We start from the raw sequence: 56,138 nt of genomic DNA, 5'->3' as shown, positions 1-56,138 counted from the left end.
ACCCGGCTCATAACCACCCCCGACATCGCTGTGCGCACCTGGATAAACAAACTCCTGACAATGCGGTGGCAGTACTCCGTCGACGCCAAGTTCGTCAATCGGGAAATTCTTGCGCAACTCGTGCATGGCAACCATGTGCACACAATTTTCTACCGATGTGGGAATCCGCAAATCTTTCGCTGTTGCCCATCCATCATGACCGCCGGTGCTGTTGACGATAGTGCCAGCCAATCCACCCAACACACCTGCGGAAGCAACGGTATCTATCAGGCCAACGAAACGAAAACGGATAATGACGCCGGCCAGCTTCCCGCCGACCAGCAACTTATCCAGCCACTGACAGAAAACCCGCGCTTCTGCAGCCCCACGTGAAAAGCCGAATACGTCAATAAAACATTCTTTAATATCTGGCTTGCCGTGTGTCGATAGCTTCTTCTCGAGAAAATTTGCCTGTCGCTTCAAGAATTCCTCGCGCGGGCTAAGGCCACCATGGCTCATCAGCAGACCTTCTGTTATCCCAAGCTTTTTGAGCTCTTGCAGATCACTTGGATCGGACACATGAAAACTGTTGCGGCACAAGGCTTTGACTTGCTCTTTCCTAAAAAAAGGTTGATCGTCGTAAGCACGTGCATGTATCGTATTAAACACAGCAAGTAATCCATATAAAACGCGCGCTTCACAACCGGAACCGAAACCGTTTCCCATATTGCTATAGCTGAGTTCGCCAATTTCCGGGAATGGAGTCCCTACGCCATTAATGTAAACGCGACGGGCGCCGAGAGGCGGGTCTTCCAAATATGCATCGTGCAATCTGGCGATATTGCTATGCTTCAAACTTGGCTTGTCTTCATACATATTGTTTCTGGTGCCGTCAAAGAATAGCCCAAGGTCGATATCTTCTTCACAGTTGGACGTGCAAAGATAATGTTTCGGCAAAACCTGTGCAATTGCGGCTGTTGGGGCTTGTCGAATTGAGGCAACGGCAAATGTAATTTCGTCTGTCACCGTCATTCTCCATATTTACGACTGCGTTCTTTGCTTTTTCGTCTCATTTCAGCCAATTCTTCAGACGTAAACAATGAATCAATATGACTGCCGATAGTCGCGCTATCAACGGCATGTTGATCATCACGCTGGATCGGATGAATCTTGCTCAATGAACCAGGAGCGCTGGAAACCACGCGCACTTTTCCTCCTGCAAAGAAATGCACCCAAACATGTTCCGCCTCGTCGTATTTTTCAACCGGGACAATTGCTTTGTAGCGCTCAAAGATAATGCTTTGGAAGTTACCCAAAGCTGTTTCTTCCTTGTTTTGCTTGCTCCAATCACCAACCGCCCAACGTACCTCAACGGTGAAATTTGGGCGCCACTTTTTCGGAAGTGCCACGCAACAAACGATGCCACCACCACCACCGCCTCGCCCTACATTACTGCCGCTTGTATGGTCTACATAAAAATCAGAGATGTTGAAATTCGGCCCCATATGCTGCACACCACTCAGTTCCACTGAAGTGAAATTGTTTTCGTCGACGCCAGTCCGAACACTGGCACAACCCACGAAGGTAAAGACGAAAAAAGACATAGCCAGCTTTTGTAGCCAACTCATCCGTTTTTTTGTTTGATTTTTTTCCATGTACTGTTCCTTGTCGACATCCTTCTACAGCCAGATAAAAGCCAAATTGCGCCCCAATTTTTCCTGAGGTTGCACTAGCAACCCTTAATTTCGCTAAGCTTGCCCCGAATATCTCTCTATGGCCTGCTTTAAATCTACATTAATCGCGGCTGCATTCTGCTGCGCCAAGATGTCCGCCAAACCAGAATGGCCCAGCAATCGCCCTTGCGTGTCAAAAATAGCATCCGCCAGCAACAGCAGAACACCGTTGTCGCTGTGCCCGGCAGCACGCCACTGAGCAATTGCCTCACTTGCCCATCGATGCTGCTCAGCCATATCACCGGGTAACGTTTGCCCTTTGCGCCTTCTTAACAAATTGCCGATTAACTGATCTGGCGCCTCTAATTCTGTCAGCAGAGCATCTTGTTGCGCCGTGAGCGTCAGCGGCGTCGGCGCCAGCTCCTGCCCAGGTTCGGCCAGGGCCAGAGCGGTTAACACACCGTGCCTCTGGTGAACGCACCAGCGGGTCATGGGACCGACAACCGCCGCCCATTGGGCCGGCGTCAAGACGACCGCCAGGGACGGCAAGACGGCGCAGTCGGCAAAACGCAGCGTCGGTTCGTCGCCGCTGGCTAGTCTCACAAAGATGAAATGCCGTAAATGCTGGGCCAGCGCATCGTGCGACAACCTGGTTTCAATCAGGGATGCATGCAGTTGGGGTTGCATCGCATTAAACAGCGTCATCATTAAATCCAACTGACCAGCCTGCTCCGCCGCCGCCATATCAATCAACAACGGACTGACCGTGGCGGCCGTTTCTTTATAAATGGGAAGCAGCCAGTCCGGACGTGCGTCCGCTTGCATGGGAAGATAGGCTTCAGTCCCGCCTAACATGGCGCTGTCGATCAATAGAAAAGGGGAAATCTCCGGTTCTGTTGCTGTCATGCCGGATTCGCCCTGGCCAGTTTTTGTTGTGCTGCTTTCAGCAAGCAAGGAATGCAGATATCGTGATTCGGCAACTGACCGGGAAAGTGCAGCGGCCTGGCTTGCGGCCCGAAGGTCTGGTGATCGGCCGCGTGAACTTCGTGGCCGCCTGGCGTATATTCCTTGATGCCGTCGCCGCTGAGGACAATCTCGCTGCCGCCGCCATTGAGACGTATGCCCAGCTTGGCCTTGAGATTGATCCAGTCGTGCGTGCTGATGATATCCAGCACCTTTTGCGCCAGCAGCTCAAGATTGTCGCTTTGCGCTTGAATGCTCACCTTGCCGCTGGCGGCGATCAGCTTGACGCCGAGCTTGTGAACGTAGACCGACCACAGGTCCTGGACTGCTGCAAAAAATGATTTGCCGGTGGCGACCGAGACATGCCCGCCGGCCGTCAGCGCGGTATGGTCGGCGCTGGCGAGATGGGTGGAAGCGGCGCTGCTGCTTTCGATGCCGCTGGGGCTGGCCAGTACCAGATGTGGCTCTGCCAATTCAGGAAAATCGCCGCCGCTGCCCTTGATTGCCTCGTTCTGCGCCTTGATGGCCTTGGCGACGTCTTGCTGGTCTGCCTGTTCGTGCTGCGCCTCATGGGTTTGCGCCAGGTCAGCCAGCTGCTCGTGCAAATCCCGCGATTGCGTCAGGCGCGAGACAGTTTCACCCATGTCGGTGGTATGTGCTGCACCCTTGGGGCGCGCTTCGGTGGTGAGCAGCATGCCATGCGAACGCAGTACGCCCTGCGCATCCGACCTCAGCTCAAAGCCGCTGCCGCGCCGGTCCTGCCGCCCGGCATTGTTGTTGATGCGGGTGATGGAACCTAAGGACAGCATGCTGTCGAAGGCGTCGCTTTTCAGCTGCGCCTGTATGGCATTGTTACTATCATCAAATATCAGGTGGTTGCTGCGCCCGCCAACGGCATTGCCGCCCTTCGGTGCCAACTCCCTGCTGCGGATGCCGGACAGTGCGCTTTGCGACGGCAAAGCCCATGGCGGCATATTGTCTTGGCTGATCACTGATCCGGTAATGATGGGACGATCACAGTTTCCATCCAGCCATTGCACGATCACCAGCTGGCCGCTGCGTGGAATCGCTATGATGCCTTGCTGCGCGCCGGCCCAGCCGCTGGAGACACGTATCCAGGCGGAGCTGTCTTGATTGTTCTTGCCGTGGCGGTCCCAGTGGAACTGGACCTTCACGCGTCCGAAATGATCAACAAAAATATTTTGCCCGGCAGGACCGACGACTGTCGCGGTTTGCAGGCCGTAGATGCGGGTCGCCTCGCTGTTGTAGCCCTGCTCCGGATGCCATGGGATTTTCTTGCGGATGCATACGGCTGTGTTGGTATAGGCGGAGGCGGCATCGGCGTCTTGCAGATAATTATTGGTGGCGCAGTGTTCGACGCTGATCACCAGGAATTCATGGTCTTGCTCGTCGTGCGGCTTGTCGCGCTGGGGCGACCAGTCCTCATCGAAATGGCCGGTGAGGCGCTGCCACCGTCCCGGTTGCAGATAGGGACAATTGCCGCGCGCATCAAAGCGCTTCGCGGCCGCCTCGATCCCCTCGGCCAGCACCTTGCATACACGGTCACCATCCTGCAGGCTGCTAAAGCCATAGGCGCCGGCATATTGGTAAGACTCGATGGACGGCACGGCGCCTTGCTGGTTGATGGTGGGGACGCTGACATGCTGCGGCCGGGGATTCTTGATATCGTAGCTGGAGCGCGCGACCGTAGACGCCGCAAATTGGCGGAACGGCGACCACTCCCAAATTGCCGCTTCCTCGGCAGCGCCACCGTGGCGCTGGAACGGCACTTCGGGCCGGCCGTCGATTGCGGCGGCATAAGTGGAGTCATCCGACAGCTTCAATACATGGCCGGTGGGCCCATGTTCGTAGTGATAATGCCAGCCCAGCATTTCCCATCGGCGATGCAGGAAATTGGCTTGTGATTCGTTGAACTGGAAGCGTTCGGTGACGATGGGGTCGTCATGATGCAGGGTGCAATCCCATGCTGCCAAGCCGCCATGCTCGGCGAACACCGCCGCCGTCAAATCCTGCAAGGACAGCTGGTGAAACACGCGGCAATCCATACGCTCTTTAAGGAAGGCCAGCCAAGGCACCAGATGCGCCTCGTAAAACGCCAGGTTGCCGTCGCTGCGCTTGAAGCGGAATTGGTCGACGTAACCGGTGAAAAAGCGTGCGCAGCCGTCGCTGCGGATCAATTCCACGCACAACAGCTTGCCGAGCATGGCCTTGAGTTCTATGTGAGGATCATCGCTCAACAGTTCTAGCGTATAGGAAAAATCACGGCTCAAGGCCTCGCTGGCATCCAGCCTGTTGACCAGTAATTCCGCGTCAGGCGCATCATCGTTAATGAACGACAGGCGCAAGACGCGATTGTGCTGGCGATCTTGGATCAGGCTTTGCAGCGTTCTGGCAGTACTTTTCATCCGTCCCTCCCATCGCCTGAAGGCAATACGATGCTTTTTAGATAACTTTTCACTTATGTTAAGCAAATGTTGGTGAAAAAGCAAGTGTGGATGTGGAGTTGCGACGCTCACGGCCTCGAGACGCAAAGGGAATGCGGCCCTGGCCAAAACAGCTGTCCGTGAGCGAGTGGTTACGGTAGTGTCGACAAAACGCGAAGCGTCATATGGAATTCGTCGAGGCCCGTTTTAAGAAGAGTCTTAATATCCGCCTTGAACAATCCACGAGATAGGCATGATAGACATAGATGTCGTTCCGATGCACCGGTAGAGCGTTCTGACCTTAATTCAGCTGGAGTCGATAGTCGCCGCAAATCCCTGTTTATTGCCGGTAACCGTCGTTCAGGGTTTTCAGGAAAGCCATCACATCCTTGATCTCGCTGTCCGTCAACGCCGGCCGGTCGCCCGGCTTGCGGTCGAACGGCGCTTCCACATTGACGTTGCCGTGGTAGGCCGGCGGCAGGTCGTCGTATTTCATGACGCTGCCGTCTTTGGCCTTGGGATACCATTTCTGCGGCTGAGTATCGCGCTGCACGTAGAATTTCATCACCTGTTCCAGGCTGGTAAAGCTGCCGTTGTGGAAGAACACATTGCGCGTCGCCACATTGCGCAAGGACGGCGTCTTGAACATGCCGCAATACTCGGTCTTGTCCTTGAGGTCGGTGCGGTCCGGGCCGCACAAACCCATGTCGTAATATTTCGGATCGGCGTTGGCCCGGATATTCTTGTTGCGCGGCACGCCGATGGCGATCAGGCCGTAGTCGGTAAATTGCGGAAAGGCGCCGCTGGCCGTGATTGCGCTGATGTGGCAGGAGGCGCAGTTGCCTTTCGATGCATCGTTGAACAGGCGCAGGCCGTTCAGCTCCTGCTTGCTGAGCTGGACCTGCTGGCGCAGGAAGGCGTCGTATTTGCTGTTGTAGGGATAGAATTCGGTCGGGCTTTCCTGGAATACTTCCAGCGCCATCAGCGCCCATTTGAAGGCTTGCTCCTGGTTGTCGAAAATATCCTCGCCGAAGGTGGCGCGGAACTGCGCCGCGTAGCTGGATTTTTTCAGTTTTTCCACCACTTCGGCTGCATTCGCATTGCCCATTTCGTGCGCCGACAGCAGCGGGATCCGCGCCTGGTCGTGGGTCGACGGCGCGCGGCCGTCCCAGTTGTGGCCGCCGGTGGGGCCGGCGTCGATGCTGTCGTCGCCGTCGTCGTCGAAGAAATGTTCGGTGAAGGCCGGCACGTTCTGTATGTAGCGCAGCGAAGGCACGGCGCGCGTGCCCAGCGTTTTCATTTCCTTGCCGCCCAGCTGCACCGCCAGGTTGTTGGGCGGGCCGAATGCATGGTCGGGGCTGTGGCAGGTAGCGCAAGACATCTTGCCCGAAGCCGACAGCGAAGGATCGGAAAACATGGTGCGGCCGAGCGCGGTCATGTCGGCTACCGAGGGCTGCTTTTTCAGCGTCGGCGCATAGGTCGCGCCGACGTAGGCCGGGGCAGCGGGCTTGGCTGCTTCGGCGTCCGCATGCTGCTGGCCGCAGCCGTTCAGGAGAAGCACGGCGACGCCGCTCAGGAATGCAATGACCGCTGGTTTCATAGGAATGTCTGACGAGCCTTGGGGACGAGCGGAGCGCCGCGTCGAATGGGAGGCAAGCCTAGCAGCGTTGTGTGACAGAACGATGACACATCCACATCCTGAAAATAAATGGCGGCCGCTACCGCATTTCACACAGCTGAAATATTCGGGGCATACGATTGCGCTTTTTATCGCCCGGGGAGGGTTTATGAAGCGGACCATGCAATGGCTGCCGGTAACGGTGGCAACGGTGACACTATCGGCGGGCCTGAGCGCCTGCGGCGGCGGCAGCTCGATCGGCGAGGCCACCGGTGCAGTGACCAGCGGCCAGGTAACCGGCAGCTATTACGAAAACGCCAAGGTCTGCTTCGAAGACAAGGTAAAGAAAGCGACGTGCGACGCCGCATCGCCGGTAGCCAGGACTGCTCCCGACGGTTCATTTTCCCTCAAGGGCCAGGGCGCGGTGGTGGCCACCGTCGATACCGACGCCATCCGCCACGAAGCGCTGGGCGACAAAGGCAGCGCCATCACGCAGAAGCTGGTGTTCCGCGCGCCGCTCGGCCGCAGCGCTTTCATCAGCGCCATCTCGACCGAACTGACAGCCGCCATGGATGCCAACGGCGGCGATTTCGCCGACGCCAGCAAGAAGCTGGCCGCCAAGATCGGCACTGCCGAAGCCAACCTGCTGGCCGACATCAACAAGCTGGGCGGCAATGACCTGGCCAAGCTGAAAGCGGAAGCAGCGGCCGTCAACGCTGCCATCGCGGCGGCCATCGCCCAAGGCGGCACGGTTGACCTGGGCCAGGCCCTGGCCGGCGCGCTGGCGATGAACAACATCCAGAACGTGGTGGTGATCTTTGCCGAGAACCGCGGCTTCGACAACCTGTACGGCCTGTTCCCCGGCGCCAACGGCATTCCCGGCGTCAATCCGACCTCGACTTCCAGCTATGTACCGCAAAAGGATTTCGACGGCAGCACCCTGCCGGTCCTGCCGCCGACCTGGGGCGGCATGACCCTGGCCGGCCAGAGCACCGTCATCACCCAGGCGCAATCGGCCAACCTGCCGAACAAGCCGTTCCAGATCGATGACGCCAACAGCCCGATCTACATGTCGTCGTCCGTGATCACGCGCGACCTGGTGCATCGTTTCTTCAATAACCAGATGCAGATCAACGGCGGCAAGAACGACAAGTTCGCCGCGTACTCCGATGCCGGCGGCCTCAGCATGGGCTATTACGACGGCAGCAAGATGAAGCTGTGGAATATCGCCAAGCAATACACGCTGGCCGACAACTTCTTCATGGGTGCTTTCGGCGGCTCCTTCCTGACCCACCAATACCTGATCTGCGCCTGCGCCCCGACTTACCCGAACGCCGACGCCGCCACTTCGCCCGCCAAGGGCAACATCTCCGCCGTCACGCTCGACGCCAGCGGCAACCTGGTCGGCCTGACTCCGGGCACCGGCAATCCGACTTCAGTATTGAACGGCGCGCCGGTCTACCTGAAGGACAGCACCATCACGCCGAAAGACGCTTCCGGCATGTTCTACGCGGTCAACACCATGCAGCCGCCGTACCAGCCTAGCGGCAACAACGCCGCCGCCGTGGCAGCGTACGCCGACCCAAGCAAGGCTACTACCCTGCCGGTCCAGACCCAGACCAACATCGGCGACGAGCTGACCAGCAAGGGCGTCGACTGGGCCTGGTATGCAGGCGCCTGGAACGCAGCGTTGGCAGATGCGCCGAACGCCACCCGCAGCGTGATCTACGGCGGCAAGGTCCAGTTCCAGCCGCACCACCAGCCGTTCAACTACTATAGCCGCTTCGATCCGGCCACGGCCGCCGGCGCTGCCGAACGCGCCAGCCACCTGAAGGATTTTGATGCTTCGTTCCTGCAGGATGCTGCTGCCGGCAAACTGCCTGCGGTTGCGTTCTACAAGCCGCAAGGCAACTTGAACCAGCATCCCGGTTATGCCAACGTGGCTGACGGCGATGCCCACGTCGCCGACGTCATCACCAAGCTGCAGGCCAGCCCGCAGTGGAAGCACATGCTGATCGTGGTGACTTACGATGAAAACGGCGGCTTCTGGGATCACGTGGCGCCGCCCAAGGGCGATCGCTGGGGTCCGGGCACACGCTTGCCGACTCTCCTGGTGTCGCCGTATGCGAAGAAAGGTTTCGTCGACCACACCCAGTACGACACCGCTTCCATCCTGCGCTTCATCACCAATCGTTATGCGTTGCCGGTGTTGCCTGGCCTTACCGCACGCGACAAGGCGCTGGTGGCGAACGGCGCCAAGCCGATGGGCGACCTGACCGGCGCATTGACGCCGGTGCCGCAAGAGTAATCCGCGCAAGCTCGGCGGGGAAAAAGATAAAGCCGGCTGCCTTGGAAAAGGCAGCCGGCTTTTTTATCTCTGCCAGGAACCCATGGGCGCCAGCGCCGGCGACAGTTCCGCTTCGCTCCAGCGCAGCGGCAGCGAGGCTTCGACCCGTATCGCCTGCTCCACGCGGAAGCGCAGCAAACGTTCGGCGCCCTTGAATGCCGCCACTTCGGGGCCATCCCAGACCAGCTCGGCGCTGGCCGCCAGGTAGAGCACGTCGCCGCTGGCGAAATCGATGAACAGCAAACCGGCGCGCGGATGCTCGACCAGATTGCCGATGGTGTTGAAGAAAGAGTTGCCGACGAAATCGGGTACCGTCAGCGTCTTTTCATCGTCGATGCGGACGAAGCCGGGTTTGCCGCCGCGATGCGACACGTCAACCCCGTACTGGCGGTTGCTTGCATCGGCAGGTTTGCCCATGAAGGCCGTGGCGATGAAAAAAGTGTCCGCGCCGGCGACCAGGTCTTGCATCGCGGCGTCCAGCCGGGTTGCCCTGTGCACTACGGGCGCCGCGGCGTCGTCGCCTTCGACCAGGGTGGGACGGCGCGCCTGGATATATTTCGGGCAGTTGCCGAAGCTCTGGTCTACCTTCAGCGTCCATCCTGCCGCGCCGATTTTCTCGACCTTGCCGTTCATGCGGTTGCGGCGGCGGGTATGCGGTTCGATGCCGAGCAAGCCGATGGCTGCGTTGTCGGCCAGCGTCTGCTGCAGCGGATCGGCTGCCAGCACATGCGGATGTATCTCCAGGTGCTCGGCGTCCGGCGAAGTCACGAAACCGGGCGCGCCGGTGACGATCGACGCCCACGGCTGCTGTTCGCGGTCGATGCTGCCGACGATCATGAACGGCAGCTGCTGGAAAAACTCGCGGTGCTGGTCGGGCATGAAGCTGCGCAGCAGCTGGCCGCGGCTCGCCATCATTTCAAGCACGCCGGCGCGCTGCTGCACCGCGCGTTCGCCGCGATGGAAAGGCGTGCTGTCTGGACCGGCTGCGGCGATTTCAGGATGGGACATTCTTGGCTCCTTGGTAGGGCGCTCCGATTGATTGATGGCCGGAACGCGGTCTCAGGCCGCCAGCGCCGGCGGTGTGGCTTGCATGGCGACAAAACCGGGCAAGGCTTCAACCCGTCCCAGCCATGCGCGGATCTGCGGGTAGTCGTCCAGCGCCACGCCGCCCTCCGGCGCATGCGCGATGTAGCTGTACGCCGCCACATCGGCGATGGTCACCTGGGCGCCGGCCAGGAACGGGCGGCTGGCCAGGTGCGGCTCCAGCAGGGTGAACAGTCGTGTGGCGGTGGCGCAGGCCGCGCCAAGGTCGAGCGGCATGCCGAACAAGGTCGCCAGGCGGGCGCTGGCCGGGCCGCGGAAAATTTCGCCCGCGGCCAGCGACAGGAAGCGCTGCACGGTTGCCGCTCCCAAAGGATCGCGCGGCAGCCAGCCGGCGTCGCCGTATTTGCTTGCCAGGTAGACCAGGATCGCGTTCGAGTCGGCCAGCGTGACCTCGCCGTCTTCGATCACCGGCACCTGGCCGAACGGATTTTTGGCCAGGAACTCAGGCTTTTTCTGTTCGCCGGCGCCGAGGTTGATATCGATCATTTCAAACGGCAGGTCCAGCAGGGACAGAAACAGCTGGACGCGATGGGCATGGCCGGACAAGGGGGCGCGGTAAAGACGGATCGGTTGGGCTGGGCGGACGGCTGGCATGGAATATCTCCTGGAAGGCTGGAATAAAAGCACCGCAAGCGATGCCTGGCGAAAACTGCATGATTATGTACCGAACAATCGGTACAATACAAAAGCAAAACCAGGCTGTCAAGTAAAAACGGGAAATCAAAAATGCCTTACTTGGCCGGCTGAGGGCCAAGCAGGATGGCGGGGAAGTTTTCTATCATGCGCAAAAAAGGGCCGTTGCTGTCCAAGGCGCGAGACACGATCAACGATCCCTGAATCGCCACCACGGCATTCTCCGCACGTACGGCGGCTTCCACCTTATCCACGCCAGCTTCCTCGGCCACCCCGGCCAGCAAGGCCATCAGGGCCCGCATGCGACCGCCCAGGTGCTGCTGGAACAGCGAGCCGGCTTCGCCGATGGTGAACACATCCATCAGGCAGGGCGCCATGCCGTTGGCGTAATACTCAGTCAGCTTGCCGGCGAAGCGCTGCAGGCGGATGGCGGATGCCTCGCGGCTGTCCAGGGTCGACAGCACATGCTGGGTAAACCAGGCGCCGACCGCCGCCATGGCTGCGCTCGCCATGTCTTCCTTGCCGTTTGGGAAATAATGATAAAGGCTCGACCGTCCCAGGCCGGTGGCCTCAGACAGGCGCGACAGGCTGCTGCCTTCATAGCCGTAGCGGCGGAAAGCGGCCAGGATGCGATCGACGACCTGGTCGCGGGAGAGGGTGGCTGCTGGCATGATGTTTGGACCCGATGAGTGTACCGAATGTTCGTTGTTATCAATGTAGTGGTGAAATACCAATACAGCAAGGGCATCCATGCAAAATCCGCGCATGCCTGCCTAAATTTTTATTCAATTGGTTGTTTAGCTAACTTCTTTTGCGAAGGAATCGCCATGCCAGCTATGACGGGGGATTTGCAAAAAAAAAAGCAGGAGGCCGCATTGCGCTGATGGTGTTTGCCGTTGCCGCGGCGGCGTTCGGCATCATCTTGTATTTCGGCGCCGACTTAAGCTTGCTGGATAGCCAGGACGCTTGCCTGGCAGCGCATGCGGCAGACCATGGCATGGCATTACCGCGCAGCAGCTAAGCAGCGGCGCAAGCCGGTGCCTGGCGGTTCAGGTATTGGGTTTGATGATACCCATCATGACCGCCCTGCTGATAGCGTGGCGGGTACTATAGACGCCCAGTTTCATCGCCACATTCTTCATGTGGAAATACACGGTGCGCTGCGATATGCCCAGGATCAGTCCGATTTCGCTGCTGGTCTTGCCGTCGGCGCTCCAGCGCAGGCATTCCAGTTCGCGCGCCGATAAAATCGGTTCCTGGTTCGGAGCAACCTTGCGCCACAAGCGCTCAGCCGCTTCCTGCAGGTATACGCCAAGCAGCAAGGCGTCGGCCTGGGCTGCGACAGGCAGCGCGGCCGGGCGCGCCGCGTTGCTGTAGAAATCGAGGCGGCTCACCGCGTGCTTGCTGTGCAGCGCCAGGCTCATGCCTTGCGTGACGCCCCTGGCTTTCAACAATGGATAAACCTGTCCGCCATGCAGCAGGCACAACTGGTCGACTTGCCAGTTCAGCGGCAGGCAAGAGCGCGCGAGATGCTGCCGGACCGGATCGGTCTTGTCGTCGGCCGGCTGGCTGAACTGCTGCAGCAACGGGTTTGGCAGGCTGCCGAACAGCTGCACCTGCGATGTGCCGTTGACGCTGGCGATCTCCATCTGCAACATGAAATCGCAAACGCCGAGCTGCGCCAGCAGGCGCTGCATGCATGTGCGCAGCTGCTCCCAGTCAGGGGCTTGCACCACCTGCAGCAGGTCGGGCGCGGATAATCGAGGAGCGGTTTCGCTTTGCAGCATGTGATTTTCAGGATCCTATGATTTTATGTCGGCGGACTGGTCGCGTAAAAAATCCGCCAATGAATAAAAAGGTTCACGTAAATAATGGCTGGGGAAATCAAACAGCGCCCAGTAGTAGTCCTGGGCACCGAAACAAATTTGTGCCGGCAAGCAATATGATAGCCAATCGTGGCGCAACGCGTCGGTATACATGCCGCCGCTGTCGGAAAAGAACGGCACCAGCCGCAATTCGCGCAAACCGGTCAGCAATTCCAGCGGCGCACCATAGTCCTGCGCCACCTCCAGCTGCGACATCAGGCTGGCCTCGGTTTCCACCACCATCAGGGTCGCCTTGCCGTGCATGTCGAAGAACAGGATGCCGGTCGGGTTGGGAAACAGGTAATACTCGACGAAGCCATGCCGCTTGCACAGCTGCTCGACCAGTGTTTCCAGCGCCGGGTCGGACAGGAAGGTGAAGGAATGGCGCGACAGCAGGTCTTTCAGCGTCAGCGACTGGGCGTGGAAAAATTCCTTTTGCAGGTTGCGGATCTCCAGTTCCAGGCGGTCCAGCGCGTCGTGGTCGCTCTTCTTGATGAAACGGTCGATCAGGCCGCGGTTGAAGGCGTCGATGGCGATCTTTTCGTCGGCCTGGCCGGTAAACAGGATCTTTTTGCAAGGCAGGTCTTGCACCGCCTGGCAAAACGCCAGGCCATTCATTTGCGGCATGGCGTAGTCGATCACCAGCACCGACGGCAGCAGGAAACGCCGGCGGTTCATCGATTGCCGGTAAATCTGCTCGATATCGACCGCCACCGTGCGCCGCTCGAACGAGAATGCCTGTTCGTCGTAGTTGACCCGGATCGACTGGCTCTTGCTGGGCGAATGGCGGTAAGCGTCGCGCAGCCAGTCGAGGGCGGCCTGGGTATCGTGGAACACTTTGCGCGCCATGTGCGGCGGCAGCTGGAAAGCCAGGCTGTCCAGGAAGCTCTGGCTATCATCGATGAGGATAGTCAGGGTCGGATGTTGATAAACAGGTAACGAAATATTCATGTCGGGCAATGCAGGCCAAGGAAAGAGGCAAAGCGCCTGATATGGAAAGACAGTTAATTTAACAGAGAGCGGACATCTGCTGCTTTTTGTTGCACCATGGGTGGAAAATCCAGCACAAAAATGGTGTAGCCCAGCGGCCGCGAAACCACGCGTATGCGGGCTCCCCAGGCTTCCAGCACATCTTTGCAGAACGCCAGCCCGATGCCGGTGCCGCTGGATTCGGGATAAGCGTAAAAGCGTTCGAAAATCTGCGATGCGCGCCCGGCTTCAATGCCGCAGCCGGTATCGATGAACAACAGCCGTGGCCGGGCGCGGGCGCCGTCCACCACGATCCGGACGCGGCCCTTGCCGACGCGCTGGATCGAGGTCAGCGCATTGCGCAGCAAATTGATCAGGACCATCGAGCACAGCTCGACCTGTCCCAGCAAACGAAAATCGGAGCGCACCGTGACGGCCACCAGATCGCGCTGTTCCTGGTTGACGAACGGATAGCGTTGCATCATCAGTTCGACCACGGCCGCCATCGACACGATGTCCTTCGGGATCAGGTTTTCCCTGCCGGTCGAGGCGCTCAGCAGGAACAGGTCAATCACGTTGTTCATGTGCCGCACTTCGAGTTCGATCCGGGCCAGCGCTTTTTCCATCGGCACCTGGCTTGGCGTCGCCTGCACGGCGTTTTCCTGCAGCAGGCGGCTCAGGCCGCGTGCATTGGCGTTGATGCTGCGCAAAGGCGTGCGCAGTTCGTGCGACACCGTCGCCAGCGCGGTCGCCATGCCCGCCAGTTTCTCCTGCGCCAGCACCTTTCTGCCGACCTTGGCGAGCGACACCGTAAAGACAGCGAACAGCTGGATCGGCACTTGTTCCAGCATCTGGACGCTGAGCGGCATGAGACTGCCGTGGATCGTTGCATAAACGGCATAAGCCAGTGCGCTTCCTATGACATAGGACAGGAAGGCTAGGGTGGTGTCGAAATGGAACAGAATGATTAGCGCTATCAGCAGTGACTGGCCCCAGATCGAGGAGCCATCGTTCATCAGAAACATGAAAGTGAAGAAAAATGGCGCCACATAAGTCAATCCGATAAAAAAATAGACGGTCAGCCATTTTTTTGGAATCAGGTGCCGGAGGAAGATAGCGGGCAGGCAAATCACTACACCCACAATCCGCAAGGCGAGATTTTCATAAGGTTGCGGAAACCAGTACGCCCACACAACGTAGTACAGCGGCATGCCGACGATGGCGACCCATGCCAGCACCATGAAACGTTCGATGGAGTTGTTGTATTGCCCATAAAAATGGGACCACCATGTACTTGTGGCGTTGCGCCAGGCTGGCCAGCGCTGGCTTATCCGGCTCCGAATGCTTGTGTGCTCAATCATGGGAGGTGAAATATTAGCCTATTATAAATTGCTGCGCTGCACTTAGTTGATGGGCCGGCTGATTACCGCGCTTTCACAACCATTTGCTCAGCTCGGCTCCAGATTCCAGGCAGGCGAGCGCTGGCTACTCTGTCTGGCATGTCAACAGAGTAGTGTCTTGGGAGAAAATTATGCCACTAACTACAAGCTACCATGCTGATTTAACTTCGGCAGCGGAGCAACGGCTGCCTGCGTTCGTATCAGCTCGGATGGACGAGCATTATATTGATCGCATCGAAAGACTGCTGGGCGGCGAACACCTGCATAAATGGTGCGCGCCCGGTCCGGATGCAATTTACCTGTCCAGCAACGACTACCTATGCATCGCGGCCGAGCCGGCCCTGATTGAAGCCCAGGTATCGCGCCTGAAGCAGGGCGACGTTAATTTGTTGATGTCACAGGTGTTTTTACAGGAGGGCAGTCCTCAGCACCGTCTCGAGCAACGGCTGGCTCGCTTCATGGAATCGGAAGATGGCCTTGTCACGCAATCCGGCTGGAGTGGCAATGTCGGATTGATGCAAAGCATTGCCGGCCCAGGCGTGCCGGTGTATCTGGATATGCAAGCCCATGCATCGCTGTGGGAAGGCGTGCATTCCGGGCAGGCGCGTCCGGTGCCGTTTCTGCACAACGAGATCGAGCATTTACGGCGCCAGGTGCTTAAGCATGGCGCGGGGGTGATTGTGGTCGACGCCGTCTACAGCACCTCGGGCAGCGTCTGTCCTTTGCCGGAAGTGCTGGCCATTGCCGAAGACAGCGGCAGCATTCTGGTGGTGGATGAGTCGCACTCGCTCGGCACGCATGGACCGGGAGGCGCCGGTCTGGTAGTGCAAATGGGCTTGTCCGAACGCGTGCATTTCCGTACTGCGTCGTTGGCCAAGGCGTTTGGCGGGCGGGCCGGGTTCATTACCTGTTCCAGCAAGTTCAAAGGCTATTTCCTGTCAGCTTCACGCCCCGCCATTTTCAGTTCCTGCTTGCTGGGACATGAACTTGCCTGGTTCGATGCAGCGCTCGATTTCATTCGCAGCGCCGACGATCGCCGTCTTGTCTTGCACCGCAATGCGCGCCGCATACGCGATGGCTTGAGCGACCTGGGCTACAACGTCAGCGACGGCACCGAACAAATCATCGCGCTGGAAGCCGGCACAGAGCCGATGACACTGGTGTTGCGCAAAGCGCTGGAAGAGGAAGGTATTTTCGGCGCGGTTTTTTGCGCCCCGGCGACACCCAAGAACCGTTCTCTGGTCAGGCTGACGCTCAACTCCGGCTTGACCGAAGTGGAAATCCAGCAGATCTTGCAAGCCTGTGCGGCGATTCGTGAAAAAGTCCGGCTGGCTGACTGGTCATCCAGCCGGCGCATGGCCGCCTCCGTCCGCCGGCCCCGTTGATGGATATTCCGAAGACTATGGCCTATGGCCTATGGTCTTCGGGATGTCTCAGCCATGTTTCAACACCAGGCGCCGCGCCGTGTTTCGGCTCCGGCTGCGCCTTGCCGGAACAGTCGGGCCGCCCCAGGCTGAGGTTGCGGAAAAAGGCCGCGTATTTCACGCCATTCGATTTGCCGGCCTGCGTCATTTTTGCGCCCGCACCAGCAAATTGATTTTTGCCGCGGCGGCCAGCAGCATGGGCAGGCAGTGTTCCAGCAGGTGCGCCGGCGTCGGGTTGTTTACCTGGCCGCTGAGGTTGATGGCGGCGACCACCCGGCCGTTGCGGTCGAACACCGGCGCGGCCAGCGACACCAGCCCCGGCTCCAGTTCTTCGTTGACCATGCACCAGCCCTGGATCCGCACCTGCCGGATGATTTCCAGCAGGCGCTGCGGGTCGACTATCGTTTGCGGCGTATGCGCCGGCAGCGCAGCGGCAGCCAGGCGCTGGCTCAGGACCTCGTCCGGCAAACCGGCCAGCAGCACGCGTCCCAGCGAAGTCGAGTAGGCCGGCAGCCGGCTGCCCACGCCCAGGTTGATCGACATGATCTTGTGCGCCGGGACCCGCAGCACGTACACAATCTCGTCGCCGTCCAGCACGGCGGCGGAGCACGACTGGCGCAGGCTTTGCACCAGGTCTTCCATCACCGGCTGGGCCTGGGTCCATACCGGCAGCGACGACAGGTAGGCAAAGCCCAGTTCGAGTACCTTGGGCGTCAGCCGGAACAGGCGGCCATCCATCTCGACATACCCCAGGTGCAGCAAGGTCAGCAAGATGCGGCGCGCACCGGCGCGGGTCAGCCCGGCGGCAGCCGCGACTTCAGTCAGCGTCTGCGCCGGCGACCGGGCGCCGAAGCTGCGCAGCACGGCGAGTCCGCGCGCGAACGATTGCACGTAGCTGTCGCCTGGCTTTGGATCATGGGCGCCGCCATCTTCGCTGCTTGCAATCGCAGCCGGAGTGGAGAGTAGGGATGGTTTCGACATGGCGTTTGCTTTCAATCAGTTGCCGCTCAAGGGCGGCAGGTACAGACATCGCTGTGCAAAGCAGGGCCTGGGCAAACGCCCAGGCGCAACAAATCAGCAGTTGACATCGGCCTGCCTGCTGACTATCCTTTTCAAATAAGTTCTTTATACGAATATTTGTTCATTATAAGAACTTTGGTATATTTTTCAACCGAAATGTTCGTAAAGACCATGATTAATAAAATTATTCCTTCTGTCGAACTGGCGCTCGCGAATATTCATGACGGCGCCACGGTCATGATCGGCGGTTTCGGCGGCGCCGGACAGCCGGCAGAGCTGATCGACGCCTTGATCGCCCAAGGCGCGCGCGACCTGGTGATCGTCAACAACAACGCCGGCAACGGCGAAACCGGCCTGGCGGCGCTGCTGAAGGCGCGGCGGGTGCGCAAGATCATCTGCTCCTTCCCGCGCCAGGCCGATTCGCAGATCTTCGACGGCCTGTACCGGGCCGGCGAACTGGAGCTGGAACTGGTCCCGCAGGGCAACCTGGCGGAACGGATCCGCGCCGCCGGCGCTGGCATCGGCGCTTTCTTCACACCCACCGGTTACGGCACGGAGCTGGCCAAAGGCAAGGAAACCCGCGAAATCAACGGCAAGATGTATGTGCTGGAACATCCGATCCATGCCGATTTCGCCTTGGTCAAGGCCGAGCGCGGCGACCGCTGGGGCAACCTGACCTATCGCAAGACCGCGCGCAATTTCGGTCCCGTCATGGCCAGCGCCGCCAAGGTGACGATCGCCTCGGTGCATGAAATCGTGGAACTGGGCAGCCTCGATCCCGAAAGCGTGGTCACACCCGGGCTGTACGTCCAGCGGGTGGTGCAGGTGCCGCGCAGCGCTACCGGCCCGGCGGGTTTCAAAGCAGCATAAAAGGACAGGACATGACAAATAAATGGAACAGAGAACAAATGGCGGCGCGGGTGGCGCAGGACATACCTGACGGCGCCGTGGTCAACCTGGGCATCGGCCTGCCGACTCTGGTGGCCAACCACTTGCCGAGCGGCCGCGAAGTCATCTTGCACAGCGAGAACGGCGTGATCGGCATGGGCCCGGCGCCGGCCGCCGGCGAGGAAGACTACGACCTGATCAACGCCGGCAAGCAGGCAGTGACGCTGCTGCCGGGCGGCTGTTATTTCCACCATGCCGACAGCTTCGCCATGATGCGCGGCGGCCACCTGGATGTCTGCGTGCTGGGCGCGTTCCAGGTGTCGGCGAGCGGCGACCTGGCCAACTGGCATACCGGCGCCGCGGATGCGATCCCGGCCGTGGGCGGCGCCATGGACCTGGCGATAGGCGCCAAAAAAACCTATGTGATGATGGAGCACCTGACCAAATCGGGCGCAAGCAAGCTGGTCGCGGCCTGCACTTATCCGCTCACCGGCATAGGCTGCGTCAGCCGGATCTACACCGACCTGGCGGTGATCGACCTCGACCCGGACGGCGCCAGGGTCATCGCCATGGTCGACGGCCTGCGGTTCGAGGAGCTGCAGAAGCTGACCGCGGTGCCGCTCGTCATTGCTTGCTGATTACTGATCCTGGAGAACCCCATGTCCCACGCTTTCATTTGCGATGCCCAGCGCACGCCCTTCGGCCGTTATGGCGGCGCATTGGCCGGCGTCCGCGCCGACGACCTCGGCGCAATGCCTATCCGCGCCCTGATGGCGCGCAATCCGCAGGTCGACTGGCAGGCGGTGGCCGACGTCATCTACGGCTGCGCCAACCAGGCCGGCGAAGACAACCGCAACGTGGCGCGCATGTCGGCCTTGCTGGCCGGCTTGCCGCTGGAAGTGCCGGGGGCGACGCTGAACCGCTTGTGCGGATCGGGCCTGGATGCGCTGGGCACGGCGGCGCGCGCCATCAAGAGCGGCGAAGCCGGCCTGATGATCGCCGGCGGCGTCGAGAGCATGAGCCGGGCGCCGTTCGTGATGGCCAAGGCAGAGAGCGCATTTTCGCGCAGCGCCAGGATCGAAGACACCACCATCGGCTGGCGCTTCGTCAACGCCCTGATGAAACAGCAGTACGGCGTCGACTCGATGCCGGAGACCGCTGAAAATGTTGCAGCCGAATATGGCATCAGCCGCGCCGACCAGGACAAGATGGCGCTCGCCAGCCAGGCCAAAACAGTGGCGGCGCAAAACGCCGGTTATTTCGACAGCGAAATCACGCCGGTTGCGGTTCCGCAAAAAAAGGGCGAAGCCGTCATCGTCGATAAAGATGAGCATCCGCGCGCCACCAGCCTGGAAGCGCTGGCCAAGCTGAAAGCCGTGGTCAGGCCGGACGGCACTGTGACGGCGGGCAATGCCTCCGGCGTCAACGACGGCGCTTGCGCACTGCTGCTGGCCGACGAAGCGAATGCCGCCAGGCATGGCCTCACGCCCAGGGCCAGGATAGTCGCCATGGCGACCGCCGGCGTCCCGCCGCGCATCATGGGCATGGGCCCGGCGCCGGCGACGCGCAAGGTGCTGGCGATGACCGGCCTGGCCTTGGCGCAGTTCGACGTGATCGAGCTCAATGAAGCGTTCGCGGCGCAGGGACTGGCGGTGCTGCGCCAGCTCGGTTTGGCGGACGACGATCCGCGCGTCAATCCGAACGGCGGTGCAATTGCACTTGGTCATCCTCTTGGGGCTTCCGGCGCGCGTCTGGCGGCTACCGCAGTCAACCAGCTGCAGCGCATCCAGGGCCGTTACGCGCTATGCACGATGTGCATCGGCGTCGGCCAGGGCATTGCGGTGGTGCTGGAACGGGTCTGACCGCGGACGGAACGAAAAACGCTTGCGGCGCGTGGTATAAAACAAGGATCTGCCTTAAATATACTGACTGCCCATGAGCTATCTTTGCGATGCCTCCCGCACGACACTGATCGTCGTCGACCTGCAGGAAAAACTGATGCCGGTGATCGGCGACGCCGCGCAGGTCTTGCAACGCGCAGTGCTGCTGGCGCAGGCCGCCAGGCTGCTGGAGATTCCCGTGATCGGCACGGCGCAGCAGCCCTTGCGGCTGGGGCCCACCGTTGCGCCTGTCCATGCGTTGCTGGACCGAACCGTAGAAAAAACCAGCTTCGATGCCTGCATCCAGCCGAATTTCATGGCGGCGCTGAGCAATGGCCGCGACGAGCTGGTGGTGCTGGGCTGCGAGGCGCATGTCTGCGTGCTGCAGACGGTGCTGGGTTTGCTGCACCGGCAGCGCCGGGTAAAACTGGTGAGCGACGCGATCGGTTCGCGCCGCGCCAGCGACAAGCAGGCGGCCATCGAGCGCGCCCGCGCCGCCGGCGCCGATATCGTCAGCAGCGAAATGCTGATGTTCGAATGGATGGGCAACAGCGACCATCCGAAATTCCGTGAAATGCTCAAGCTGATCAAATAAGCCGGCGGATTGTCGCCCGGCGCGATGTGCTGTCCAGAAAAAACAAGGGCGTTTGCCGTCCCTGGATTAGGCCATTCCTTATGTATTTTTCAATCGAAATGATCAAAAATGTATCGGGCAATTTGATAAACATCATCAAGGCACGATATGGACGATTTGGACGATATGGATCTTCGAGAAGAGCATTGGCAAAAACTGAAACCGTTGCTATTGGGAGGTGACGCCGATCCCGGTGCCACCGGCCGCGACAACCGCTTGTTCCTGCGAGCCATTTTCTGGGTGGTGGATAACGGTTCCAAGTGGTCGGCGCTGCCGCCGGAATTCGGCCGCTGGCAGACCGCTTACGTGCGTTTCATGCGCTGGAACCAGGCAGGTATCTGGCGGCGTCTGGCAGACGAGCTGGCCGATGACCGGGACCTGCACGGCATGCTGAGCAGGGTTGTGGCGTTTGGCGATACTTATACCCGGCGCGCAACGCAGAGGCTGAAAAATAAAAGCAGCCGGGAAGCATACCTCTCGATGCTGGGAAAAACGACCGAGCCCAGGCTGCATGCTTCAAGCGAGGAAATCATGTTGGAGAATATCGGCTCCAGCTGGATCTGGCTGCTGACCCGTAAATAAGCCGGAGCCGCCTGTGCAGGAGCTGGGGGGGGGCGGCGCGGCGGATCAGCGGTTGCGCGAGAACTTGGCAGTCAGCTGGTTCAGTTTTTCCGCATGCTGGCGCGCTGCCTTTTCGGCGGCTTCCTGTGCCGCTTCGGCGGCGCGCTGGGCCTTGCGCTGTTCAGCGTTTTTCTTGAAACGTTCGCGCAGCGTCTCGGTTGCATGGGAGCGATGGACTTCGGTCACTTCGTCCGTGCTGTTGCCTTCGAGGTCGAACCTGTGCGTCGCCTTTTCCATGCCCTTGAGATAACGCAGCGAATTGGTATGCATGCCGAGCGCTATGCGCAAAGTCTTGCGGTTGAGTTCCGGCGACAGCGCGATGAGCTGCTTGTCGATACCGATCGCAAGCGGCTGGTAATCGCGGAATACCGCGAATTTTTCCTGGAGTTCCTTGAGCAGGACGCGCGCGGTTTGGACAGGGTTCGGAGTGGTGACGACAGCAGGTGTATTCATTGACAACAAAAGCAGTGTGTTTTTAGATCGGTCAGGATATCACGGAGAAGCCGCCAAACTCTTGCCGCCGCTATGTTTTGCGGCCTGGAGCGCGATTTTTTCCGTGGCTTGTTGTTCTGCGGAGAACCGCGAAGTTGCGAATCTACATCACAACCAGTCTACTGTGCATTGAGCCCGCGACATACTGTCAATATTGCGAGGCGTCACTCTAACGCGGCCAGCGCCAGCAATCTTTGCGCGCAGGTCTTGACGGCGTCGCGCAGTTCCGGCGGATGGCGGATCTCGAATGCGAACGGCAGCCGGGCCAGTTGCCGGGCAAACCAGTCGAGGTCGTCCGACTGGTTGTGGACCAGCACGCCGTCTCCCGCCTGTTCGAAGATGCCGATGGCGTCGGACAAATGATCGCGCGCCGACTTGAGATCGGTCTTCAGCAATACCTCTATCGCAAACGCGCGCGGCATGGTGGCTACCGAAAACGCCAGGTGCGCCAGGGCGTCGAAATCGGCGGGGCGGATAAAGCGCTGTTCCAGCAGCTGCACCTGCCCGATGCGATCCAGCCGGAATGAGCGCAGGTCCTTGCGCAGGTGGCACATGCCGGCCACATACCAGCGGCCGCCGCGATACACCAGGCCATAGGCGTCGAAATCGCGCTCGCTGTCGCCGCCTATGGCGCTGCGGTAGTGCAGGTGCACCCGCTGCCTGTTTTGCGCCGCCGTGCTCAGCGCAACCAGGGCGGCGTTGTCGGCCGGCGAGACGGCTTGCGACAGGTCGAGCCTGACCGTTTCATCGACGGCGCTGACCCGGCGCTTCAGGTTGGCCGGCATGATCCGCTCCAGCTTGGCCTGGGCGCTCGCCACGGCCGGTGCCGCCTCGGCCAGGCCCAGGCTGCGCGCCGCCAGCAAGCCGATCGACAAGGCCAGCGCTTCGTCGTCGGTGAACATCATGGGCGGCAGCTTGAAGCCGGCGACCAGCGCATAACCGCCGTGGCGTCCGCGATCGGTGGTGATCGGGATGCCCATTTCCTCCAGGGTCACGATATAGCGGCGCAGCGTGCGGCCGTCGACCTCCAGGCGCGCAGCCATCTCGGCCCCGCTCATCCGGCCATGGGTTTGCAGCAGTTCCAGCACTGCCAGCACGCGTGTGGTTGGGTGGTACATGCTTTACAGGATATTTTATATATAGGGCTAATTATGTCCTATATAGACATTATCTTCGGTTCCAGCAACAAAAATCCAAGCCAACCAAATGCTGGAGGACCGCCATGTATCGATTCATCGCCGGAGTTTTTCTGCTGTCGGCAATGCTCGGCGCGCCGCCTGCGCTAGGTTGCCCGATTCCTTCAACCAGCCAGCGGCCAGCCATGCAAAACATCAGCCATCCCAGCGATTTCCAGGTGATCGAATTCCGCCGCTACCAGGTCAAGAGCGGCGGCCGGTCCAGCTTCATCGCCTATTTCGAAAGTTTTTTCCCGGAAGCCTTCCAGCAACTCGGCGCGCTGGCGCTTGGCCAGTTTTCCGAACGCGGGAACCAGGACGGCTTTACCTGGCTGCGCGGCTTCAAGAGCATGGATGAGCGCGCCATCGTCAACAGCGCGTTCTACTACGGACCGGTATGGAAAGAGCATCGGACCAGGCTGAACGACCTGATCGTCGACAGCGACAACGTGCTGCTGCTGCGGCCGCTGCGCCGGGACAGCGGCGTCAGCGTGCTGCCGGCGGTTGACCCGGTGCGCGAAACAAGCGGCGCACAGGGCGTGGTGGTGGCGCAAATCTTTGCGCTCAAGGCGAATGATGTCGAGCTGTTTGCGCGCCAGGCCGCGTCGGCCTTCGATGCTTACCAGGCGGCCGGCATGCGCCAGGCCGGGCTGCTGGTGACGCTCGACGCGAAAAACAATTTCCCGCAGCTGCCGGTCAGGACCGACGGCCTCTACCTGGTATGGCTGGGGATCGCCAAGGACGACCGGCAGCTGGAAACCGATTTTTATCCGCTGGCCGACCGCGCTGCCAGGCAGCTGGCGGGCGACGGTTTGCTCAGGTCGGCGCCGGAGCTGGTGATCCTTGATCCGACCAGGCGCTCGCGCCTGCGCTGGCTGGCGGAATAAGCGCGCCGCCGCGGATCCTTCGTGCAATTTTTTTACCTTCAGGAGACCTCAACATGAACCAATCCGTCAATCTCTGGCTGTACTTCATGATCGTATTCGGCGTCATCATCCTGCCGGGGCTGGATATGGCTTTCGTGCTGGCCAGCGCCCTGGTCGGCGGCCGCCGTTCGGGCCTGGCGGCGGTGGCCGGGATTGTCGCCGGCGGCATTTGCCACATGACCATGGGCGCCCTCGGCCTGGCGGTGGTGCTCAAGCTATGGCCCAGCCTGTTCAACGTGGTGCTGCTGGCCGGCGCCGCATACATCGCCTGGATCGGCTGGTCGCTGTTGCGCAGCAAGAGCGGCTTCCACTTTGCGTCGGCGTCGCCGCAGCAGGCGGCCAAGGCGCCCGCGACCACTTTTTACCAAGGCATGCTGACCAGCCTGCTCAATCCGAAAGCCTATGTCTTCATGCTGGCGATATTTCCGCAGTTCCTGAAAATCGACGCCGGACCGATCTGGAGCCAGGCGCTGGTGCTGTGGATCATCACCGCGCTTACCCAAGCCGGCGTGTACGGTTTCATTGCCATCCTGTCCAGCCGCACTCGCAACTGGTTCGACGCCAATCCGCGCGGCAGCCTGGTCGCGGCGCAGGCGGTCGGCGCATTGCTGATTGCCGCCGGGATATTTACCGGGATCGAGGGATGGCAGGCGATATAGCCGGCGCACGGCCGCTGCACCGAAATAGAGTGCAGTGCACCATCTTCAGGCAAAAACCCCTGCGCTGCGCGCTGCAACGGCGCGGCGGGCAAAAGTCCTCTCCCCTGGAAAATAAAAAACTCCTTTTAAATCAATAGATTAAGTTGGTGGCACGGCGTTTGCTCTGGATCAGGCCATAGGATCAACGAAGATCCGACCTTTTCTAACGCAGGTCCAATGATGGATCTGTTGGACAACGGCGTCCTCTTGGCCCGACCACTCTATGGTTGGGACGAGAGGACGCCTTTTTGTTTTTAAAGAGACAAAAAATGGCAAACAAAGCGACCAGCATCCAACTCTTCAGCCTGCGTACACCTCAGATGCGCGCCTTTCACCTGACCTGGATGGCATTCTTCGTCTGTTTCTTCGCATGGTTCGCCTGCGCGCCGCTGATGCCGCTGATCAAGGGACAGCTCGGACTGAGCATGGCGCAAATCGCCAATATCAATATCGCCGCAGTAGCAGTGACGATACTGGTGCGCTTGCTGGTCGGTCCGCTGTGCGACCGCTACGGCCCGCGCAAGACTTACACCGGGTTGCTGCTGATAGGCGCGCTGCCGGTGTTCGGCGTGGCCATGGTGCAGAGTTATGAGAGTTTCCTGTTCTTCCGCCTGTGCATCGGCGCAGTCGGCGCCAGTTTTGTCATCACGCAATATCACACCTCGGTCATGTTTGCCTCCAACGTGGTCGGCACCGCCAACGCCGCCTCGGCCGGCTGGGGCAATGCCGGCGGCGGCGCGGCGCAAGCCTTGATGCCGTTGCTGGTGGCGGCGTTGCTGATGCTGGGTGTCAGCGAAACCATGGGCTGGCGCCTGGCGTTGCTGGTGCCGGGCGCGTTCATGCTGATCATGGCGGCGCTGTACTGGCGCTATACGCAGGATTGCCCGCAGGGCAATTACGCCGATTTGCGCGCCCGCGGCGTGGCGATAGAGGGCGGAAAAAAGGGCGGCTGGGCCAGTTTTTGCGCCGCCAGCGCCAACTACCGGGTGTGGCTGCTGTTCGTTACCTACGGCGCTTGTTTCGGCGTCGAGATTTTCATTCACAACATCGCCGCCATTTATTACGTCGACCACTTCGGCTTGTCGCTGAAGGGAGCGGGCATGGCCGCCGCCAGCTTTGGTTTGCTGGCCCTGTTTGCCCGCGCGCTGGGCGGCTGGCTGTCCGACCGCGCAGCGTTGCGCGGCAACCTGGACAGCCGCGCCGTCTTGCTGTTCGTGCTGATGTTGGGGGAGGGCTTGGGTTTGCTGTGGTTTGCCCACGCCGGCAGCGTGGCGCTGGCGGTGGTGGCGATGCTGACGTTTGGCCTGTTCACCCACATGGCCTGCGGCGCGACTTATGCGCTGGTGCCGTTCATCGACCGCAAGGCGCTGGGCGGCGTGGCCGGCATCATCGGCGCCGGCGGCAATGTCGGCGCGGTGGCCGCCGGTTTCCTGATGAAGGGGCTGGGCGATACCCAGCAAACGCTGACCATGCTCGGCGCGCTGGTGACGATTTCGGCGCTGTGCGCCATCGCCGTGCGCTTCAGCCCGGAACACAAGGCGCAGGAACAGGAATTGCACGATCTCGCACTAGCCACCAGAAATGCATAAAGGAAGCACCATGAAAATCATCGTCATCGGTCACGGCATGGTCGGCCACAAATTCCTGGAATGCCTGGTCGACGCCGGCGCGCCGGATATCGAGGTCACGGTATTGTGCGAAGAGCCGCGTCCTGCATACGACCGGGTCCACCTGTCGGCGTTCTTTTCCGGCAAATCGGCGCAAGACCTATCGCTGGTGGCGCCCGGATTTTTCGAGCGCACCAGGATCGACTTGAAGCTGAACGCCAAGGCGCAGCAGATCGACAGCGCCGCCAAGACCGTCACGTTCAACCTGGACGGCGTCAGCCACACGCTGCCTTACGACAAGCTGGTGATCGCTACCGGCTCCTATCCGTTTGTGCCGACCCTGGCCGGCAACCAGCGCAAGGATTGTTTTGTCTATCGCACCATCGAAGACCTGGAAGCGATGCTGGAATGCGGCAAGCGCTCGCGCAGCGGCGTCGTGATCGGCGGCGGCCTGCTGGGACTGGAATGCGCCAAGGCCTTGCGCGACATGCAGCTGGAAACCCATGTGGTCGAATTCGCGCCGCGCCTGATGGCGGTGCAGGTGGATGAAAGCGGCGGCCGCATCCTGCGCCAGAAAATCGAAGAGCTGGGCGTCACTGCGCATACCCAGAAGAACACGCTGGAAATCGTCGACGGCAAAAGCGGCACGCACCGCATGAATTTCGACGACGGCACCCATCTCGACACCGACATGATCGTGTTTTCGGCCGGCATCCGGCCGCGCGACGAACTGGCGCGCGACAGCGGACTGAAGGTCGGCGAACGCGGCGGCATCGTGATCGACAACAGCTGCCGCAGCTCCGATCCGGACATCTACGCCATCGGCGAATGCGCGCTGTGGAACGGCCGCATATTCGGCCTGGTGGCGCCGGGCTACGACATGGCGCGCATCGCTGCCAAGCACATGCTGGCGGCAGGCGGCAGCACCGCGGTGCCTGAATTCAACGGCGCCGACATGAGCACCAAGCTCAAGCTGATGGGCGTCGATGTCGCCAGCATCGGCGATCCGCACGGCAAGGAAGCGGGCAGCCGTTCTTATCAATTCACCGACGAACGCAAGCAGATCTACAAGAAGATCGTGGTGTCGGAATGCGGCAAATACCTGCTGGGCGGCGTCATGGTGGGCGACGCCAGCGAATACGGCACGCTGCTGCAGATGATGCTCAACCGCATCGAGTTGCCGGCCTCGCCGGAATTCCTGATCCTGCCGCAGGCCGACGGCCAGGCCAGGGTGGGGCTCGGGGTCGATGCCTTGCCGGACACGGCGCAGATCTGCTCCTGCAACAATGTATCGAAAGGCGACCTGTGCGCAGCCGTGGGCGGCGGCGCCACCAGCATCGGCGCGCTGAAGAGCTGCACCAAGGCCGGCACATCCTGCGGCGGCTGCGTGGCGCTGGTGACGCAGATCATGAAGGCCGAGATGAAGAAACAGGGCATGGCGGTCAACAACCATGTCTGCGAACATTTTCCGTATTCGCGCCAGGAGCTGTTCCACCTGGTGAAGGTAGGCCAGATCAAGACTTTCGGCGCCTTGCTGGAACAGCACGGCAAGGGCCTGGGCTGCGATATCTGCAAGCCGGTCGCGGCCAGCATCCTGGCTTCCTGCTGGAACGACTTCGTGCTGAAAAAAGAACACGCCAGCCTGCAGGATTCCAACGATTATTTCCTCGGCAATATCCAGAAAGACGGCACTTATTCGGTGGTGCCGCGCATGGCCGGCGGCGAGGTCACGCCTGACGGTTTGATTGCGGTCGGCCAGGTCGCCAAGAAATACGGCCTGTACACCAAGATCACCGGCGGCCAGCGGGTCGACCTGTTCGGCGCCCGTGTCGAACAGCTGCCGCTGATCTGGGAAGAGTTGATCGCGGCCGGTTTCGAATCCGGCCACGCCTACGGCAAATCGCTGCGCACCGTCAAATCCTGCGTCGGCTCGACCTGGTGCCGCTACGGCGTGGATGACAGCGTCGGCCTGGCGATTGCGCTGGAGAACCGCTACAAGGGTTTGCGCGCGCCGCACAAGATCAAGTTCGGCGTCTCCGGCTGCACCCGCGAATGCGCCGAGGCGCAGGGCAAGGATGTCGGCATCATCGCCACCGAAAAAGGCTGGAACCTGTATGTGTGCGGCAACGGCGGCATGAAGCCGCGCCATGCGGAGCTGCTGGCCTCGGACCTGGACCGGGCGACCTTGATCCAGACCATAGACCGCTTCCTGATGTTCTACATCCGCACCGCCGACCGCCTGCAGCGCACCAGCGTCTGGCGCGACAACCTGGAAGGCGGGCTCGACTACCTGAAGCAGGTGGTGGTGCAGGACAAGCTGAACATCGCAGCGGAACTGGAAGCCGACATGCAGCACGTAGTCGACACCTACGAATGCGAATGGAAAAAAGCCGTGACCGACGCCGAAACGCGCAAGCGCTTCCAGCATTTCGTCAACAGCGACCAGGCCGACAGCAATGTGGTGTTCGTGGAAGAGCGCGGCCAGATCCGCCCGGCCACGGTGACCGAGCGCAAGCGCATCAGCATTCCGGTCGTCGTCGAAACCGTTTAAAGGAAACCAGATGCACAATGACCGCCAAAGCAAGCAATGGACCGCCGTCTGCCGGCTGGACCAGATCGTGCCGAATACCGGCGTCTGCGCGCTGGTCAACGGCGAGCAGATTGCCGTGTTCCATGTCCTCGACGGCGAGCAGCGCGTGTTCGCCATCGGCAACTACGATCCCAACGCCGAAGCGGCGGTGCTGTCGCGCGGCCTGGTCGGCAGCCTGGGAGAACGCATCGTGGTCGCTTCGCCCATCTACAAGCATCATTTCGACCTGCAAACCGGCGAATGCCTGGAAGCGCCGGAACACTCGGTGAGCGCCTATCCGGCCCGCATCGGCGACGGCCAGGTCTGGATCGCGGCATGACAGCCGGCGCGCCATCGGTAAGCAAGAAACCGGCGCTGGCGGTGATCGGCAACGGCATGGCGGGCATGCGCACGGTCGAAGAGCTGCTCAAGCTGGCGCCGGACCTGTACGACATCACCGTGTTCGGCGCCGAGCCGCACGGCAATTACAACCGCATCCTGCTGTCGCCGCTGCTGGCGGGCGACAAGAGCATGGATGACATCATGCTCAACACGCCAGAGTGGTACCGGCAGCACGGCATCACGCTGCATGCCGGCGATCCGGTGACGGGCATAGACCGCCAGCGCCGCATCGTCCGTTCGCGCGCAGGCGTCGAACTGCGTTACGACCGCTTGCTGCTGGCGACCGGCTCCAAGCCTTTCATCATCCCGGTGCCGGGACACCAGCTGCCGGGCGTGATCGCTTTCCGCGATATCCAGGATGTCGAAACCATGCTGGCGGCGGCGCGCGATCACCGGCACGCGGTGGTGATCGGCGGCGGCCTGCTCGGGCTGGAAGCGGCCAACGGCCTGCTGCGGCAAGGCATGGATGTGACGGTGGTGCATGTCATGGACAGCCTGATGGAAAGGCAGCTGGACAAGTCGGCGGCGATCCTGCTGAAGAAAGCGCTGGAACAGAAGGGCCTGCGTTTTTTACTGAACGCTCAGACCGCTGAAATCGTCGGCGCCGGACAGGTTACCGCCGTACGCTTCAAGGACGGCACGGAAATCCCGGCCGACCTGGTGGTGATGACCGTCGGCGTCCGCCCCAATATCGAACTGGCGCAGCAGGCCGGGCTGCATTGCGAACGCGCAATCGTGGTCGACGATACTTTGCAGACCTACGATCCGCGCATCTATGCGGTAGGCGAATGCGTGCAGCACCGCATGGCCACTTTCGGGCTGGTGGCGCCGATCTGGGACCAGGCGCGCGTGTGCGGCGCCCACCTCGCCGGCGCCGGCCATCGACGCTATGTGCAGCAAGCCACCGCCACCAAGCTCAAGGTCACCGGCGTCGACCTGTATTCCGCCGGCGACTTCATCGGCGGCGAAGGCAGTGAAGACCTGGTGCTGCGCGATCCGCGCCGCGGCGTCTACAAGCGGCTGGTGATCAACGGTCCGCATATCGTCGGCGCGGTGCTGTACGGCGACGTCAAGGACGGTCCCTGGTATTTCGAGATGATCCAGCGCCGCACCGATATTTCGGCGCTGCGCAGCCAGTTGCTGTTCGGCCAGGCGCTGTGCGCCCAGGCTGCCTGAACGGAGCGCCGATGAACCAGGTCCCGACTTTTCCCCTGCTTGCCGCCGGCCAGCTGGCCGCCAGGCAGCACGGCACGCTGACCACCTGCCCATACTGCGGCGTCGGCTGCGGCGTGCGCGCCACAGTGGGCGGCGATGGCCAGGTCGACATCGCCGGCGATGAAAGCCATGCCTCGAATGCGGGCCGGCTGTGCGTCAAGGGTTCGGCGCTGGGCGAGACGGTCGACCTGGAAGGGCGTTTGCTGCATCCGCAGATGCTGGTCGAGAACGATGGCCGGCAGTCCATGCAGCGCGTATCCTGGGATGCAGCGCTGGACAAGGTCGCGCACGGGTTCCGTTCGATCGTGGAGCAGCACGGGCCGGACGCTGTCGCTCTGTATGTCTCCGGCCAGTTGCTGACGGAAGACTATTACATCGCCAACAAGTTGATGAAGGGCTACATCGGCAGCGCCAATATCGATACCAATTCGCGCTTGTGCATGTCGTCCGCGGTAGCCGGCCACAAGCGCGCGTTCGGCGCCGACCTGGTGCCGGTCTGTTATGAGGATCTGGAGCTGGCTGACCTGGTGGTGCTGGTCGGTTCCAACACTGCCTGGTGCCATCCGATCCTGTTCCAGCGTATCGCCAGGATCAAGGAAACGCGGCCGCAGATGAAGCTGGTGGTGATCGATCCGCGCCGCACCGCGACGTGCGAGCTGGCCGACCTGCACCTGCCGCTCAAGGCCGGCAGCGATGTCTGGCTGTTCAACGGCCTGCTCAGTTTCCTGGCGCGCCACGATGCCGCCGACGCCGGTTTCGTCGAAGCGCACACCAACGGCCTGGCCGCCGCGCTGGAAGCGGCCGAAGCCGATTGCGCCGACCTCGCCGCGGTGGCAAAAAGCTGCAAGCTCGATCCGCAAGACTTGCTGACTTTCTACGAATGGTTCGCGGCGAATGAAAAAGTGGTCACCGCCTTTTCGCAAGGCGTCAACCAATCGTCGTCCGGCACCGACAAGGTCAACAGCATCATCAATTGCCATTTGCTGACCGGACGCATCGGCAAGGAAGGCATGGGACCGTTCTCGATCACCGGCCAGCCGAACGCCATGGGCGGCCGCGAAGTCGGCGGCCTGGCGAACATGCTGGCGGCGCACATGGAGCTCGACAATCACCGGCATCGGCAGACCGTGCAGGATTTCTGGCAGGCGCCGCGCATGGCGGAGCGGCCGGGGCTGAAGGCAGTCGACCTGTTCCAGGCAATCGAGGCCGGCCGCGTCAAGGCGGTGTGGATCATCGCCACCAACCCGGTGGTCAGCCTGCCGGATGCCGACCAGGTGCAGCGTGCGCTCGCCAAGTGCGAGCTGGTGGTGGTGTCCGACATCATCGAAAAAACCGACACCAATGCCTTTGCCCATGTCTTGCTGCCGGCCATGGGCTGGGGCGAGAAGGATGGCACGGTCACCAGTTCGGAACGCCGCATCTCGCGCCAGCGCGCTTTCCTGCCGGCGCCGGGCGAGGCGCGCGCCGATTGGCAGATCCTGTGCCAGGTGGCGCAGCGCATGGGCTACGCAGGTTTCGATTTCAGCGCGGCGCACCAGGTGTTCGACGAGCACGCGCGCCTCAGCGCTTTCCGCAACGGCGACGCTTTCGGCCTGCGCCGGATGTTCAACCTGGCCGGCCTGAGCGGCCTCGGCCAGGCCGCCTTCGATGCCTTGCAGCCGGTGCAATGGCCGATCGTCACTACAGCCTCCGGCGAAAAACAGGGTACGGCGCGGCTGTTCGCCGACGGCCGGTTTGCCCATGCCGACGGCAAGGCGCGCTTTGTCGCCACCGTGCCAAGGGCGCCGCGCCACGCCACCGACAGCGAATATCCGCTGAGCCTGAATACCGGCCGCGTGCGCGACCAGTGGCACACCATGACACGCACCGGCAAGTCGCCCAAGCTGGCCGACCACGTGCCGGAATCTTTTGTCGACATGCATCCGCAGGACGCTTTGCTGTATGGCGTGCGCGAAGGCATGCTGGCGCGCGTGGCCAGCCGCTGGGGATCGATGGTGGCGCGGGTGCAGCATGGCGGCGGCATCGCGCGCGGCAGCATTTTTGTGCCTATCCACTGGAACGGGCAATCGGCTTCGGATGCGCGGGTGGGCGCGCTGGTCAATCCGGTGGTCGATCCGGTTTCGGGCGAACCGGAATTCAAGCACACGCCGGTGCTGGTCGAGGAATTCCGCGTGGCCTGGTACGGTTTTGTGCTGAGCCGCAGGCTGCCGATGCTCGACGACGTCACCCACTGGACAAGGATCCAGGGCCGGCGCTTCAACCGCTACGAGCTGGCCGGCCGCAGCCCGATCGCCGATCACGGCGCCTGGGCCGCCAGCTTGCTGGATGTCGACGTTGCCGACGCCGACTGGCTGGAATACCAGGATGCCAGCGCGGGCATCTATCGCGCCGTGCACGTGGTGGACGACCGCATCGACGCCTGCGTGTTCCTGTCGCCGCGGCCCGACCTGCCGTCGCGCGCCTGGCTGGCCAGCCTGTTCGCCAAGGACCGGCTGGAAGACGCCGACAGGGTCGGCCTGCTGCTGGGCCAGCCGATAGCGAAGGGCGCCGATACCGGCCCTACCGTATGCTCGTGTTTCGGCGTCGGCCGCAACACCATCTGCACGGCGGTTCGCGCAGAGGGGCTGAACACTGTGGCGCAAGTGACCGCTTGCCTGAAGGCGGGCGGCAATTGCGGATCCTGCGTCCCCGAGATCAAGAAACTGCTGACCGAAATCCTGGCGGAAGAAACCGCATAAACGGATCGGTTTGCTCGACTGCGTTACCATCATCCCTGCCTGGACCAGAGATGATGGAGCCGAGACATGTCTTTTTCCTTAACCTTGATACCGCACCGCCGTTTGCATCTGGCGCTCGTGGCAATAGCCGCCAGCCTCGCTTTTGCCACGCCGTCGCGTGCCGATGCGCCAGCCGGCCGCGATGTCGCCGTCGCCGCATATCCGGCGCCGCCGTCCGAGCTGTATCCGCAACTGTTTGCCGCGGTGCAGCTGGGCCATGTTTTCGGCGACGGCAAGACCTTTGCCGACGCCTTGCCGAAAGGCCGGCCCGCCGCCATCGAGACGGAATACAAGCGTACAAGTAACCAGCCTGGTTTTACCTTGGTGGATTTTGTCCGCCAGCATTTTGACCTGCCGAAAGACAATGCGGACGCCTACACCAGCGACCGCAGCCAGTCGCTGCAGCAGCATATAGCCGGCCTGTGGCCGCACCTGACCCAGCAGCCGGCGCCGGCCGGCGCGGCCTCTTCGCTGCTGCCTTTGCCGCAGCCTTATGTGGTGCCGGGCGGACGCTTCCGCGAAGTGTATTACTGGGATTCCTACTTCACCATGCTGGGCCTGCTGCAGAACGGCAAGCCGCAGCTGATGCGAGCGATGGTCGATAATTTTTCCAGCCTGATCGACCGCTACGGCCACATCCCGAACGGCAACCGCAGTTATTACCTGAGCCGCTCGCAGCCGCCGTTCTACTACAAGATGGTCGGCCTGCTGTCGAGCGGCGACGAAGCCGGCGCCTATGCGCGCTACCTGCCGCAGCTGCGGCGCGAGTACGGCTTCTGGATGGATGGCGAACACGATCTCAAGCCTGGCGCGGCATACCGGCGGGTAGTGGCGCTGGCCGACGGCAGCGTGCTGAACCGCTACTACGATGACCGCGCAGCGCCGCGCGACGAATCGTATGCCGAGGACGTCAAGCTGGCCAAGCAAAGCGGTCGTCAGCCTGCCGAGGTTTACCGCGATGTGCGCGCCGGCGCCGAAAGCGGCTGGGATTTCAGCAGCCGCTGGTTCGCCGACGGCAAGACGCTTGCCGCCATCGAGACTACCGCCATCCTGCCGGTCGACCTCAACAGTTTGCTATACGGCCTGGAAAACGCGATCCGCCTTGGCTGCGAACGGCTGCACGACCTTGCCTGCAGCAACGATTTCAAGCAGCGCGCCGAGCGTCGGCGCGTCGCGGTGCAAAAATATCTGTGGGATGAATCGGCCGGCTACTACGTCGACTACCAATGGGTCAAACGGCAGCCGACCGCACGTCCCGGCGCCGCCACGCTCTATCCCCTGTTCACCGGCATCGCTGAACCGGCGCAGGCAGCGCGTGTGGCGCGCTGGACCGGCAAGGAGCTGCTCAAGCCGCATGGCGTTGTCACCACGCCGGTCGACAGCGGGCAGCAGTGGGACGCCCCCAACGGCTGGGCGCCGCTGCAATGGATTGCGGTGGACGGCTTGAACCGTTACGGTTTGCATGCCCTGGCGCGCGATATCGCTGCGCGCTGGATGGGCAAGGTGCAGCAGGTTTATGCCGGCAGCGGCAAGCTGGTGGAGAAATACGATGTGACCGCCAGCGGCGCCGCGGCCGGCGGCGGCGAATACGCCTTGCAGGATGGTTTCGGCTGGACCAACGGCGTGGCGATGCAGCTGATGGCGCTGTATCCCGAGCTGCAGCGGCCGTGACCCGGGGCCTGCTGCCGGCAGCTCCTAATGCGTCGGCGCAGGCTTGCCCTTGCGCTCGGCCAGCAGCCAGATGAGCAGGCCGGCTGCGCTTAATCCGGCGCCTGTCATCGACACGCCGAACCAGCCGGCGTAGCCGTACATCGAGGTCGACAGCACCGAACCGCAGGCGCCGCCGATGAAGTAGCACGTCATGTAGCCGGCGGTCAGGCGGTTCCGCGATTCGGGATGCAGGTGATTGATCACGCTCAGGTTGGTGACGTGGATTGCCTGCACCATCAGGTCCAGCAGCAGGATGCCGACGATCAGGCCGGTCAGCGAGCTCTTGGCGAACACCAGCGGCAGCCACGACAGCAACAGCAGCGCCAGGCCGATGGAAGTCGAACGGCCGGCATGGCCGCGGTCCGCCAGCCGCCCGGCGTGCGAGGCAGCCATGGCGCCGGCGGCGCCGACCAGGCCGAACAGGCCGATGGTGCCGTCGGAATAATGGAAAGGCTCAGCCGCCAGCAAAAAGGAAATCGACGTCCACAGCACGCTGAACACGGCGAAGATGATCGCACCCAGCAGGGCGCGGATGCGCAGCACCGGCTCCGCGACGAACAAGGTCAGGATTGACGCCAGCAAACGCGGATAGCTCAAGCTTTGCGATTGATGGTGGCGCGGCAGGGCGCGTCCCAGCGCGATCGCCGTCACGATCATCAGCGCCGCGCCGAACCAGTACACGGTCTGCCAGCCGCCCAGCGCCGACAGGTAGCCGGCCACGGTGCGCGCCAGCAGGATGCCCAGCAGCAGGCCGGTCATCACGTGGCCGACCACCTTGCCGCGTTCCTGCGGCGCCGCCAGGGTCGCGGCAAACGGCACCAGCACCTGCGACACCACGGAAAACAATCCGGTCAGCGCGGTCCCGAGCAAGACGAACGCCATGCTCTGCGCGGTGGCGGTGATCAGCAGCCCGCAGGCGGACAGCAAGGTCATGATGACGATCAGTTTCTTCCGTTCCAGGATGTCGGCCAGCGGAACCAGCAGCATCAGGCCCAGCGCATAACCGAGCTGGGCCACGGTCACGATCAGGCCGGCGCTGCCGTTGGAAATGCCGAAGCGGGCGGCAATGGTATGCAGCAGCGGCTGCGCGTAATAGTTGCTGGCCACCGCGACGCCGGTAGCGACCGACATCATGATCACCAGGCCGGGGCTGAGTTTGCCGGGTTGTGCTTGTTCCATCTTGCAATGCCTTTGAAAATGCCAGGCGACACTTTATCCCTTATCGCTGTGCTGCGCTTTGCTACCCCGTAAACCGGCCGCCAGCGGGCCGGCGGAATATTGCGTAGAGTATTGGCTTGTCCGCAGCCAGCGCCTGCCGCAGCCTTCCATCCATCGACCCAGGAGCCTTACCATGAGCCAAGCCAGCGAAGCCCGTCCGCCGTTCCCGCCCTTCACCCGCGAGACCGCGATACAGAAGGTGAGGATGGCGGAGGACGGCTGGAACAGCCGCGATCCGCAACGTGTGTCGCTGGCGTATACCGTCGATACCATCTGGCGTAACCGCCATGAATTCCCGCAGGGACGGGAGCAGGTGGTGCAATTCCTGACCCGAAAGTGGGAGCGCGAGCTGGATTACCGCCTGATCAAGGAGTTGTGGGCTTTCGACGGCAACCGGATCGCCGTGCGTTTCGCCTACGAGTCCCACGATGCGGCCGGCAACTGGTTCCGATCCTACGGCAACGAGAATTGGGAGTTCGATGAACATGGCCTGATGCACCGGCGCTATGCCAGCATCAACGACTTGCCGATCAAGGAATCGGAACGCAAATACCACTGGCCGCTGGGGCGCCGTCCCGACGATCATCCGGGACTGAGCGAGCTCGGCCTGTAAGCCGTAACGGCGGCGCTTAGTGGCTTAGTGCGAGCGCCGGTATTCGTTGTAGATCAGCGAAAAAACCACCGGCACCCGGTTGGCGTTGCCGAAATTGACCGGGTCGTCGGTGCGCGGATAGGCGACCGGGTAGGCGCGCAGCATATTGATTTGCGCCAGCTCGACATCTTCCAGTTGCGCCAGCGCTGCAATGGCTTCGTTTTCGATCTGATGCATCAATGACCAGGTCAGCAGCGCGTCGGCATTGCGATGGCGCGTCACGATGGCTGCGATAGCGGCTTTCAATCTGGCAGTCATGGCGTCAAGCTCCGGTCTTCTGACAACGATCATCACATCTCTCCACGCAAATTATACTGTATGTATGTACAGTATAATTCAAGCGGCGGAAATACCCAATCGATACCCGGCTACTGCCGGCCAACTATCGCAGCGTCGCGTTGAGAATCCGCGCGGCGCTATACAATAGCGTTCTCTTCGTTAGCCAGGATGCTAGTTGCCATGACCGCCATCAACCCGCTGTTGCAAGACTGGAATACCCCATACGGACTGCCGCCTTTCGACCAGGTAAAGGCGGAACATTTCGTCCCCGCGTTTGAAGCCGCGCTGCCCGCGCACCTGGCCGAGATCGAAGCCATTGCCGCCGAATCCGCGGCGCCGACTTTCGCCAATACGCTGGCCGCCTTCGACGCTTCGGGCCGCCTGAACAGCCGCATCAGCCTGCTGTTCGAAAACCTGACCGCGAGCGAAACTTCGCCTGCCCTGCAAGCGGTGGAAGTCGAACTGGCGCCGCGCCTGGCCGCGCACAGGAATGCGATCTACCTGCATGCCGGCCTGTTCGCGCGCATCGCCGCGCTGTACGCGCGACGCGCCGAACTTGACCTGGATCCCGAACAGCTGCGCCTGCTGGAGCGCGTGCACCTGGATTTCGTGCGCGCCGGCGCCAACCTGCCGCCGGCGTCGCGGGCGCGCTACAGCGCATTGACTGAACGGCTGGCCGCCTTGAGCACCGCGTTCACGCAAAACGTGCTGGCCGACGAATCCGGTTTTTCGCTGGCGCTGGAAGACGAAGCCGCGCTGGCCGGCCTGCCTGAATTCTTGCGCGCTTCGGCCCAGGAGGCGGCGCAGCAGCGCGGCTTGCCGGCTGGCAGCCATGTGATCACGCTGTCGCCCTCGCTGGCCGAACCGTTCCTGACATTCTCGGACCGGCGCGACCTGCGCGAAGCGGTCTGGCGCGGCCGGGTCGCGCGCGGCGCCCGTGACGGCGTCCACGACAACCGGCCGGTGGCCGCCGAAATCATGGCGCTGCGCCAGGAACAGGCGCAGCTGCACGGTTATCCGACCTATGCCGACTACCAGCTGGTCGACCGCATGGCCGGCAAGCCGGAAGCCGTGTCAGCCTTGCTCGGCAAGGTATGGGAGCCAGCCAAGAAGAAAGCCGAGGACGACCGCGCGGCGCTGACCGAGATGGCGCGCAGCCTGGGCCAGCCGACGCCGATCGCGGCCTGGGACTGGCGTTACCTGGCCGAGAAAGTGCGGCAGGCGCGCTACGATCTCGACGATGCCGAACTGAAGCCGTACTTCGCGCTGGAAAACATGATCGGCGCCATGTTCGACTGCGCCCAGCGCCTGTTCGGCCTCAGCTTTGTCGAGCAGCACGGGGTCGCGCTGCATCACGCCGACGCCCGCCTGTGGGAAGTGCGCAACCGCGACAATGCGCTGATCGGCTTGTTCATCGGCGACAATTATGCGCGCGCCAGCAAGCGCAGCGGCGCCTGGATGCATATCTTCCGCAGCCAGTCCGGCCACAACGGCGGCACGCTGCCGGTGGTCATCAACAACAATAATTTCGCCAAGGCGGATGTCACGCTGCTGAGTTTCGACGACGTCCGCACCTTGTTCCACGAATTCGGCCATGGCTTGCACGGCTTGCTGTCGCAAGTGAAATACGAGCGCCTGGCCGGCACCCAGGTGCTGCAGGATTACGTCGAATTGCCGTCGCAGATTTTCGAGAACTGGGCCGAGGAAGAAGTGGTGCTGCAGCGCCATGCCCGCCATTACCAGAGCGGCGCGGCGATGCCTCCGGCCTTGCTGGAAAAGCTGAAGCGCGCGCGCCAGTTCGACCAGGCCTGGGCCACCATCATGTACGCCGGCCCGGCCCTGATCGACATGGCGCTGCACTCGCTGCCGAACGGCAGCAAGGTCGACATCGCTGCCTTCGAAGCCCAGCAGTGCGCGCTGCTGGGAGTGCCGCAGGATATCGGCCAGCGCCATTACCTGTCGCACTTCCAGCATCTGTTCAGCGGCCCGGATTACGCGGCGGGTTATTACGTGTACATGTGGGCCGAAGTGCTGGATGCCGACGCCTACGACGCCTTCATCGAAGCCGGCGATCCGTTCGAGCAGAAAATCGCCGAGCGCCTGCGGCGCTACATCTACAGCTCCGGCAACAAGCAGGATCCGGCGCTGGCGTTCCGCGCCTTCCGCGGCCGCGATCCGAAGGTGGAGCCGATGCTGGCGAAACGCGGTTTGATTGCATAGGCAGCGCTGCGCTGGTCGCCGTCCGGCGACCAGGGCGTATATTTCATTTTTTCCCGGCAAACGGCGATACCAGGACGGCAGCGCCCGCGGCCGTGGCGTTGCCTGAAGCATCGTTGAGAACCTTGGCAAGGCGCACGCCGGCCTGGCTCGGCTGGACGCGTGGCCGGCTGTATGAATTTGGCTCATGCAAACTTGAGAGTTTGTCGCTTGACGCCGCCGGTGCGAATCGAGACACTCGGCAATAAGCGCTGCCTCGCCCCTGGCAGCCGCATTTCCTGATGCCGACCATGACCCAACGCCAGAAACTCGTCCTGCCGGGCGGCCACCACAAGCTGTTATTGCATTCCTGCTGCGCGCCCTGCTCGGGCGAAGTGATGGAAGCCCTGCTCGCCAGCGAGATCGATTTCTCGATCTATTTCTACAATCCGAATATCCACCCGCAACGCGAATACGCGTTGCGCAAGGATGAAAACATCCGCTTCGCCGAGCAGCACGGCATACCGTTCATCGATGCCGACTACGACCTCGACAACTGGTTCGCCCGCGCCCAGGGCATGGAAGACGAACCGGAGCGCGGCAAGCGCTGCACCATGTGTTTCGACATGCGCTTTGAGCGCAGCGCGCTGTACGCCTACGAACACGGCTTCCCGGTGATCAGCAGCTCGCTCGGGATTTCGCGCTGGAAGGACATGGCGCAGATCAACGGTTGCGGCGCGCGCGCGGCGGCGCATTATCCCGGCATCACCTATTGGGACTACAACTGGCGCAAGCAGGGCGGATCGGCGCGCATGATCGAAATCTCCAAGCGCGAGAATTTCTACCAGCAGGAATATTGCGGCTGCGTCTACTCGCTGCGCGACACCAACCGCTGGCGCAAGGAACAGGGGCGTGAGCGGATCAAGATCTGCGAGAAGTTTTACGGCCAAGAGGAAAAACAATGAACGCCAACGCAAGGAAGGCCGTCGCACCGTGGCTGGCAGCAACGGCGGATCAGGAAAACCAGCCTGGCTCCATGACCCCGGCTGACCGCCTGGCCAGCATGGAAAAACTGCTGGCTGCGTTCATGCAGACGCTGGACCGGAACGAAGACGCCGGCACGCCGCACCTGATGGGCCAGCATCGCGGCTGCCCATGCTGCAGCGAACGCGGAGAATGAACCCGGGATGCCGGTTCAGGACCCGCTGAACCAGTTGTAGCCCTGGTCTTCCCAATAACCGCCCGGGTTGTCATTGGTGACGAAGATGGCGGCGATATGCTTGGGATTCTTGAAACCCAGCTTGGTCGGCACCCGCAGTTTCAGCGGATAGCCGTATTCCGTCGGCAGCGGCTCCTGGCCGAAATCCAGCGCCAGGATGGTCTGCGGATGCAAGGCGGTGGCCATGTCGATGCTGGAGTAATAGCGGTCGGCGCATTTGAAGCCGACATACTTCGCCGTCGTATCGGCGCCGATGTGGGCGAGGAAGGTGCGGAACGGCACGCCGCTCCACTGGCCGATGGCGCTCCAGCCTTCGATGCAGATATGGCGCGTGATCTGCGACGCTTGCGGCAGGGCGCGCAGCTGCGCCAGGTTCCAGCTGCGCTTGTCGCGCACCAGGCCGGAAACTTCCAGCTTGTAGGTATCGCCATCGATTTCCGGTGCCGAATCGGCGTCGTAGAATGCGTTGAACGGGAACGGCTTGGTGATCATGCTGGCCGGATAAGTCGGCGCCAGGTGGCTGGGGCGGAACAGCATGGCTTGCACCCGGTCGTTCCAGCGCGACATCGCCCACAATACCTTGTCGACCTGGTCGCCATCCTGCAGGTTGCAGCCGGACAGCAGCGACAGCGCCCCCAGCGACAGGCCCGAACGCAGGAACAGGCGGCGCTGCAGCTGCACCAGCTCGGGCTGCAGTTCGCTATTCTTCGGCAGGTTCTTTTTCTTATCGCTCATGCCTGCTGCTCCTGTTTCGAGGTCTTGTCATGTGCGTGGCGCGGCGCCCGCCCGGTCAGCATCGGCAGCAGGGTGCTCGGCACGATCAGCACCAGCGCCAGGTGCACCATGACGAACGCCACGATGCCGGCCATCGCGATAAAGTGCACGCGGCGCGCGGTATCGTAGCCGCCGAACAGGCTGGCCAGGCCGTCCAGTTGCACCGGCTTCCAGATCGACAGGCCGGACGCCACCACCAGCACGCCGAGCAGCAGCACGACGATGTACATCAGGCGCTGCACGGCGTTGTAGATGCCAGGCTGGTGCGCCAGCCTGAAAGCCAGCGCATCCTTGGCATCGCGCAGCAGGTCGCGCGGCCGCAGCGGCAGGAAATGGCGGCGGAAATGGCCGGCCAGGAAACCGTAGCCGACATAGATCAAGCCGTTCGCCACCAGCAGCCACATCGCCGCCAGGTGCCAGGCAATCGCGCCGCCGAGCCAGCCGCCGAGCGTGGCCCAGCGCGGGAAATCGAAGCCGAACAGCGGCGAGGCGTTGTAGATTGCCCAGCCGCTCATCACCATGCAGACGATGGCGAAGGCGTTGATCCAGTGGACCACGCGCACCAGCAACGGATGGATGATGCGCGCGCGGGCGCGAGGTTGGTCAGCAGTCGCCATGGAAATACCTTGTCAAGAATCGCCGCGGACAGCCAGTGTGGTATTTCGCACATACCGGCCGTCCGCAAACGGCATTACATCGGCGGCACTACGCCATCGACGCCAACCGTGGCGCGGCCGACAACATCGCTGCCGTCGGCAGCCTTGCTGACAAAAAACACGCCGTGCGCGCCAGCCACCAGCAGGCTGCGGTCACCCTTGTTGAGGCTGACGATAGGGACGTCAGGCGGCACCACGATCTTCTTTTCGCCATCCGGGTACTTGACCGTGATGGTGCGGCCGCTGGTCACCACCACATCGCCGACGGTGCCGTTGGTCATGCTGCTCTTCTTGCCCAGGTCCCAGGCGTAATGGCCTTCGCCGACCTTCATCCCGGCCGGGAATACATGCACTTCCAGCGCTTTCAGGCTGCCGTCGGGCAGCGGCACGGCGGCGCTGCCGATGAAGCTGTCGGATTTGATATCGGTGATCGCCGCATGGCTGACCGAGAACAGCATCAGGTCCGGCGCCAGTTTCAAGGTCTGTTTCTTGCCGGCCTTGGTGCTGACTTCGAGGCTGTCGGGATTGACCTTGTCGATGGTGGCGCGCACCCGCACCACCGGCGCAGCGGTTTGGGCGGCGGCGATGCCGCCGTAGGCCAGGAAAGCGGATGCCGCCAATACAGGAACAAGCCGGCGCAGAAGTTGTGTGGTTTTCATGAAAACGGTCTCGGTGGTTGCTGGGAATCCCAGTCTAGGACCGCTGCAGTGTCTTATCGGTGACATATGAATGACAATATTGTCATTATTCGCGGCAGGCGAATTGATAGAATGGAGCGTGTTTCCATCACCGGTTAAAACCCAGGCCCAGCATGTCCATCCTCGTCATCGAAGACGATCCCAAGACCGGCGCTTACCTCAAGAAAGGCTTGCGCGAATCCGGCTATGCGGTCGACCTGGTCCGCAACGGCAGCGACGGCCTGCACATGGCGCTGGAAAACAGCTACGAGCTGGTGGTGCTGGACGTCATGCTGCCCGGCACCGACGGCTGGAAAATCATGGGCGCCTTGCGCGCCAAGCGCGATTTGCCGGTGATCTTCCTGACCGCGCGCGACCACGTCAACGACCGCATCCGCGGCCTTGAACTGGGCGCCGACGATTACCTGGTCAAGCCGTTTTCGTTTACCGAACTGCTGCTGCGCATCCGCACCCTGTTGCGGCGCGGCGTGGTGCGCGAGTCGCATGAGCTGGATTTTTTCCAGGTCGCCGACCTCCAGCTCGACCTGCTGCGGCGCAAGGTCACGCGCCAGGGCATCGACATCGTGCTGACCAACAAGGAATTCCTGCTGCTGCACTTGCTGGTCAAGCGCAAGGGCGAGCCGCTGTCGCGCACCGTCATCGCGTCAGAGGTATGGGACATGAATTTCGACAGCGACACCAATGTGGTCGATGTCGCCATCAAGCGCCTGCGCGCCAAGATCGACAATCCCTTCGAGCATAAACTGATACACACGGTACGCAGCATCGGCTACATGTTTGCGGAAGATCCATGAACGCCTGGCGCAGGCAGTCGCTGACGGCGCGCGTGACTTTCCTGTTCGCGCTGATCGCCTACGCGATCGTCAGCATCCTCGGCATGTACCTGTATTCGTCGACCCGGCAGGCGCTGGAAACCCGTGCCGACTATTCCCTGATCGGCAAGGTCGAGCATTTCCGCCACCTGCTGCATGACCTGTACAACGTCAAGCAGATGGAAGACCGGCCGACCCTGTTTGAAACCATGCTGGGCAGCGAACAGGATGTGCTGATGTTCGCTTATCCGGGCCAGGCGCCGTTCGTACGCGTCAATCCCGACAACATGACGCCGCCGCCAATGACGCCGCAAAGCCTGGGCCAGCCGCTGACGCTGGTGCAGCTGCACGAGGGCGTGCGCGCCGACGGCGTGCGGGTGCGCTGGGTAGCGGCGCTGGCCGACGTCGGCGGCGACGGCACCGTGGTCATGATTACCGGCGCCCATGTGATGACCCAGGAGTCGCATATCCTGGCGCGCTATTACTGGCAAGTGATGGCAGCGGCTGCGGTGTCGGTGCTGCTGGCGGCGCTGCTGGGGTTCCTGGTGCTCAAGCGCGGTTTCCTGCCGCTGACGGCGATGGCCGGCCGCGCCGCCGAAGTCAGCCCGACCAATATCGCGATACGCCTGCGGGAAGAAGACGCGCCGCAGGAACTGCGGCGGCTGGCGGCGTCATTCAATGCAATGCTGGACCGGCTGGCCGACGGCTACGAACATCTGTCGCAGTTTTCCGCCGACCTGGCGCACGAGATACGCACGCCGATCGGGGCATTGATGGGGCAGACCCAGGTCACCCTCGGACAGGTGCGCAGCGCCGCCGAATACCAGCAGGTGCTGGAATCGAACCTGGAGGAGCTGGAGCGCCTGAGCCGGATCGTTGAAAACATCCTGTTCCTGGCGTATGCCGACCACGCCGGGCTGGCGGTGGAAAAAACGCCGCTGGTGCTGGCCGACGAGCTGCACAAGATTGCCGATTATTTTGAAGGCGTGGCCGAAGAGCGCGGCATCCGGCTCGAGGTCGACGCCAGCGGCAAGGTGCAGGCCAGCCCGGTGATGTGGCGGCGCGCGGTCAGCAACCTGGTGGTGAATGCGGTGCGTTATGCGGTGCCCGGCAGCACGGTGCGGCTCAGCAGCCGGCCGCAGGCGAAGGGAGTGCATGTCGAGGTGGAGAACCAGGGCGATCCGATTCCGCCGGAGCAGCTGGAACGGCTGTTCGACCGTTTTTACCGCGGCGACAAGTCGCGCAGCGAATATACCGAATCGAACGGCCTGGGCCTGGCCATCGTGCGCGCCATCATGCTGGTGCATGGCGGCAGCGCGGATGTCGCCTGTTCGGGCGAAGGGCTGATCCGTTTCAGCCTGTATTTCCCGGATAACATGGCGACAGCCTGACAGCGCAGGCTGCGCCGGCACGGGTTTACCGTATGCGCGCCATTTCCAGCGCCATGCTCAGCTTGCCGAAACGTGCGGTAATTTCTTCAAAGGCTTTCTGCTTTTGCGCCGTGCTTAGTTTGCTGTCGTACATGTTGTTGCGCAGCAGGCCGAACATGGTGAGGTCGGCGATCGGCTTGAGCTGGGCGTCGGTGGAATGCTGGAAGCCGGACAGGTCGAGGATGTTCTGCAGGACGTCGGGCTGGCTGGCCGGATTTTTCGGCTTGCCGTAGGTGACGAAGAACTCTTCGATCCTGGCCTTGGACGCGGCCGGCAGGTCCTTGCGGTACAGCAGCGGATCATTGGGAATCAGGGGCGACGACCAGATCACCCGCAGCTTGCTGAACTGCTCCGGCGATTCTTTTTTCAAACGGTCCAGTTCCTCGGTATTGTTGGTGGCGACGTCGACCTGGCCGGCGATCACCGCCTGCAGGTTCTTCTTGTGGTTGCCGACCGTAATGGTCTTGAACAGCCGTTCCGGCTCCACCTTGTTCTTGGCGAAGGCGTAATAAGCCGGCACCAGGTAACCCGAGGTCGAGCTCTTGTCGCCGTCGTAGAAGGTGTAGACGCCCTTGTTGGCCACGATGTCGTCGAACGATTTGAGCGGGCTCTTGGCCGGCGTGATCAGTACCGAGTTATAGCCGTGCGAACCGTCTTTCTTGACCATCTGCGCAAAGATGGTCGACTGGTTGTCTTCCACCGCTTCCAGCGCGATCTTGCTGCTCAGCCAGGCGACCTGAATGGTGTTGGATTTGAGGCCGGCCAGGATATCGCTGTAGTTGGTGGACACCACCGCGCGGACTTCCATTTTTGTATATTTCGCGAAATCGTCAAGCACCGGCTGCCAGCGTTTCTGGGTATCTTCCGCGGTGGTGGTGGCGATCAGGCCGATGGTGATTTTCCTCGGCGCGTCGTCATCCTTGGCGAATGCGCAGGACGCGAGCATGGAACACAATACAAGTACGGTTTTCAGTAATCTCTTCATAAATGCCTATCTGGTTATTGCGGGTGTTGATGGAAAACGGGTGCATCGGCCGCGCCAAGGCAGCGGCCGGGTGGTTCGATATGGGGAATGACTGCAGGAGCCGGCTGCCTGCCTGCTGGCAGCCGGCGTGCAACAGGCTCAGCCGAGCAGCGTTTCGCCGGTCTTGCCGTACTTGATGCTGGCTTCCGACGGCATCCAGTTGCCGGTCTGCTCGTTGCGGCCTTGCAGCAGGAAACGCGGCGACTTGGCCGGGATCTGCTCGGCGGCCAGCTTCGAGAGGTCGCCGATCTTGCCTTTCTTCATGCGGTTGACGATCACGCCCAGCTGGGTGTCGGCGAAATCGCGCAGCATGTCGTAGTCGCCATCGCTGTCGCCGGCGACGAAGACCGGGCCGTAACCCTTGGCCGCGACCAGTTCTTTCTTGATGACTTCGGTTTTTCCCGGGCCCCAGTTGAGCGGCCAGCCGGCTTTATAGCGGTTGACGAAGACGCCGTTGGCGGTTTCCAGGCGCAGCCCGAGCACGTGCTCGCGCTTGACGTTGTAGCCGTATTTCGGCGTTGTCGCAAACACTGCCACCACGTCTTCCAGCGAGGCTGAGCTGACGTAGACGTCGATCCCGCTTTGCTCGAATGCATTCATCAAGGTTGCGATCTCGGTGCACAGGCGGATCCCGTGGAAGTGCGTCACGCTGACGACGCCTGCCTGGCCGGGCTGCGCCGCCGGGCTGGTGTACTTGGTCTTGACCAGCCCCAGGCCCAGGTTGTGGTCGTTGGAAGCTTCAGCCAGCTGCTGCACTTCGGCCACCGACATGTTGGTGAAGAAATAGATCACCCACGGATAACCGACGTTCACACCGTAAGTCTCGTTGACGGCTTCGTACAAGTAATACAGCTTGGCGCGGAAATCCTGGAACTGGGCGGTTTCGCGGATTTCTTCCAGCTTCTTGCCGCCCTTCAGTTTTTCATAATTGTCGTACAGGTACTGGTAGTCGTCATCGATATCGCTGCAGATGGCTTCCAGTTCGACGGCCTTGCCGGCAGCGTTCTTGAAGTCGGCGGCGAACGGCCCGGCCGGCACGTTCTGGCGGATGATGGCGCCCATTTCCTGCGGGCTCAGCTTGAACGACAGGGTGTTGATCTGGTACATGAGCAATGCCTCTTCGGTATCGTTCATGATGCTGGTGTTGTCCCAGTCGAATACCGCGTAAGGCCGGCGCTTGGGATTGTAGCCGGCGCTGCTGTTGCCGTTGCGCGCCAGCAGCGCTTGCAGCTGCTGATGGTTGCGCGCGCCCCACTTGGCGCGGTCCAGGGCCAGGCCCGCGGCCTTGCTGTCCTTGGCCAGCAGTTCCGACGGCAGCGCCGTCGCCGCCAGCCCTGCCGCCAGGCCGCCGGTCAGCAGTGCGCGGCGTTTTTGCAGCATGCTGTTGTCTTCTGTTTTCTTAACGCTTTTCATGGATACTCCCTGTGCCGGTTGAAATATTGTCCCTGTTCCATACGTTTTTTTATCTGCCGTTTGAGCAGCCGAATACACTAGCATGTTTCTAATCGGAAACGTATAGAAAAGATAAAAGAAAAGCTCTATCCGCTGCTCGCAAGAGACATGCCTGCACTCACCGGAATTGCCGTTTTCAGCTATGCTGGCAGTTCCGCCGGACAACAGGGGTTGCCAAGGCCGGCCATTGATCCAGAGACGAGGCGCTGCTGATGAAAACGTCAAGAAGTCGAGCTGTGCATCAAGTTGTAACCCAAGCTGTAATGCATTCCCCGGAATACGCCGGCTTGCATGGCCCGGTGCGGCGCCGCCATGTCTTTTGACGACGCCGTGGCCGACGTGCTGGTCGTCGGCGCCGGGCCGGCCGGCTCGCATCTGGCTTACCTGCTGGCAGGGCAGGGCTTGCAGGTGACCCTCATCGACAAGCAGGCTTTCCCGCGCGCCAAGGTATGCGGCGGCGGCCTGTCGCGCAAGACCATGGACCTGCTTGGTTTCGACCTGGGACCGGTGATGCACCGGGCGATAGGCGGCGCCATCCTCAATTACCGCAACCGCGACGCCATCCTCAAGGAAGTGCAGCCGATGGCGGCTTGCACCGTGGTGCGCAGCGAATTCGACCAGTTGCTGCTTGACCGGGCTTGCGCCAGAGGCGTGCGGTTCCTGGCCGAAACCGGGTTTGTCGATGCCACCGAGACGGCCGACGCCGTCAGCGTCGCCACCAGCCGCGGCGTCTTGCGCTGCCGCTTGCTGCTGGCCGCCGACGGCGCCGCCAGCGCGGTGCGCAACAAGCTGTTCGGCAAGGACCTGGTGGCTTACGTGCCGGCCATGGAAGCCATGCTGTGGCCGGCGCCAGGCATGCTGGAGCGTTTCGGCGACCGCGCCCTGTTCGATTTCGACGGCATGCCGCGCGGCTACGGCTGGATTTTCCCCAAGCGCGATCATTTTAATGTCGGTGTGTACTCACCTTTCGGCGGTGCTGCATTGCGCCAGCACCTGGACCGTTTCATCGCGGCCTACGCCAGCTTGCGGCAGCCGTCGCGGCTTGAATGCCAGGGTTACGTCATCCCGCTGCAAAACCGCCGCCAGCTATACCAGCGCGGCCGGGTCTGGCTGCTGGGAGATGCGGCCGGCCTGGCCGAAGCCTTGTTCGGCGAAGGCATTTATTTTGCGCTGAAGAGCGCCACCATCGCCGCCAAGGCGATTGCCGCCGACGGCTTGCGCGCCGAGTCGGCGCTATACAGCCGCCTGCTGCGGCGCGAGCTGCTGCCCGAACTGCGCGCCGCCGCCTGGATGGCGCGCCTGATCTACCGCTTTCCGAAACTGGCTTTTTCACATCTCGTGCTCAACCAGCAGATCAACCACGACTTTGCGGGCCTGATCAGCGGCCAGGTGGGCTACCGCGATTGCCTGCTGAAGACCGCGCTCGGTTTTCCGCGCTGGCTGCTGCCGAGCAAGGCGCCGGACAGCGCCGCCGACAATGTCTGTTAAGCAAATTGAGCTGGCTGTTGCATCGATGTTTCAAGCATTTCCCAAAAACCGCTTTTATGGATAATCCAATGGTCGCGAATTTCAGGCAATTCACTTTAAAAAAATCCAAGGCGCTGGTCGTCGACCGGCTGCCGGCGCTGCTGGCCGTGCCGCTGCTGCTGGGGGCCGCCCTGGCCTGCGGCCATGCCCTGGCTGCCGCCAAAGACAAAGGGGGGCGGACAAGCACGTCGATACCGATTCCATCATCAGCACCATCAGCGCTTCGGAACGTACGCGGCCGTTCCCGGTCGGCGAAAAGCTGGCTTATTTTGTCAATATCAAGGATGGCGACCAGGTCCGCTTGCCGTTCCGGGTCGCTTTTGCGGTGACCGGCATGGGCGTTGCCCCGGTCGCTGCCGGCGATATCCACGACACCGGCCATCATCACATCCTGATCGACATGCCGATGCCGGCCGACATCAAGGCGCCGATCCCGTTCGACAAGCAGAATGAATACCAGCACCAGCATTACAAGCATTTCGGCAACGGCGAAACCGAAACCCTGCTCGACCTGCCGGCCGGCAAACATACGCTGCGCCTGCTGTTCGCCGACCATAACCACGTGCCTTACTATATTTCCAGCAAGGAGATTTCAGTAGTGGTGCTGGACAAGCCGCATTAGGCGCTAGAAACCTGGCAAGCGCAGGGTTTCGGGATCGCCTGCTTCGGCGCGTTCATGGCCGAGCAGCCAGGCCTTGCGCTCCAGCCCGCCGGCAAAACCTGTCAGCTTGCCGTCGGCGCCTACCACGCGGTGGCAGGGCACGATGATGGCGATCGGGTTGGTGGCGTTGGCGCTGCCTACCGCACGGGCGGCGCCGTTGTGCTCGCCCAGCTGCAGGGCGAGTTTGCCGTAGGTAGTCATCCGGGCCGGGGGAATCTGGCGCAGCGCCGCCCATACGCGGTGCTGGAAATCGGTGCCGTTGGTGGCGACCTCGATATCTTTCAGCGCATCCAGCTCGCCTGCGAAATACCGCTGTAGCGCCGGTTCCGCGCAGGATGGTTCAGTGGCGGGCTGCAAGTCGTAGTGGCCGTAGTGGGTCGCCAGCAGGCTGCGCATGCGCGGTTCATAATCTTCAAAATCCAGCGCGCGCACGCGGTCCTGGCTATCGGTAACCAGCAGGATGACGCCGATGGGCGAAGCGATCCGGTGCAGGAATAATTTCATGGTGATAATCTCGTCAGATAACAGGGTGTAGTTTATCGGCAGCCGCCGTTCCGTGCACCCCGCTGCTTGCTTTTAAATTCGGTAAATGTCAGTGTAACGGTGAAGCCGTCTTTGTTTTTCATGTTTCGCTGTCTATAGTGGTGAAACAGCCATATCGCTGCATGGCAACTGATGTGCTGTTACTGTTCGCTAGCGTAGGAATCCGCCTCAACCTCTTGGGAGAAATCGCAATGATCAGTCTTCAGGTGAATGGCCTTACGGTGGAAGTCGATGTCGCCGAGGATACCCCCTTGCTGTGGGTGCTGCGCGAAAACCTCAAGCTGACCGGCAGCAAGTTCGGCTGCGGCATCGCTGCCTGCGGCGCCTGCACCGTGCATGTCGGCGGCAATGCGGTGCGTTCTTGTTCCTATCCTGTTTCCGCGGTCGGCCAGCAGCCGGTGACCACCATAGAAGCGGTCGCCGCCGATCCGGTCGGCAAGGCGGTGCAGGTGGCCTGGATCAAGCACGATGTGCCGCAATGCGGCTACTGCCAGAGCGGACAGGTGATGACCGCGGTCGATTTCCTCAAGAAGAAGCGCCATCCGAGCGAGGCTGACGTGGTGGCCGCCATGGGCGGCAACCTGTGCCGCTGCGGCGCGTACCAGCGCATCAAGGCGGCGGTGCTGGACGCTTCCAGATCCTTGGCGTAAGGAGTCCATCATGTCCCCAGAATCCCTCGTGGCGAATCCGCTGCCGCTGAAACACTCGCGCCGCAAATTCCTGAAAGCATCGGCCGCCGGCGGCGCCGGCCTGGTGCTCGGTTTCTTTATTCCGGGCTTGGGCCGTATCGCCGAGGCCCAGGTGCCAGCGCCCAAGGTTTACCAGCCGAACGCTTTCTTGCGGGTCGGCGCCGACAATAGCGTGGTGGTGCAGGTATCCAAGGTTGACATCGGCCAGGGCACCTTGACCGCGCTGCCGATGCTGCTGGCGGAGGAGCTCGATTGCGACTGGGCCAATGTGCGGGCCGAACTGGCGAAGGGCGAAGACGTGTACCGCGACCCGGCGTTCGGCATGCAGATGGTGGGCGGCTCTACCAGCGTCGCCCATAGTTTCCAGCAATACCGCGAAGTCGGCGCCCGTGCGCGCAGCATGCTGGTGGCGGCGGCCGCCAGCGAGTGGAAGGTCGATCCGGCCAGCTGCAAGACCGCCAAGGGCGTCATCACCGGCCCGCGCGGCCAGCGCCTGAGCTACGGTTCGGTGGCCAACGCGGCGATGCAGCTGCCGGTGCCGGACAAGGTGCAGCTGAAGGACCCGAAGCAGTTCACCATCATCGGCAAGGCGACGCCGCGGCTGGATACGGCCGCCAAATCCAGCGGCCAGCAGAAATTCGGCATCGATGTCGACCTGCCTGGCATGAAAGTGGCGATGCTGGCCAGGGCCGTGCCGTGGGGCGCCAAGATCGGCAAGCTCGACGACAGCGCCGCCAAGGCGATTCCCGGGGTGCGCAAGATCTTCACGATTCCCGGCATCCGCGGCGGCCAGAGCGTGGTGGTGGTGGCGGACGGCTACTGGATCGCCAAGAAGGCGCGCGATGCGCTGAAGATCGAGTGGGACGTGACCGGCGTCGAGCAGCCCAGTTCGGAACAGCTGTTCGCCAGCTACCGGGAAGCGGTGATGAAACCCGGCACGCCGGCAGCCAAGGCCGATGTGTCGGCGCTGGCGGGCTCGCCCAAGATCATCGATGCTATCTTCGAGTTTCCCTATCTGGCGCACACGCCGATGGAGCCGCTCAACATGACGCTGCATTTCACCGGCGACGCCTGTACGGTGTGGGCCGGGTCGCAGTTCCAGTCGATGGACCGGCAGGCGATCGCCAAGGTGCTGGGCCTGGCGGTGGCCAAGGTCGAATTCAACACCATGATGTCGGGCGGCGCGTTTGGCCGGCGCGCCTTGCCGGAATCGGAGAATGCGGTGGAGGCGGCGTACGTGGCCAAGGTCATGCGCGGCACGCCGGTCAAGATCATGTATGCGCGCGAGGACGATATCAGGAGCGGCTATTTCCGGCCGATGCATGTGCACCGGGTCCGCGTCGGCTACGACGCGCATGGCAAGATCGCGGCCTGGGAGCACGTGATCGCCGGCCAGTCGATCCTGCTCGGCAGCCCGTTTGAATCGTTCCTGGTCAAGGACGGCGTCGACGGCACCATGACCGAGGGCGTGCTGGAATCGCACTATGCGATCCCGAACCTGGCGCTGTCGGTGCACAACATGAAGGTCAATGTGCCGGTGCTGTGGTACCGCTCGGTGGGCCATAGCCACAACGCGTTCGTGATGGAAACCCTGGTCGACGAGATCGCCCGTTCGGTCGGCCGCGATCCGGTCGAGTACCGGGCCAGCCTGTTCGACAAGTCGGCCAAGCGCAGCAAGCAGGCGCTGGAGCTGGCGGTGGCCCGTTCCGGCTACGGCAAGCGCAAGCTGCCGGCCGGCCAGGCCTGGGGCGTCGCCGTGCACCACGGCTTCAATACTTCGATTGCGTATGTGGTGGAAGTGTCGCTGAAAGACGGCAAGCCGCAAGTGCATCGGGTGACCGCCGGCGTGCATTGCAACATGGCGATCAATCCGCGCACCATCGAAGCGCAGGTCCAGGGCGGCGTGGTGTTCGGCATCTCGACCACCTTGCCCGGCAATGAAATCACCTTGAAGAACGGCGTGGTGCAGCAATCCAATTTTTCCGATTACACGCCGGCCTACATGGGCAGCTGCCCGCAGGTCGATGTCTACGTGGTGCCCAGCGCCGACGCGCCGACCGGAGTCGGCGAGCCGCCGGTGCCGCCGATTGCGCCGGCCATCGCCAACGCCGTTGCTGCCTTGACCGGGAAGCGTTTGCGCAAGCTGCCGTTTGCGGTCATCACGACCTGACTGGCATGTAAAAATGGCGCCGGAAGGCGCCATGATGAGACAGATGGGCAGGCAGGTTGCGCCTGCCCTGCATGTCAGGATTTTCTCTTAATGCTTGAAGCGTGCTTCAGCCAGCTTGTCCGCCACCACGCTGGTAGGCAGGCTTTCGGCATCGGCGCGTTTGAAGATTTCGGCCAGGGTCACGCCGATTTCGCGCACGTGGGCTTCGACGTCGGCTTCCGGCTTGTCGTAGTACTCGTAGCACACCTTGATGATGCCGCCGGCGTTGATCACGAAATCCGGTACGTACAATATTTCCTTGCGGCGCAGCAGCTCGCCCACTTCGGCCGTGGCCAGCTGGTTGTTGGCGGCGCCGGCGACGATCTTGGCTTTCAGGCGCGACAGCGTGGCCGGGTTGAGGGTGGCGCCCAGTGCGCACGGTGCGTAGATGTCGGCCTGCACGTCATAGATGGCGTCGGTTGCGACGACTTCGGCGCCGAATTCAACGCGTGCGCGTTCCAGCGCCGCCTGGTCGATATCGGTGACGACCAGCTTGGCGCCGGCGGCATGCAGGCGGCGCGCGTAGTCGTAGCCGACGTTGCCCAGGCCTTGCACGGCAACCGTCAGGCCTTCCAGCGAATCGCGTCCCAGGTAGTGCTTGACCGCGGCTTGCGCGCCGACGAAACAGCCGAGCGCGGTGAACGGCGAAGGATCGCCGCTGGCGCCGAGGCCGGCGACGTATTTGGTCTTGGCGGCGATGTGCGCCATGTCGGCCGGGCTGGTGCCGACGTCTTCCGCCGTGATGTAGCGGCCGCCCAGGCGTTCCAGGGCTTCGCCCATGGCTTCGAACAGGGCAGGGGTCTTGGCGGTCTTCGGATTGCCGATGATCACGCTCTTGCCGCCGCCGATAGGCAGGCCGGCTACTGCATTCTTGTAGGTCATGCCGCGCGACAGGCGCAGCACATCGTTGACGGCGACAGCTTCGCTGGCGTAGTCCCACATGCGGCAACCGCCCATGGCCGGGCCAAGGTTGGTGTTGTGGACAGCGATGATGCCTCTGAGGCCGGATTTTTCTTCTGCGACGAAGACCACTTGCTCGTGGTTGTCGAAATTCAATTCATTAAAAATGAAGGTGCTCATGCTTTTGGCTCCGTGCGGATAACATTCGCCGTCCGGGTAGGGCGGGTGATGGTTTTCCGGTGTTCTAGGGTTAAGGACAGTAATTCTCATGTCTGCGGCGGGTTGTTGCCGGCAAACGGTATGGCCGTGATTGTGTCACGCAGGCGAGAGTGTAATTTATCGCTATGTGAAACTCAATCGGGTTCGGAGTTTTGTGCGGAAATTATATTATTGTTAATTTATTGGCTTGCAATAAACGTAATCAAGGCACGCTGCCTTTGCCGCCGTCAATTATCCGGTTCGCCGCGCGCTGCCGCTTCACGCAGCTTGTCTTTCTTGCTCTTGCGTTTGCCTTTGATGCCGCCGTTGGAGTTGTCGGCGGGAGATGCGGCGCCCGCGGCGTTTGCCGGAGCCGCCGTGGCGACAGGTTCAAAACCGGGAATCTGCTCGCGTTCGCATTTCAGTTGATGGCGTTTTTCTATGAGACGGAAATGAGCTTCCGTATCGGCGCTGACGAAGCTGATGGCGATGCCGCTCTTGCCGGCGCGGCCGGTGCGGCCGATGCGGTGCGTGTAGTCGACCGCCGAGCGCGGCAAATCGTAGTTCAGGACCACCGGCAGCTGCGCGATATCGATGCCGCGCGCGGCGACATCGGTGGCAACCAGCACCTGCAGCTTGCTGGCCTTGAAATCGGCCAGCACTTCGTCGCGCGCGCCCTGGCTGAATTCGCCGTGGAAGGCGGCGGCCTTGATGCCGGCGCGGTGCAGCTTGTCCGCAATATGTTCCGCTGCGTATTTGGTGGCGACGAACACCAGCACCCGGCCCCACTTGTTTTCTTTCAGCAGGTGCCGCAGCAATTGCGTGCGGCGGCCGGCGTCGACCATGATTGCGCGCTGTTCGATATCCGGCTGGTTCTGCTCCAGCGCCGGGATGGCGATGCGCACCGGCTGATGCAGCATCCTGGCGGCCAGCGCATGTACCGCGGGCGGGAACGTCGCCGAGAAAAACAGGTTCTGGCGCCGGCGCGGCAACAGCGCCAGGATGCGGCCGATCTCGTCGGCAAATCCCATGTCGAGCAAGCGGTCGGCTTCGTCCAGCACCAGCGACGACACCGCCGCGATGCTGAGGGCGTTGTGCTCGATCAGGTCGAGCAGGCGGCCGGGAGTCGCCACCACGATGTCGGCGCCGCCGCGCAGGTCCATCATTTGCGGATTGATCGAAACGCCGCCGAACAGCGCCGCGATCTTCAGCGCTTGCTGGCCGGCTGGCGCCAGCAACCGCATGGCTTCGGCGGTCTGCTGCGCCAGTTCGCGGGTGGGCACCAAAACCAGCACCCGCAGCCGGCGCGGCTTTTCGCCGGGACTGTCTTGCAACAGCTGCAGCAGCGGCAGCGCAAACGCCGCAGTCTTGCCGGAGCCGGTCTGCGCCGCCGCCAAAACATCGCCGCCGCCCAATATCGCCGGAATGGCGGCGACCTGGACCGGAGTCGGCGCAGCATACCCGCGCTCGGCAACGGCTAGCAAAATGGCAGGGGACAAGCCCAGGGAAGAAAATGACATGGCAACAGGCCGCAAAGCGTATAGGGACGCCATCTTACCATTTCCCCCAAACCGACAATCCGCAGCATTTAATTAGGGTCAGAGTTGAATTGTTGACCGGTCAACAATTCAACTCTGACCCTGACCCTTCCCCTCAAATCTCATAAGTTTTCACTCTATCCATTAGTTCGTTTTCGGCTTGGTTGTATAGACAGTATCGAAACTGTAATGCGTTCCGATCCGTCAGCCAGTGACGGGCGAGTGACAGGATTGATAGAGTGGAGGCGGATTTTTTGGCACTGCCATAAGCGAGCCGGTAGCCTTGGCCCAAGGCGGTTAGCCCAATGAGCCAAAGCGCGTAGGTTGCAAGCGCAGCGATGAGCAATAAGATGGCAAGGCGGTGGCGCTTGCGCGTCTGGCTGTCGCGCATTCCCATCCCCCACTGGGGATTCTTCAAGTCGCGAAAGGT

General features: G+C 61.9%; 52 protein-coding genes and 1 pseudogene (1 of these 53 running past the window's edge). 28 read left to right on the top strand and 25 right to left on the bottom strand.

Going from position 1 to position 56,138, the window contains the following annotated elements:
* The 5 genes from BM062_RS19970 to BM062_RS19950 all read right to left on the bottom strand — a co-directional run.
* On the bottom strand, nt 1-1,005 hold the 5' portion of the coding sequence (locus tag BM062_RS19970) for a phospholipase effector Tle1 domain-containing protein (protein WP_175501099.1). It extends 711 nt beyond the left edge of the window; the window shows 1,005 of its 1,716 coding nt (coding positions 1-1,005); the start codon lies at nt 1,003-1,005; its stop codon lies off the left edge, out of view.
* 2 nt (nt 1,006-1,007) lie between these two features.
* A complete protein-coding gene (locus BM062_RS19965) occupies nt 1,008-1,634 on the bottom strand; it encodes a DUF3304 domain-containing protein (protein WP_092400076.1) in 627 nt (208 codons plus the stop codon).
* A 93-nt stretch (nt 1,635-1,727) separates the two neighbouring features.
* Complete coding sequence (locus BM062_RS19960) at nt 1,728-2,558, bottom strand: DUF4123 domain-containing protein (RefSeq protein ID WP_092400074.1); 831 nt, start codon at nt 2,556-2,558, stop codon at nt 1,728-1,730.
* Nucleotides 2,555-5,041 carry a type VI secretion system Vgr family protein gene (locus BM062_RS19955; RefSeq protein ID WP_092400072.1) on the bottom strand — a complete coding sequence of 829 codons (2,487 nt, stop codon included), beginning with the start codon at nt 5,039-5,041 and terminating at the stop codon, nt 2,555-2,557. Before BM062_RS19955 ends, BM062_RS19960 begins: the two co-directional genes overlap by 4 nt.
* A gap of 358 nt (nt 5,042-5,399) precedes the next feature.
* Nucleotides 5,400-6,659 (bottom strand): cytochrome-c peroxidase, encoded by a 1,260-nt coding sequence (locus BM062_RS19950; RefSeq protein WP_092400070.1) that lies wholly within the window; start codon nt 6,657-6,659, stop codon nt 5,400-5,402.
* Nucleotides 6,660-6,846: 187 nt separating this feature from the next.
* Here BM062_RS19950 and acpA point away from each other — a divergent pair, with 187 nt between their 5' ends.
* On the top strand, nt 6,847-8,985 hold the full coding sequence (gene acpA, locus BM062_RS19945) for an acid phosphatase (protein ID WP_092400068.1): 2,139 nt from the start codon (nt 6,847-6,849) through the stop codon (nt 8,983-8,985).
* A 63-nt stretch (nt 8,986-9,048) separates the two neighbouring features.
* Here acpA and BM062_RS19940 read toward each other — a convergent pair whose 3' ends face one another.
* From BM062_RS19940 to BM062_RS19930, 3 genes are all read right to left on the bottom strand, one after another.
* A complete protein-coding gene (locus BM062_RS19940; protein ID WP_092400066.1) occupies nt 9,049-10,032 on the bottom strand; it encodes a pyridoxamine 5'-phosphate oxidase family protein in 984 nt (327 codons plus the stop codon).
* Between the two features lie 51 nt (nt 10,033-10,083).
* Nucleotides 10,084-10,722 (bottom strand): glutathione S-transferase family protein, encoded by a 639-nt coding sequence (locus BM062_RS19935; RefSeq protein ID WP_092400064.1) that lies wholly within the window; start codon nt 10,720-10,722, stop codon nt 10,084-10,086.
* 137 nt (nt 10,723-10,859) lie between these two features.
* Nucleotides 10,860-11,432 carry a TetR/AcrR family transcriptional regulator gene (locus tag BM062_RS19930; RefSeq protein ID WP_254785176.1) on the bottom strand — a complete coding sequence of 191 codons (573 nt, stop codon included), beginning with the start codon at nt 11,430-11,432 and terminating at the stop codon, nt 10,860-10,862.
* A 27-nt stretch (nt 11,433-11,459) separates the two neighbouring features.
* On the opposite strand from BM062_RS19930, the gene BM062_RS25690 reads away from it, so the two are divergent.
* Together BM062_RS25690 and BM062_RS25685 are read left to right on the top strand one after the other, a co-directional pair.
* Nucleotides 11,460-11,645, top strand: coding sequence for a hypothetical protein (locus tag BM062_RS25690; protein WP_175501095.1), 186 nt, complete (start codon nt 11,460-11,462; stop codon nt 11,643-11,645).
* Entirely contained in the window at nt 11,645-11,782 is a 138-nt protein-coding gene (locus BM062_RS25685; protein WP_175501098.1) for a hypothetical protein, read from the top strand. Before BM062_RS25690 ends, BM062_RS25685 begins: the two co-directional genes overlap by 1 nt.
* A gap of 28 nt (nt 11,783-11,810) precedes the next feature.
* On the opposite strand, the gene BM062_RS19925 is transcribed toward BM062_RS25685, so the two are convergent.
* From BM062_RS19925 to BM062_RS19915, 3 genes are read right to left on the bottom strand one after another with little or no spacing between them, the layout of a single operon-like run.
* Nucleotides 11,811-12,548, bottom strand: coding sequence for a LuxR family transcriptional regulator (locus tag BM062_RS19925; protein WP_092400060.1), 738 nt, complete (start codon nt 12,546-12,548; stop codon nt 11,811-11,813).
* Between the two features lie 15 nt (nt 12,549-12,563).
* Nucleotides 12,564-13,577, bottom strand: coding sequence for a response regulator (locus tag BM062_RS19920; protein ID WP_092400058.1), 1,014 nt, complete (start codon nt 13,575-13,577; stop codon nt 12,564-12,566).
* A gap of 53 nt (nt 13,578-13,630) precedes the next feature.
* Nucleotides 13,631-14,836, bottom strand: coding sequence for a sensor histidine kinase (locus BM062_RS19915; RefSeq protein ID WP_254785175.1), 1,206 nt, complete (start codon nt 14,834-14,836; stop codon nt 13,631-13,633).
* 290 nt (nt 14,837-15,126) lie between these two features.
* Here BM062_RS19915 and cqsA point away from each other — a divergent pair, with 290 nt between their 5' ends.
* The gene (gene cqsA / locus BM062_RS19910; RefSeq protein WP_092400054.1) at nt 15,127-16,380 is read left to right on the top strand and encodes an alpha-hydroxyketone-type quorum-sensing autoinducer synthase; all 1,254 of its coding nucleotides are present in this window, start codon (nt 15,127-15,129) and stop codon (nt 16,378-16,380) included.
* Nucleotides 16,381-16,563: 183 nt separating this feature from the next.
* Here the strand turns inward: cqsA and BM062_RS19905 are convergent, their stop codons facing one another.
* Nucleotides 16,564-17,400, bottom strand: a complete 837-nt coding sequence (locus BM062_RS19905; RefSeq protein ID WP_092400052.1) for an IclR family transcriptional regulator domain-containing protein — start codon at nt 17,398-17,400, stop codon at nt 16,564-16,566.
* 210 nt (nt 17,401-17,610) lie between these two features.
* Between BM062_RS19905 and BM062_RS19900 the strand changes: the two genes are divergently transcribed.
* The 5 genes from BM062_RS19900 to BM062_RS19880 all read left to right on the top strand — a co-directional run bounded on the left by BM062_RS19900 (nt 17,611) and on the right by BM062_RS19880 (nt 21,423).
* Nucleotides 17,611-18,309 (top strand): 3-oxoacid CoA-transferase subunit A, encoded by a 699-nt coding sequence (locus tag BM062_RS19900; protein ID WP_092400116.1) that lies wholly within the window; start codon nt 17,611-17,613, stop codon nt 18,307-18,309.
* A gap of 11 nt (nt 18,310-18,320) precedes the next feature.
* The gene (locus BM062_RS19895; RefSeq protein ID WP_092400050.1) at nt 18,321-18,965 is read left to right on the top strand and encodes a 3-oxoacid CoA-transferase subunit B; all 645 of its coding nucleotides are present in this window, start codon (nt 18,321-18,323) and stop codon (nt 18,963-18,965) included.
* A 21-nt stretch (nt 18,966-18,986) separates the two neighbouring features.
* Entirely contained in the window at nt 18,987-20,189 is a 1,203-nt protein-coding gene (gene pcaF, locus BM062_RS19890) for a 3-oxoadipyl-CoA thiolase (protein ID WP_092400048.1), read from the top strand.
* Between the two features lie 73 nt (nt 20,190-20,262).
* Nucleotides 20,263-20,802 carry an isochorismatase family protein gene (locus BM062_RS19885; RefSeq protein WP_092400046.1) on the top strand — a complete coding sequence of 180 codons (540 nt, stop codon included), beginning with the start codon at nt 20,263-20,265 and terminating at the stop codon, nt 20,800-20,802.
* A 147-nt stretch (nt 20,803-20,949) separates the two neighbouring features.
* Nucleotides 20,950-21,423, top strand: coding sequence for a transposase (locus tag BM062_RS19880; RefSeq protein ID WP_092400044.1), 474 nt, complete (start codon nt 20,950-20,952; stop codon nt 21,421-21,423).
* Between the two features lie 45 nt (nt 21,424-21,468).
* Here the strand turns inward: BM062_RS19880 and BM062_RS19875 are convergent, their stop codons facing one another.
* Nucleotides 21,469-21,915 carry a ProQ/FINO family protein gene (locus BM062_RS19875; RefSeq protein ID WP_175501097.1) on the bottom strand — a complete coding sequence of 149 codons (447 nt, stop codon included), beginning with the start codon at nt 21,913-21,915 and terminating at the stop codon, nt 21,469-21,471.
* A gap of 203 nt (nt 21,916-22,118) precedes the next feature.
* Nucleotides 22,119-23,072, bottom strand: a complete 954-nt coding sequence (locus tag BM062_RS19870; protein WP_092400040.1) for a helix-turn-helix transcriptional regulator — start codon at nt 23,070-23,072, stop codon at nt 22,119-22,121.
* A gap of 104 nt (nt 23,073-23,176) precedes the next feature.
* Here BM062_RS19870 and BM062_RS19865 point away from each other — a divergent pair, with 104 nt between their 5' ends.
* From BM062_RS19865 to treF, 8 genes are all read left to right on the top strand, one after another.
* The gene (locus tag BM062_RS19865) at nt 23,177-24,016 is read left to right on the top strand and encodes an NIPSNAP family protein (protein ID WP_092400038.1); all 840 of its coding nucleotides are present in this window, start codon (nt 23,177-23,179) and stop codon (nt 24,014-24,016) included.
* Nucleotides 24,017-24,069: 53 nt separating this feature from the next.
* Nucleotides 24,070-24,714 carry a LysE family translocator gene (locus BM062_RS19860; protein WP_092400036.1) on the top strand — a complete coding sequence of 215 codons (645 nt, stop codon included), beginning with the start codon at nt 24,070-24,072 and terminating at the stop codon, nt 24,712-24,714.
* 308 nt (nt 24,715-25,022) lie between these two features.
* Nucleotides 25,023-26,342 carry an MFS transporter gene (locus BM062_RS19855; protein ID WP_092400034.1) on the top strand — a complete coding sequence of 440 codons (1,320 nt, stop codon included), beginning with the start codon at nt 25,023-25,025 and terminating at the stop codon, nt 26,340-26,342.
* A gap of 10 nt (nt 26,343-26,352) precedes the next feature.
* Nucleotides 26,353-28,911: a nitrite reductase large subunit NirB gene (gene nirB, locus BM062_RS19850; RefSeq protein WP_092400032.1), complete on the top strand. Its 2,559-nt coding sequence runs from the start codon at nt 26,353-26,355 to the stop codon at nt 28,909-28,911.
* Between the two features lie 10 nt (nt 28,912-28,921).
* Nucleotides 28,922-29,269 (top strand): nitrite reductase small subunit NirD, encoded by a 348-nt coding sequence (nirD, locus tag BM062_RS19845; protein ID WP_092400030.1) that lies wholly within the window; start codon nt 28,922-28,924, stop codon nt 29,267-29,269.
* On the top strand, nt 29,266-30,507 hold the full coding sequence (locus BM062_RS19840; protein ID WP_092400028.1) for an NAD(P)/FAD-dependent oxidoreductase: 1,242 nt from the start codon (nt 29,266-29,268) through the stop codon (nt 30,505-30,507). Before nirD ends, BM062_RS19840 begins: the two co-directional genes overlap by 4 nt.
* An 11-nt stretch (nt 30,508-30,518) precedes the next feature.
* A complete protein-coding gene (locus BM062_RS19835) occupies nt 30,519-33,284 on the top strand; it encodes a nitrate reductase (protein ID WP_254785174.1) in 2,766 nt (921 codons plus the stop codon).
* Between the two features lie 66 nt (nt 33,285-33,350).
* A complete protein-coding gene (gene treF / locus BM062_RS19830; protein WP_092400026.1) occupies nt 33,351-34,994 on the top strand; it encodes an alpha,alpha-trehalase TreF in 1,644 nt (547 codons plus the stop codon).
* Nucleotides 34,995-35,018: 24 nt separating this feature from the next.
* Here the strand turns inward: treF and BM062_RS19825 are convergent, their stop codons facing one another.
* Nucleotides 35,019-36,212 carry an MFS transporter gene (locus BM062_RS19825; RefSeq protein WP_092400024.1) on the bottom strand — a complete coding sequence of 398 codons (1,194 nt, stop codon included), beginning with the start codon at nt 36,210-36,212 and terminating at the stop codon, nt 35,019-35,021.
* Nucleotides 36,213-36,384: 172 nt separating this feature from the next.
* Here BM062_RS19825 and BM062_RS19820 point away from each other — a divergent pair, with 172 nt between their 5' ends.
* The gene (locus tag BM062_RS19820) at nt 36,385-36,864 is read left to right on the top strand and encodes a nuclear transport factor 2 family protein (protein WP_092400022.1); all 480 of its coding nucleotides are present in this window, start codon (nt 36,385-36,387) and stop codon (nt 36,862-36,864) included.
* Nucleotides 36,865-36,888: 24 nt separating this feature from the next.
* Here the strand turns inward: BM062_RS19820 and BM062_RS19815 are convergent, their stop codons facing one another.
* A complete protein-coding gene (locus BM062_RS19815) occupies nt 36,889-37,161 on the bottom strand; it encodes a DUF2471 family protein (protein WP_092400020.1) in 273 nt (90 codons plus the stop codon).
* Nucleotides 37,162-37,362: 201 nt separating this feature from the next.
* Here BM062_RS19815 and BM062_RS19810 point away from each other — a divergent pair, with 201 nt between their 5' ends.
* The 3 genes from BM062_RS19810 to BM062_RS19800 all read left to right on the top strand — a co-directional run bounded on the left by BM062_RS19810 (nt 37,363) and on the right by BM062_RS19800 (nt 40,558).
* On the top strand, nt 37,363-39,402 hold the full coding sequence (locus tag BM062_RS19810) for a M3 family metallopeptidase (RefSeq protein WP_092400018.1): 2,040 nt from the start codon (nt 37,363-37,365) through the stop codon (nt 39,400-39,402).
* 278 nt (nt 39,403-39,680) lie between these two features.
* Nucleotides 39,681-40,343 (top strand): epoxyqueuosine reductase QueH, encoded by a 663-nt coding sequence (locus BM062_RS19805; protein WP_217647620.1) that lies wholly within the window; start codon nt 39,681-39,683, stop codon nt 40,341-40,343.
* A complete protein-coding gene (locus BM062_RS19800) occupies nt 40,340-40,558 on the top strand; it encodes a hypothetical protein (protein WP_092400016.1) in 219 nt (72 codons plus the stop codon). The genes BM062_RS19805 and BM062_RS19800 overlap by 4 nt, the downstream gene beginning before the upstream one ends.
* Nucleotides 40,559-40,573: 15 nt before the next feature.
* Here the strand turns inward: BM062_RS19800 and BM062_RS19795 are convergent, their stop codons facing one another.
* From BM062_RS19795 to BM062_RS19785, 3 genes are all read right to left on the bottom strand, one after another.
* Entirely contained in the window at nt 40,574-41,332 is a 759-nt protein-coding gene (locus BM062_RS19795) for a molybdopterin-dependent oxidoreductase (protein ID WP_092400014.1), read from the bottom strand.
* A complete protein-coding gene (locus tag BM062_RS19790) occupies nt 41,329-41,988 on the bottom strand; it encodes a cytochrome b/b6 domain-containing protein (protein WP_092400012.1) in 660 nt (219 codons plus the stop codon). Before BM062_RS19790 ends, BM062_RS19795 begins: the two co-directional genes overlap by 4 nt.
* A 74-nt stretch (nt 41,989-42,062) precedes the next feature.
* A complete protein-coding gene (locus tag BM062_RS19785; protein WP_092400010.1) occupies nt 42,063-42,686 on the bottom strand; it encodes a hypothetical protein in 624 nt (207 codons plus the stop codon).
* Between the two features lie 152 nt (nt 42,687-42,838).
* Between BM062_RS19785 and BM062_RS19780 the strand changes: the two genes are divergently transcribed.
* Both BM062_RS19780 and BM062_RS19775 read left to right on the top strand, forming a co-directional pair.
* The gene (locus BM062_RS19780) at nt 42,839-43,519 is read left to right on the top strand and encodes a heavy metal response regulator transcription factor (protein WP_092400008.1); all 681 of its coding nucleotides are present in this window, start codon (nt 42,839-42,841) and stop codon (nt 43,517-43,519) included.
* Nucleotides 43,516-44,928 carry a heavy metal sensor histidine kinase gene (locus BM062_RS19775; RefSeq protein WP_092400006.1) on the top strand — a complete coding sequence of 471 codons (1,413 nt, stop codon included), beginning with the start codon at nt 43,516-43,518 and terminating at the stop codon, nt 44,926-44,928. Before BM062_RS19780 ends, BM062_RS19775 begins: the two co-directional genes overlap by 4 nt.
* Nucleotides 44,929-44,953: 25 nt before the next feature.
* Here BM062_RS19775 and phnD read toward each other — a convergent pair whose 3' ends face one another.
* Nucleotides 44,954-45,952 (bottom strand): phosphate/phosphite/phosphonate ABC transporter substrate-binding protein, encoded by a 999-nt coding sequence (gene phnD / locus BM062_RS19770; RefSeq protein WP_092400004.1) that lies wholly within the window; start codon nt 45,950-45,952, stop codon nt 44,954-44,956.
* 138 nt (nt 45,953-46,090) lie between these two features.
* Nucleotides 46,091-47,404: a haloacid dehalogenase-like hydrolase gene (locus BM062_RS19765; protein ID WP_371326614.1), complete on the bottom strand. Its 1,314-nt coding sequence runs from the start codon at nt 47,402-47,404 to the stop codon at nt 46,091-46,093.
* 351 nt (nt 47,405-47,755) lie between these two features.
* Here BM062_RS19765 and BM062_RS19760 point away from each other — a divergent pair, with 351 nt between their 5' ends.
* The 3 genes from BM062_RS19760 to BM062_RS19755 are packed head-to-tail and all read left to right on the top strand — an operon-like array spanning nt 47,756 to nt 49,592.
* Nucleotides 47,756-48,931, top strand: a complete 1,176-nt coding sequence (locus tag BM062_RS19760; RefSeq protein WP_175501096.1) for a geranylgeranyl reductase family protein — start codon at nt 47,756-47,758, stop codon at nt 48,929-48,931.
* 5 nt (nt 48,932-48,936) lie between these two features.
* Nucleotides 48,937-49,299 (top strand): hypothetical protein, encoded by a 363-nt coding sequence (locus tag BM062_RS25280; RefSeq protein ID WP_217647619.1) that lies wholly within the window; start codon nt 48,937-48,939, stop codon nt 49,297-49,299.
* Nucleotides 49,300-49,304: 5 nt separating this feature from the next.
* A complete protein-coding gene (locus BM062_RS19755) occupies nt 49,305-49,592 on the top strand; it encodes a DUF4399 domain-containing protein (protein WP_139220135.1) in 288 nt (95 codons plus the stop codon).
* Nucleotides 49,593-49,595: 3 nt separating this feature from the next.
* On the opposite strand, the gene BM062_RS19750 is transcribed toward BM062_RS19755, so the two are convergent.
* Nucleotides 49,596-50,135, bottom strand: a complete 540-nt coding sequence (locus tag BM062_RS19750) for a methylated-DNA--[protein]-cysteine S-methyltransferase (protein WP_092400000.1) — start codon at nt 50,133-50,135, stop codon at nt 49,596-49,598.
* A gap of 230 nt (nt 50,136-50,365) precedes the next feature.
* Here BM062_RS19750 and BM062_RS19745 point away from each other — a divergent pair, with 230 nt between their 5' ends.
* Nucleotides 50,366-50,824, top strand: coding sequence for a (2Fe-2S)-binding protein (locus BM062_RS19745; protein WP_092399998.1), 459 nt, complete (start codon nt 50,366-50,368; stop codon nt 50,822-50,824).
* Nucleotides 50,825-50,834: 10 nt separating this feature from the next.
* Entirely contained in the window at nt 50,835-53,033 is a 2,199-nt protein-coding gene (locus BM062_RS19740) for a xanthine dehydrogenase family protein molybdopterin-binding subunit (protein ID WP_092399996.1), read from the top strand.
* Nucleotides 53,034-53,120: 87 nt separating this feature from the next.
* Here the strand turns inward: BM062_RS19740 and BM062_RS19735 are convergent, their stop codons facing one another.
* The 3 genes and pseudogenes from BM062_RS19735 to BM062_RS26270 form a co-directional block, all read right to left on the bottom strand.
* On the bottom strand, nt 53,121-54,152 hold the full coding sequence (locus BM062_RS19735) for a Glu/Leu/Phe/Val family dehydrogenase (protein WP_092399994.1): 1,032 nt from the start codon (nt 54,150-54,152) through the stop codon (nt 53,121-53,123).
* A 266-nt stretch (nt 54,153-54,418) separates the two neighbouring features.
* Complete coding sequence (locus tag BM062_RS19730) at nt 54,419-55,690, bottom strand: DEAD/DEAH box helicase (protein WP_092399992.1); 1,272 nt, start codon at nt 55,688-55,690, stop codon at nt 54,419-54,421.
* A gap of 133 nt (nt 55,691-55,823) precedes the next feature.
* A pseudogene (locus BM062_RS26270) lies at nt 55,824-56,138 on the bottom strand (hypothetical protein); the annotation flags it as partial.

Source organism: Collimonas sp. OK412 (assembly GCF_900112135.1).
Lineage (GTDB): Bacteria > Pseudomonadota > Gammaproteobacteria > Burkholderiales > Burkholderiaceae_D > Collimonas > Collimonas rhizosphaerae.
This window is presented reverse-complemented; position numbering and strand designations above follow the sequence as displayed.

Bases quoted from the DNA above. Each gene is read 5' to 3' on its own strand.
- BM062_RS19965 (WP_092400076.1), bottom strand. From the start codon at position 1,634: ATGGAAAAAAATCAAACAAAAAAACGGATGAGTTGGCTACAAAAGCTG.
- BM062_RS19960 (WP_092400074.1), bottom strand. From the start codon at position 2,558: ATGACAGCAACAGAACCGGAGATTTCCCCTTTTCTATTGATCGACAGC.
- BM062_RS19955 (WP_092400072.1), bottom strand. From the start codon at position 5,041: ATGAAAAGTACTGCCAGAACGCTGCAAAGCCTGATCCAAGATCGCCAG.
- BM062_RS19950 (WP_092400070.1), bottom strand. From the start codon at position 6,659: ATGAAACCAGCGGTCATTGCATTCCTGAGCGGCGTCGCCGTGCTTCTC.
- acpA (WP_092400068.1), top strand. From the start codon at position 6,847: ATGAAGCGGACCATGCAATGGCTGCCGGTAACGGTGGCAACGGTGACA.
- BM062_RS19940 (WP_092400066.1), bottom strand. From the start codon at position 10,032: ATGTCCCATCCTGAAATCGCCGCAGCCGGTCCAGACAGCACGCCTTTC.
- BM062_RS19935 (WP_092400064.1), bottom strand. From the start codon at position 10,722: ATGCCAGCCGTCCGCCCAGCCCAACCGATCCGTCTTTACCGCGCCCCC.
- BM062_RS19930 (WP_254785176.1), bottom strand. From the start codon at position 11,432: ATGCCAGCAGCCACCCTCTCCCGCGACCAGGTCGTCGATCGCATCCTG.
- BM062_RS25690 (WP_175501095.1), top strand. From the start codon at position 11,460: ATGTTCGTTGTTATCAATGTAGTGGTGAAATACCAATACAGCAAGGGC.
- BM062_RS25685 (WP_175501098.1), top strand. From the start codon at position 11,645: ATGGTGTTTGCCGTTGCCGCGGCGGCGTTCGGCATCATCTTGTATTTC.
- BM062_RS19925 (WP_092400060.1), bottom strand. From the start codon at position 12,548: ATGCTGCAAAGCGAAACCGCTCCTCGATTATCCGCGCCCGACCTGCTG.
- BM062_RS19920 (WP_092400058.1), bottom strand. From the start codon at position 13,577: ATGAATATTTCGTTACCTGTTTATCAACATCCGACCCTGACTATCCTC.
- BM062_RS19915 (WP_254785175.1), bottom strand. From the start codon at position 14,836: ATGGTGCTGGCATGGGTCGCCATCGTCGGCATGCCGCTGTACTACGTT.
- cqsA (WP_092400054.1), top strand. From the start codon at position 15,127: ATGCCACTAACTACAAGCTACCATGCTGATTTAACTTCGGCAGCGGAG.
- BM062_RS19905 (WP_092400052.1), bottom strand. From the start codon at position 17,400: ATGTCGAAACCATCCCTACTCTCCACTCCGGCTGCGATTGCAAGCAGC.
- BM062_RS19900 (WP_092400116.1), top strand. From the start codon at position 17,611: ATGATTAATAAAATTATTCCTTCTGTCGAACTGGCGCTCGCGAATATT.
- BM062_RS19895 (WP_092400050.1), top strand. From the start codon at position 18,321: ATGACAAATAAATGGAACAGAGAACAAATGGCGGCGCGGGTGGCGCAG.
- pcaF (WP_092400048.1), top strand. From the start codon at position 18,987: ATGTCCCACGCTTTCATTTGCGATGCCCAGCGCACGCCCTTCGGCCGT.
- BM062_RS19885 (WP_092400046.1), top strand. From the start codon at position 20,263: ATGAGCTATCTTTGCGATGCCTCCCGCACGACACTGATCGTCGTCGAC.
- BM062_RS19880 (WP_092400044.1), top strand. From the start codon at position 20,950: ATGGACGATTTGGACGATATGGATCTTCGAGAAGAGCATTGGCAAAAA.
- BM062_RS19875 (WP_175501097.1), bottom strand. From the start codon at position 21,915: ATGAATACACCTGCTGTCGTCACCACTCCGAACCCTGTCCAAACCGCG.
- BM062_RS19870 (WP_092400040.1), bottom strand. From the start codon at position 23,072: ATGTACCACCCAACCACACGCGTGCTGGCAGTGCTGGAACTGCTGCAA.
- BM062_RS19865 (WP_092400038.1), top strand. From the start codon at position 23,177: ATGTATCGATTCATCGCCGGAGTTTTTCTGCTGTCGGCAATGCTCGGC.
- BM062_RS19860 (WP_092400036.1), top strand. From the start codon at position 24,070: ATGAACCAATCCGTCAATCTCTGGCTGTACTTCATGATCGTATTCGGC.
- BM062_RS19855 (WP_092400034.1), top strand. From the start codon at position 25,023: ATGGCAAACAAAGCGACCAGCATCCAACTCTTCAGCCTGCGTACACCT.
- nirB (WP_092400032.1), top strand. From the start codon at position 26,353: ATGAAAATCATCGTCATCGGTCACGGCATGGTCGGCCACAAATTCCTG.
- nirD (WP_092400030.1), top strand. From the start codon at position 28,922: ATGCACAATGACCGCCAAAGCAAGCAATGGACCGCCGTCTGCCGGCTG.
- BM062_RS19840 (WP_092400028.1), top strand. From the start codon at position 29,266: ATGACAGCCGGCGCGCCATCGGTAAGCAAGAAACCGGCGCTGGCGGTG.
- BM062_RS19835 (WP_254785174.1), top strand. From the start codon at position 30,519: ATGAACCAGGTCCCGACTTTTCCCCTGCTTGCCGCCGGCCAGCTGGCC.
- treF (WP_092400026.1), top strand. From the start codon at position 33,351: ATGTCTTTTTCCTTAACCTTGATACCGCACCGCCGTTTGCATCTGGCG.
- BM062_RS19825 (WP_092400024.1), bottom strand. From the start codon at position 36,212: ATGGAACAAGCACAACCCGGCAAACTCAGCCCCGGCCTGGTGATCATG.
- BM062_RS19820 (WP_092400022.1), top strand. From the start codon at position 36,385: ATGAGCCAAGCCAGCGAAGCCCGTCCGCCGTTCCCGCCCTTCACCCGC.
- BM062_RS19815 (WP_092400020.1), bottom strand. From the start codon at position 37,161: ATGACTGCCAGATTGAAAGCCGCTATCGCAGCCATCGTGACGCGCCAT.
- BM062_RS19810 (WP_092400018.1), top strand. From the start codon at position 37,363: ATGACCGCCATCAACCCGCTGTTGCAAGACTGGAATACCCCATACGGA.
- BM062_RS19805 (WP_217647620.1), top strand. From the start codon at position 39,681: ATGCCGACCATGACCCAACGCCAGAAACTCGTCCTGCCGGGCGGCCAC.
- BM062_RS19800 (WP_092400016.1), top strand. From the start codon at position 40,340: ATGAACGCCAACGCAAGGAAGGCCGTCGCACCGTGGCTGGCAGCAACG.
- BM062_RS19795 (WP_092400014.1), bottom strand. From the start codon at position 41,332: ATGAGCGATAAGAAAAAGAACCTGCCGAAGAATAGCGAACTGCAGCCC.
- BM062_RS19790 (WP_092400012.1), bottom strand. From the start codon at position 41,988: ATGGCGACTGCTGACCAACCTCGCGCCCGCGCGCGCATCATCCATCCG.
- BM062_RS19785 (WP_092400010.1), bottom strand. From the start codon at position 42,686: ATGAAAACCACACAACTTCTGCGCCGGCTTGTTCCTGTATTGGCGGCA.
- BM062_RS19780 (WP_092400008.1), top strand. From the start codon at position 42,839: ATGTCCATCCTCGTCATCGAAGACGATCCCAAGACCGGCGCTTACCTC.
- BM062_RS19775 (WP_092400006.1), top strand. From the start codon at position 43,516: ATGAACGCCTGGCGCAGGCAGTCGCTGACGGCGCGCGTGACTTTCCTG.
- phnD (WP_092400004.1), bottom strand. From the start codon at position 45,952: ATGAAGAGATTACTGAAAACCGTACTTGTATTGTGTTCCATGCTCGCG.
- BM062_RS19765 (WP_371326614.1), bottom strand. From the start codon at position 47,404: ATGAAAAGCGTTAAGAAAACAGAAGACAACAGCATGCTGCAAAAACGC.
- BM062_RS19760 (WP_175501096.1), top strand. From the start codon at position 47,756: ATGTCTTTTGACGACGCCGTGGCCGACGTGCTGGTCGTCGGCGCCGGG.
- BM062_RS19755 (WP_139220135.1), top strand. From the start codon at position 49,305: ATGGGCGTTGCCCCGGTCGCTGCCGGCGATATCCACGACACCGGCCAT.
- BM062_RS19750 (WP_092400000.1), bottom strand. From the start codon at position 50,135: ATGAAATTATTCCTGCACCGGATCGCTTCGCCCATCGGCGTCATCCTG.
- BM062_RS19745 (WP_092399998.1), top strand. From the start codon at position 50,366: ATGATCAGTCTTCAGGTGAATGGCCTTACGGTGGAAGTCGATGTCGCC.
- BM062_RS19740 (WP_092399996.1), top strand. From the start codon at position 50,835: ATGTCCCCAGAATCCCTCGTGGCGAATCCGCTGCCGCTGAAACACTCG.
- BM062_RS19735 (WP_092399994.1), bottom strand. From the start codon at position 54,152: ATGAGCACCTTCATTTTTAATGAATTGAATTTCGACAACCACGAGCAA.
- BM062_RS19730 (WP_092399992.1), bottom strand. From the start codon at position 55,690: ATGTCATTTTCTTCCCTGGGCTTGTCCCCTGCCATTTTGCTAGCCGTT.